Source organism: Streptomyces sp. NPDC007896, assembly GCF_042959425.1.
Lineage (GTDB): Bacteria > Actinomycetota > Actinomycetes > Streptomycetales > Streptomycetaceae > Streptomyces.
The window spans coordinates 1-56,239 of record NZ_JBIBKX010000026.1 but is presented as its reverse complement, the minus strand read 5'-3'; the positions used below and the strand labels follow the sequence as shown (position 1 = coordinate 56,239).

At 71.0% G+C, this 56,239-nt stretch carries 50 protein-coding genes and 1 riboswitch (1 of these 51 cut by a window edge); of the genes, 23 read left to right on the top strand and 27 right to left on the bottom strand.

What is annotated here, in order from left to right; translation table 11 throughout:
• From ACFZDJ_RS49250 to ACFZDJ_RS49240, 3 genes are all read left to right on the top strand, one after another.
• Nucleotides 1-107 carry the 3' portion of a DCC1-like thiol-disulfide oxidoreductase family protein gene (locus tag ACFZDJ_RS49250; protein ID WP_391069489.1) on the top strand. It extends 400 nt beyond the left edge of the window, so the window shows 107 of its 507 coding nt (coding positions 401-507); its start codon lies beyond the left edge, outside the window; it ends in the stop codon at nt 105-107.
• A gap of 11 nt (nt 108-118) precedes the next feature.
• A complete protein-coding gene (locus ACFZDJ_RS49245; protein WP_390934740.1) occupies nt 119-889 on the top strand; it encodes a TetR family transcriptional regulator in 771 nt (256 codons plus the stop codon).
• A 75-nt stretch (nt 890-964) separates the two neighbouring features.
• Nucleotides 965-1,579, top strand: coding sequence for a Uma2 family endonuclease (locus tag ACFZDJ_RS49240; protein ID WP_390934741.1), 615 nt, complete (start codon nt 965-967; stop codon nt 1,577-1,579).
• Here ACFZDJ_RS49240 and ACFZDJ_RS49235 read toward each other — a convergent pair.
• On the bottom strand, nt 1,572-3,980 hold the full coding sequence (locus ACFZDJ_RS49235; RefSeq protein ID WP_391069487.1) for an MMPL family transporter: 2,409 nt from the start codon (nt 3,978-3,980) through the stop codon (nt 1,572-1,574). The two genes, ACFZDJ_RS49240 and ACFZDJ_RS49235, sit on opposite strands and share 8 nt — an antisense overlap.
• 187 nt (nt 3,981-4,167) lie before the next feature.
• On the opposite strand from ACFZDJ_RS49235, the gene ACFZDJ_RS49230 reads away from it, so the two are divergent.
• The 3 genes from ACFZDJ_RS49230 (at nt 4,168) to ACFZDJ_RS49220 (ending at nt 8,673) form a co-directional block, all read left to right on the top strand.
• A complete protein-coding gene (locus ACFZDJ_RS49230) occupies nt 4,168-4,857 on the top strand; it encodes a response regulator transcription factor (protein WP_168510529.1) in 690 nt (229 codons plus the stop codon).
• 110 nt (nt 4,858-4,967) lie between these two features.
• Nucleotides 4,968-6,404 (top strand): ATP-binding protein, encoded by a 1,437-nt coding sequence (locus ACFZDJ_RS49225; protein ID WP_384909595.1) that lies wholly within the window; start codon nt 4,968-4,970, stop codon nt 6,402-6,404.
• 235 nt (nt 6,405-6,639) lie between these two features.
• Nucleotides 6,640-8,673, top strand: a complete 2,034-nt coding sequence (locus ACFZDJ_RS49220; protein WP_391069404.1) for a sulfatase-like hydrolase/transferase — start codon at nt 6,640-6,642, stop codon at nt 8,671-8,673.
• Between the two features lies 1 nt (nt 8,674).
• On the opposite strand, the gene ACFZDJ_RS49215 is transcribed toward ACFZDJ_RS49220, so the two are convergent.
• The 4 genes from ACFZDJ_RS49215 to ACFZDJ_RS49200 all read right to left on the bottom strand — a co-directional run bounded on the left by ACFZDJ_RS49215 (nt 8,675) and on the right by ACFZDJ_RS49200 (nt 12,481).
• Complete coding sequence (locus tag ACFZDJ_RS49215) at nt 8,675-9,079, bottom strand: ATP-binding protein (RefSeq protein ID WP_168510523.1); 405 nt, start codon at nt 9,077-9,079, stop codon at nt 8,675-8,677.
• 114 nt (nt 9,080-9,193) lie between these two features.
• Nucleotides 9,194-10,750, bottom strand: coding sequence for an ABC transporter substrate-binding protein (locus ACFZDJ_RS49210; RefSeq protein ID WP_390934744.1), 1,557 nt, complete (start codon nt 10,748-10,750; stop codon nt 9,194-9,196).
• Between the two features lie 147 nt (nt 10,751-10,897).
• Nucleotides 10,898-12,178, bottom strand: a complete 1,281-nt coding sequence (locus ACFZDJ_RS49205; RefSeq protein WP_390934745.1) for a metallophosphoesterase — start codon at nt 12,176-12,178, stop codon at nt 10,898-10,900.
• Nucleotides 12,179-12,238: 60 nt separating this feature from the next.
• Nucleotides 12,239-12,481 carry an SCO4848 family membrane protein gene (locus ACFZDJ_RS49200; RefSeq protein ID WP_054233715.1) on the bottom strand — a complete coding sequence of 81 codons (243 nt, stop codon included), beginning with the start codon at nt 12,479-12,481 and terminating at the stop codon, nt 12,239-12,241.
• 112 nt (nt 12,482-12,593) lie between these two features.
• Here ACFZDJ_RS49200 and ACFZDJ_RS49195 point away from each other — a divergent pair, with 112 nt between their 5' ends.
• Entirely contained in the window at nt 12,594-13,901 is a 1,308-nt protein-coding gene (locus tag ACFZDJ_RS49195) for a D-alanyl-D-alanine carboxypeptidase family protein (RefSeq protein WP_390934746.1), read from the top strand.
• On the opposite strand, the gene ACFZDJ_RS49190 is transcribed toward ACFZDJ_RS49195, so the two are convergent.
• Genes ACFZDJ_RS49190 through ACFZDJ_RS49175 form a run of 4 tightly spaced genes read right to left on the bottom strand, consistent with a single transcriptional unit; the run spans nt 13,855 to nt 16,712 of the window.
• Nucleotides 13,855-14,814 (bottom strand): YihY/virulence factor BrkB family protein, encoded by a 960-nt coding sequence (locus ACFZDJ_RS49190; protein ID WP_384909438.1) that lies wholly within the window; start codon nt 14,812-14,814, stop codon nt 13,855-13,857. The genes ACFZDJ_RS49195 and ACFZDJ_RS49190 overlap by 47 nt on opposite strands.
• A complete protein-coding gene (locus ACFZDJ_RS49185; RefSeq protein WP_248296932.1) occupies nt 14,802-15,248 on the bottom strand; it encodes a GtrA family protein in 447 nt (148 codons plus the stop codon). The genes ACFZDJ_RS49190 and ACFZDJ_RS49185 overlap by 13 nt, the downstream gene beginning before the upstream one ends.
• Entirely contained in the window at nt 15,245-16,189 is a 945-nt protein-coding gene (locus ACFZDJ_RS49180) for a decaprenyl-phosphate phosphoribosyltransferase (RefSeq protein WP_390934748.1), read from the bottom strand. Before ACFZDJ_RS49180 ends, ACFZDJ_RS49185 begins: the two co-directional genes overlap by 4 nt.
• Nucleotides 16,182-16,712 (bottom strand): phosphatase PAP2 family protein, encoded by a 531-nt coding sequence (locus ACFZDJ_RS49175; RefSeq protein ID WP_391069401.1) that lies wholly within the window; start codon nt 16,710-16,712, stop codon nt 16,182-16,184. The genes ACFZDJ_RS49180 and ACFZDJ_RS49175 overlap by 8 nt, the downstream gene beginning before the upstream one ends.
• A 142-nt stretch (nt 16,713-16,854) precedes the next feature.
• Between ACFZDJ_RS49175 and ACFZDJ_RS49170 the strand changes: the two genes are divergently transcribed.
• Nucleotides 16,855-18,246, top strand: a complete 1,392-nt coding sequence (locus ACFZDJ_RS49170) for an FAD-binding protein (protein WP_391069400.1) — start codon at nt 16,855-16,857, stop codon at nt 18,244-18,246.
• Nucleotides 18,247-18,315: 69 nt separating this feature from the next.
• Nucleotides 18,316-19,071, top strand: a complete 756-nt coding sequence (locus tag ACFZDJ_RS49165) for a decaprenylphospho-beta-D-erythro-pentofuranosid-2-ulose 2-reductase (RefSeq protein WP_390934751.1) — start codon at nt 18,316-18,318, stop codon at nt 19,069-19,071.
• On the opposite strand, the gene ACFZDJ_RS49160 is transcribed toward ACFZDJ_RS49165, so the two are convergent.
• Nucleotides 19,068-19,667: a 2'-5' RNA ligase family protein gene (locus tag ACFZDJ_RS49160; protein ID WP_390934752.1), complete on the bottom strand. Its 600-nt coding sequence runs from the start codon at nt 19,665-19,667 to the stop codon at nt 19,068-19,070. The genes ACFZDJ_RS49165 and ACFZDJ_RS49160 overlap by 4 nt on opposite strands.
• Nucleotides 19,668-19,881: 214 nt before the next feature.
• On the bottom strand, nt 19,882-20,895 hold the full coding sequence (trpS, locus tag ACFZDJ_RS49155; RefSeq protein WP_384909425.1) for a tryptophan--tRNA ligase: 1,014 nt from the start codon (nt 20,893-20,895) through the stop codon (nt 19,882-19,884).
• 129 nt (nt 20,896-21,024) lie between these two features.
• Here trpS and ACFZDJ_RS49150 point away from each other — a divergent pair, with 129 nt between their 5' ends.
• Complete coding sequence (locus ACFZDJ_RS49150; protein ID WP_391069398.1) at nt 21,025-21,714, top strand: hypothetical protein; 690 nt, start codon at nt 21,025-21,027, stop codon at nt 21,712-21,714.
• A 50-nt stretch (nt 21,715-21,764) separates the two neighbouring features.
• Here ACFZDJ_RS49150 and ACFZDJ_RS49145 read toward each other — a convergent pair whose 3' ends face one another.
• A complete protein-coding gene (locus ACFZDJ_RS49145; protein WP_099942983.1) occupies nt 21,765-23,261 on the bottom strand; it encodes a glycine hydroxymethyltransferase in 1,497 nt (498 codons plus the stop codon).
• A riboswitch (ZMP/ZTP riboswitch) is annotated at nt 23,243-23,330 on the bottom strand. Its footprint overlaps the gene before it by 19 nt.
• Before the next feature lie 126 nt (nt 23,331-23,456).
• Between ACFZDJ_RS49145 and rocD the strand changes: the two genes are divergently transcribed.
• The gene (rocD, locus tag ACFZDJ_RS49140) at nt 23,457-24,662 is read left to right on the top strand and encodes an ornithine--oxo-acid transaminase (RefSeq protein WP_390934754.1); all 1,206 of its coding nucleotides are present in this window, start codon (nt 23,457-23,459) and stop codon (nt 24,660-24,662) included.
• A gap of 138 nt (nt 24,663-24,800) precedes the next feature.
• Here the strand turns inward: rocD and ACFZDJ_RS49135 are convergent, their stop codons facing one another.
• Both ACFZDJ_RS49135 and ACFZDJ_RS49130 read right to left on the bottom strand, forming a co-directional pair.
• Nucleotides 24,801-25,988 carry a glutathionylspermidine synthase family protein gene (locus ACFZDJ_RS49135; protein WP_391069396.1) on the bottom strand — a complete coding sequence of 396 codons (1,188 nt, stop codon included), beginning with the start codon at nt 25,986-25,988 and terminating at the stop codon, nt 24,801-24,803.
• Nucleotides 25,989-26,053: 65 nt separating this feature from the next.
• Nucleotides 26,054-26,404, bottom strand: a complete 351-nt coding sequence (locus tag ACFZDJ_RS49130) for a hypothetical protein (RefSeq protein WP_385379793.1) — start codon at nt 26,402-26,404, stop codon at nt 26,054-26,056.
• Nucleotides 26,405-26,547: 143 nt separating this feature from the next.
• On the opposite strand from ACFZDJ_RS49130, the gene ACFZDJ_RS49125 reads away from it, so the two are divergent.
• The gene (locus tag ACFZDJ_RS49125) at nt 26,548-27,375 is read left to right on the top strand and encodes a DMT family transporter (protein ID WP_390934813.1); all 828 of its coding nucleotides are present in this window, start codon (nt 26,548-26,550) and stop codon (nt 27,373-27,375) included.
• A 132-nt stretch (nt 27,376-27,507) separates the two neighbouring features.
• Here ACFZDJ_RS49125 and ACFZDJ_RS49120 read toward each other — a convergent pair whose 3' ends face one another.
• Nucleotides 27,508-28,185, bottom strand: a complete 678-nt coding sequence (locus ACFZDJ_RS49120; protein WP_391069394.1) for a DUF4232 domain-containing protein — start codon at nt 28,183-28,185, stop codon at nt 27,508-27,510.
• Nucleotides 28,186-28,703: 518 nt separating this feature from the next.
• Here ACFZDJ_RS49120 and ACFZDJ_RS49115 point away from each other — a divergent pair.
• The gene (locus ACFZDJ_RS49115; RefSeq protein WP_391069392.1) at nt 28,704-29,093 is read left to right on the top strand and encodes a hypothetical protein; all 390 of its coding nucleotides are present in this window, start codon (nt 28,704-28,706) and stop codon (nt 29,091-29,093) included.
• Nucleotides 29,094-29,792: 699 nt separating this feature from the next.
• Here ACFZDJ_RS49115 and ACFZDJ_RS49110 read toward each other — a convergent pair.
• Nucleotides 29,793-30,572 carry a DUF3050 domain-containing protein gene (locus ACFZDJ_RS49110; RefSeq protein WP_385379786.1) on the bottom strand — a complete coding sequence of 260 codons (780 nt, stop codon included), beginning with the start codon at nt 30,570-30,572 and terminating at the stop codon, nt 29,793-29,795.
• A gap of 220 nt (nt 30,573-30,792) precedes the next feature.
• On the opposite strand from ACFZDJ_RS49110, the gene ACFZDJ_RS49105 reads away from it, so the two are divergent.
• From ACFZDJ_RS49105 to ACFZDJ_RS49080, 6 genes are all read left to right on the top strand, one after another.
• On the top strand, nt 30,793-31,407 hold the full coding sequence (locus tag ACFZDJ_RS49105; protein WP_391069485.1) for a hypothetical protein: 615 nt from the start codon (nt 30,793-30,795) through the stop codon (nt 31,405-31,407).
• A gap of 30 nt (nt 31,408-31,437) precedes the next feature.
• Nucleotides 31,438-33,636, top strand: coding sequence for an aminodeoxychorismate synthase component I (pabB, locus tag ACFZDJ_RS49100; protein ID WP_391069391.1), 2,199 nt, complete (start codon nt 31,438-31,440; stop codon nt 33,634-33,636).
• Nucleotides 33,637-33,638: 2 nt separating this feature from the next.
• Entirely contained in the window at nt 33,639-35,204 is a 1,566-nt protein-coding gene (locus ACFZDJ_RS49095; RefSeq protein WP_390934815.1) for an AMP-binding protein, read from the top strand.
• An 83-nt stretch (nt 35,205-35,287) separates the two neighbouring features.
• Entirely contained in the window at nt 35,288-36,859 is a 1,572-nt protein-coding gene (locus tag ACFZDJ_RS49090) for an AMP-binding protein (protein ID WP_391069389.1), read from the top strand.
• Nucleotides 36,856-38,055, top strand: a complete 1,200-nt coding sequence (locus tag ACFZDJ_RS49085) for an FAD-dependent monooxygenase (protein ID WP_391069387.1) — start codon at nt 36,856-36,858, stop codon at nt 38,053-38,055. The genes ACFZDJ_RS49090 and ACFZDJ_RS49085 overlap by 4 nt, the downstream gene beginning before the upstream one ends.
• Before the next feature lie 18 nt (nt 38,056-38,073).
• Nucleotides 38,074-38,880 (top strand): aminotransferase class IV, encoded by an 807-nt coding sequence (locus ACFZDJ_RS49080; protein WP_391069385.1) that lies wholly within the window; start codon nt 38,074-38,076, stop codon nt 38,878-38,880.
• A 115-nt stretch (nt 38,881-38,995) separates the two neighbouring features.
• Here ACFZDJ_RS49080 and ACFZDJ_RS49075 read toward each other — a convergent pair whose 3' ends face one another.
• Complete coding sequence (locus ACFZDJ_RS49075; RefSeq protein ID WP_384909401.1) at nt 38,996-39,487, bottom strand: carboxymuconolactone decarboxylase family protein; 492 nt, start codon at nt 39,485-39,487, stop codon at nt 38,996-38,998.
• A complete protein-coding gene (locus tag ACFZDJ_RS49070; protein ID WP_391069384.1) occupies nt 39,477-41,015 on the bottom strand; it encodes an aminotransferase class I/II-fold pyridoxal phosphate-dependent enzyme in 1,539 nt (512 codons plus the stop codon). The genes ACFZDJ_RS49075 and ACFZDJ_RS49070 overlap by 11 nt, the downstream gene beginning before the upstream one ends.
• A 47-nt stretch (nt 41,016-41,062) precedes the next feature.
• Between ACFZDJ_RS49070 and ACFZDJ_RS49065 the strand changes: the two genes are divergently transcribed.
• Genes ACFZDJ_RS49065 through ACFZDJ_RS49055 form a run of 3 tightly spaced genes read left to right on the top strand, consistent with a single transcriptional unit; the run spans nt 41,063 to nt 42,776 of the window.
• A complete protein-coding gene (locus tag ACFZDJ_RS49065; RefSeq protein WP_390934765.1) occupies nt 41,063-41,602 on the top strand; it encodes a carboxymuconolactone decarboxylase family protein in 540 nt (179 codons plus the stop codon).
• Nucleotides 41,599-42,066, top strand: coding sequence for a carboxymuconolactone decarboxylase family protein (locus ACFZDJ_RS49060; RefSeq protein ID WP_385382014.1), 468 nt, complete (start codon nt 41,599-41,601; stop codon nt 42,064-42,066). The genes ACFZDJ_RS49065 and ACFZDJ_RS49060 overlap by 4 nt, the downstream gene beginning before the upstream one ends.
• On the top strand, nt 42,063-42,776 hold the full coding sequence (locus ACFZDJ_RS49055) for an isocitrate lyase/phosphoenolpyruvate mutase family protein (protein WP_391069382.1): 714 nt from the start codon (nt 42,063-42,065) through the stop codon (nt 42,774-42,776). The genes ACFZDJ_RS49060 and ACFZDJ_RS49055 overlap by 4 nt, the downstream gene beginning before the upstream one ends.
• A 6-nt stretch (nt 42,777-42,782) precedes the next feature.
• On the opposite strand, the gene ACFZDJ_RS49050 is transcribed toward ACFZDJ_RS49055, so the two are convergent.
• From ACFZDJ_RS49050 to ACFZDJ_RS49030, 5 genes are read right to left on the bottom strand one after another with little or no spacing between them, the layout of a single operon-like run.
• A complete protein-coding gene (locus ACFZDJ_RS49050) occupies nt 42,783-43,739 on the bottom strand; it encodes a glycine betaine ABC transporter substrate-binding protein (protein WP_391069380.1) in 957 nt (318 codons plus the stop codon).
• A 1-nt stretch (nt 43,740) separates the two neighbouring features.
• On the bottom strand, nt 43,741-45,699 hold the full coding sequence (locus tag ACFZDJ_RS49045) for an ABC transporter permease subunit (RefSeq protein WP_390934769.1): 1,959 nt from the start codon (nt 45,697-45,699) through the stop codon (nt 43,741-43,743).
• Nucleotides 45,699-46,772, bottom strand: a complete 1,074-nt coding sequence (locus tag ACFZDJ_RS49040; protein ID WP_391069378.1) for a betaine/proline/choline family ABC transporter ATP-binding protein — start codon at nt 46,770-46,772, stop codon at nt 45,699-45,701. The genes ACFZDJ_RS49045 and ACFZDJ_RS49040 overlap by 1 nt, the downstream gene beginning before the upstream one ends.
• Nucleotides 46,772-48,319, bottom strand: a complete 1,548-nt coding sequence (locus tag ACFZDJ_RS49035) for a GMC oxidoreductase (protein WP_391069377.1) — start codon at nt 48,317-48,319, stop codon at nt 46,772-46,774. The genes ACFZDJ_RS49040 and ACFZDJ_RS49035 overlap by 1 nt, the downstream gene beginning before the upstream one ends.
• Before the next feature lie 50 nt (nt 48,320-48,369).
• A complete protein-coding gene (locus ACFZDJ_RS49030; protein WP_391069375.1) occupies nt 48,370-49,908 on the bottom strand; it encodes an aldehyde dehydrogenase family protein in 1,539 nt (512 codons plus the stop codon).
• Nucleotides 49,909-50,141: 233 nt separating this feature from the next.
• Between ACFZDJ_RS49030 and ACFZDJ_RS49025 the strand changes: the two genes are divergently transcribed.
• Nucleotides 50,142-51,059: a GNAT family N-acetyltransferase gene (locus tag ACFZDJ_RS49025; RefSeq protein ID WP_391069373.1), complete on the top strand. Its 918-nt coding sequence runs from the start codon at nt 50,142-50,144 to the stop codon at nt 51,057-51,059.
• On the opposite strand, the gene ACFZDJ_RS49020 is transcribed toward ACFZDJ_RS49025, so the two are convergent.
• The 4 genes from ACFZDJ_RS49020 to ACFZDJ_RS49005 all read right to left on the bottom strand — a co-directional run bounded on the left by ACFZDJ_RS49020 (nt 51,056) and on the right by ACFZDJ_RS49005 (nt 55,338).
• Complete coding sequence (locus ACFZDJ_RS49020) at nt 51,056-51,985, bottom strand: hypothetical protein (protein WP_391069371.1); 930 nt, start codon at nt 51,983-51,985, stop codon at nt 51,056-51,058. The two genes, ACFZDJ_RS49025 and ACFZDJ_RS49020, sit on opposite strands and share 4 nt — an antisense overlap.
• A gap of 67 nt (nt 51,986-52,052) precedes the next feature.
• The gene (locus ACFZDJ_RS49015; protein WP_168510469.1) at nt 52,053-52,415 is read right to left on the bottom strand and encodes a hypothetical protein; all 363 of its coding nucleotides are present in this window, start codon (nt 52,413-52,415) and stop codon (nt 52,053-52,055) included.
• Nucleotides 52,408-54,111 carry a hypothetical protein gene (locus ACFZDJ_RS49010; RefSeq protein WP_391069369.1) on the bottom strand — a complete coding sequence of 568 codons (1,704 nt, stop codon included), beginning with the start codon at nt 54,109-54,111 and terminating at the stop codon, nt 52,408-52,410. Before ACFZDJ_RS49010 ends, ACFZDJ_RS49015 begins: the two co-directional genes overlap by 8 nt.
• Nucleotides 54,112-54,348: 237 nt before the next feature.
• Nucleotides 54,349-55,338: a malate dehydrogenase gene (locus ACFZDJ_RS49005; RefSeq protein ID WP_390934776.1), complete on the bottom strand. Its 990-nt coding sequence runs from the start codon at nt 55,336-55,338 to the stop codon at nt 54,349-54,351.
• Between the last annotated feature and the right edge of the window lie 901 nt (nt 55,339-56,239).

The window sequence follows — 56,239 nt, the reverse complement described above, 5'->3', positions numbered from 1 at the left end:
GGGTCGGGGGCGCGTACCGGCGGGGCGACGGGTGGGTGTACGAGCCGGGCGCCGGGTGGACGTACCAGCCTCCTGGCTGTGACAGCGGCTCCTGTTCGACTCGTTAGGCTCTGTTCCCGTGCCAGCACCGACAGACAGCCCCGGCCCGGACGACACCAGCGCGCCCGGAAAGGCCCAGGAAAAGGGTCCCGCCAAGAGCGAGCAGACCCGCGCCCTGATCCTGGAGACCGCGCTGCGGCTGTTCCAGGAGCGGGGGTACGACAAGACGACCATGCGGGCCATCGCCCAGGAGGCAGGGGTCTCCGTCGGCAACGCGTACTACTACTTCGCCGGCAAGGAGCACCTCATCCAGGGCTTCTACGACCGGATCGGCGCCGAGCACCAGGCGGCGATCCGGCCGGTCCTGGAGCGCGAGAAGGACCTGGAGGCACGGATCGCGGGGGTGCTGAAGGCGTGGCTGGACGTGGCGGAGCCGTACCACGAGTTCGCGGCGCAGTTCTTCAAGAACGCCGCCGATCCGGAGAGCCCGCTCAGTCCCTTCTCCCCCGAGTCGGCGGGCCCGCGCGAGGAGGCCATCGCCATACACCGCGAGGTGCTCGCCGGATCGAAGGCGAAGGTTCCGGAGGAGCTGAGGGACGTCCTGCCCGAGCTGATGTGGCTGTCGCAGATGGGGCTCGTCCTGTACTGGGTCTTCGACCGCACGGAGGGACGCGAACGCAGCTACCGGCTCGCCGAGCGCGGCGCCCGCATCACCACCCGGGGCGTCTCACTGGCACGCTTCCGCGTCCTGCGCCCGCTCGTCCACGAGGTGCACGAGCTGTTCACGGACTTCCTGCCGGGGATGACGAAGCTGCTGCCGGATCCGGGGCGGGGCTCCACCATCGGGTGAAGCCGGTGATACGGGGCATGGGGGAGGGATGCGGCCTACGATGATGTTCTCGACCAAGCCCACAGGAGGCACGCAATGTCCACTGCGTCCGTCGAGCAAGCCTTCGACCCTGAGCCGGTCGCGCTCACGGCCATTGCCGACGAAATCATGGAGCGGCATCCGGGCTACCGCGTCGAGATTGTCGGAGGCCATCTCCTCGTGACCCCGGCCCCGGACGGCGCCCACGCTCGCGCCCTCACCAACGTCATGCTTCCCTTCATCGCAGCCGGACTGCACGGAGGCGAGACCGAGGTGCTCCAAGGCATCGGAGTATGGCTGCCCATCGACGACGAGGACTACGCCATCCCCGACCTCGCAGTGGTGGACGCCGACTTCGAAGACCACCTCGTGAAGAACAACTCATACGAACCGGCCTGCTTCCGTCTCGTACTGGAGGTCACCTCCGGAAACTGGAAGAACGACCTGAAGACCAAGGTCACCGCCTACGCCCAGGCCGAAATCCCCGTCTACGTGATCGTCGACCGCAAGCACCAGCGCCTCCACGTCCTCAGCGACCCGGCCGGGGGCAGGTACGAGAACCACCGCCCGCACGCTCCCGGCGAGATCGTCACCCTCCCCGATTCCATCGGCGCCAAGGTCACCCTCGACGTCGATGAAATCCTCAAGGCCGGGCAGCCGAAGGCTAATTGACGGCGTCCACCTCCCCCTCCGCCAACTCCAGGTCGTGCACCAGCGGTTCGTCGGTCACGATGACGTGCCGGGCGCGGGCGCCGTACGACGAGGCCGTCGCCGACAGCAGGTAGGTGCCCGGAGCCGGGACCGAGACGATGTACGAGCCGTCCGCCAGTGAGGTCACCCGGTCCAGTTGACGCCCGCCCTTGCTGAGCAGGGTGAGGACCGCCCCGTCGACCGGCGCGCCCTCCGCGTCACGGACGAAGCCGTGGACGACCGACGATCCTCCCGCCGAAGCCCGCGGCAGCGGCTCCGCCTCCTCAGCCGGCTCCACCGCCAGGTGCGGCAGCCGCTTCTCCAGACCCGCCGGCAGCCACCAGTTGGACTTGCCCAGCAGATGCATCGCGGCCGGCACCAGCGCCGTACGGAGAATGAACGCGTCCAGCGCGACCGCCGCCGCGAGGCCCACACCCGCCATCGCCGCCCCCGAGTCACCGCTGAGGACGAAGGCGAGGAAGACGCAGACCATGATCAGGGCGGCGGAGTTGATGACACGGCTGGTCTCCGCGAGGCCGACCCGGACCGCCCGCGCGTTGTCCTTCGTGTGCACCCACTCCTCGTGCATCCGGCTCACCAGGAACACCTGGTAGTCCATCGAGAGGCCGAAGAGCAGGGAGAGCATGATGACGGGCAGGAAGGCGTTGATCGGGCCCTCCTTGCCGAGGCCCAGCAGACTCAGACCCCAGCCCCACTGGAAGATCGCGACGAGGACGCCGAAGGACGCGGCGGCCGCGATCAGGTTCATCAGGGCGGCGGTGAGGGGCACCACCAGGGAGCGGAAGGCGACCATCAGAAGCAGGAAGCCCAGGCCGATGATGGTGGCGATGAAGAGCGGCAGCCGGTCACCCGTGACGGTCGAGAAGTCCTTGGAGATCGCCGTCACACCGCCGACATGCGCCTGCGCCCCCGCGTCCGGGATCACCTTCTCCCGCAGGGTGTCGATGAGCTGGTCCGTCTTCTCGGACTGCGGTGATGTGGTCGGTACGACCTGGATCACCGTGACGCCCCGCGCGGGCTGCAGCGCCGCGACCTGGGCGACGCCGTCGGTCGCACGGATGCCCTCCACCAGCCTGTTGGTGTCGCCGCTGGTGGAGACCACCTGGAGCGGCCCGTTGAAGCCGGGTCCGAAGCCCTCCGCGAGGAGGTCGTACGCCTTCCTCGTCGTCGTCGACGCGTCGTCGTTGCCCTGGTCGGTCGCACCGAGCCGCAGCGACAGCACCGGGATCGCGAGGATCGCCATGACGACGAGGGCCATCACGGCGATCGAGCGCGGGCGCTTCTGGACGCTCCCCGACCAGCGTGCCGCGAAGCCGCTGGCCCGCTCCGGCTCGGGGCCTTCGGCGGCCAGCTTGCGCCGCTGGCGGCGGCTGAGCACCCGGGAGCCGAGGAAACCGAGCAGCGCGGGCAGCAGCGTGACCGCCGCGAGCACGCTGAACACGACGGTGAGCGAGGTGCCGATGACCACGCCGTCCAGGAAGCGCAGGTTCGTCACGAGCATCCCGGCGAGCGCGATGCACACCGTGCCGCCCGCGAACAGCACCGCGCGCCCGGAGGTGTTGAGGGCGGTGACCGCCGACTCCTCCGGGTCCATGCCGCGCAGGATGCCGCGCCGGTGCCGGGTGACGATGAACAGCGCGTAGTCGATGCCGACACCGAGGCCGATCAGGGTGGCGAGCAGCGGGGCCAGGTCCGGTACGGACGTGACATGGCTGAGCAGCTGGGTGGAGAACAGGCCCGTGCCCACCCCGAAGATCGCGATGCCGATCGGGAGCAGCATCGCGAAGAGCGAGCCGAAGGCGAGGAAGAGGACGACCGCCGCGGCCAGGATGCCGATCATCTCGGCGAGTCCGGTCGGCGGCTCCTGCACCCGCTGGATCGCCTGACCGCCCAACTCGACGTGCAGACCGCCACGTTCGGCGCCCTGCGCGGTGTCGACCACGTCCTGCACCAGCGGCTTGGGCACCGCGTTCGCCTGCTTGGCGAAGGTGATCTGGGCGTATGCGATCTTGCCGTTGGCGCTGATCTGCGCCGCGCCCCGGTCGCCCGCGTACGGGCTGGTGACGCCGCCGACCCCCGCCATCTTGCCGATCTTCTCCAGCACGGGCTGGATCCGGGACTGTACGGACTGGTCCCGGACGGTTCCCGTGTCGACCTTCCACACCACCGTGTCGGTGTCGCCCGCGCGCTCCGGGAAGGCCTTCTCCATCTGGTCGTACGCGCGCTTGGAGTCCGTGTTCGGAAGGGAGAAGACGTTCGCGTAATCCGTGCCCGCGGTCGAGGCCGCGGCCCCGAGCCCGAGCAGTGCCCCCACCCACAGCAACAGGACCACCAGCCGGTGCCGATAGCACCACCGTGCCAATGTCGCCACGCTCAACGCTCCTTAGTCGACCGGTCATCCGGTCGTTCGGTTGTCGGTTGGTCCCCCAGGTCCTGGAACCAACCATCGACCGGCACGCTCGAGCGACGACACAGACCGCCCATGACTCTCAAGGAACTCCAAAGGGGGAGCCGCCCCCTGGCGCGACCCGCGTGCGGATACTGGGGGCATGACCGCTCACGAGGGGGCCACCGTACTCGTCGTCGAGGACGAACCGAGCATCGCGGACGTCCTCGCCATCGCCCTGCGCTACCACCGCTTCGAGGTGATGACCGCGGGCACCGTCCGCCAGGCGCTCACGCTCGCCGAACGCACCCGCCCCGACGCGGCGCTGCTCGACGTGATGCTGCCGGACGGCGACGGGCGGGCGCTGGGCCGTGAACTGCGCCTGCGCCGGCCCGACCTGGCGATCGTCTTCCTCACCGCGCGGGACGCGCCCGCCGAGATCGTCGGCGCGCTCGGTTTCGGCGACGACTACATCACCAAGCCGTTCAACATCGACGAGGTCGTCGCCCGGATCACGGCCGTACTGCGCCGCACCCGCCCCGACGACGTCCTTCCGCAGCGCCCGCCCCTTCGCTACGGCGAACTCGAACTGGACGAGACGACGTACTGCGTACACCGCGGGGACCGCACGGTGGAGCTCACCCCCACCGAGTACGCCCTGCTGCGCTTCCTCGTCCGCAACGGCGGCCGGATCGTGCCCAAGGAGCAACTCCTGCGGCACGTCTGGCAGTACGAACACTCCGCCGAGTCGACCGTCGTCGAGACGTACATCAGCTATCTGCGCCGCAAACTCGAACCCCTCGGCCCACCGGTGATCCAGACCCGCCGGGGCGTCGGATACGGCCTCGCATGACCCCGGCATCCCCGGACCCCGGGGTCGCCGCGGGGCATGCGGAGCCCTGCCCCCGCGCGGAACCCGCATCCCGGACCGAGCTCGCCCTCTGTGCGGGGATTCCCGCGTACGTGAGTGTGCGGCGCCCCCGGCGGCACCACGGGGTCCACTCGCTGCGCGGCAAGCTGACGCTGGCGAACGTGGCGTTGCTGGCGCTGGGCATCATCGTGGCGACCGCCGTCAGTCTGATGGGCATGCGGCACTACCTGCTCGACCAGGTCGACACGGAACTGTCCAAGACGCGGGAGTCGCTGACCGGTTCGCGGCTCACCCTCCACCAGATCGACTCACTCACCGCCCTCGCCTTCGTACGCGAGCGGATGGTCCCCGGCGCGGACCGGTCCGACAAGCCGGACTCGATCTTCGCGGCGGTGGACGGCCATGGGACCCCCCTCAGCGTCGGCGGTTTCAAGCCCACCGACATCCAGCGCGCGCTGGTCGCCGCGGTGGACGACCCGAGCGCCCTCGCGCACGACCCCGCCCTGCACGACACCACCGTGCACGGCGCCTCCTACCGGGTCACCGGGGCCCGGCTCGCCGACGGCACGTACGTGCTGCTCGCCGCCTCCACCGACGCCCTGCACAAGGGCATCGCCAAGGCCCTCAAGCTCGATCTGAGCGTCGGAACCACGCTGTTGTCGCTGCTCGCGGTGCTGACCATGATCAGCGTGAGCCGGCGGATGCGGCCACTGGAGGACATGGTGGAGACCTCGTCCGCCATCGCCGAGGGAGACCTCACCCGGCGCGTGCCCTCCAGCCACCATCCGACCCAGGAGGTCGAACAACTGCGGCTCGCCCTCAACTCCATGCTCCACCAGGTGGAATCGGCGTACCGGACCCGCGAGCGCAGTGCGGCGCAGCTGCGCCGGTTCGTCGCGGACGCCTCGCACGAGCTGCGCACCCCGCTGTCGGCGATCCGCGGCTACCTCCAGTTGTACGAGAAGGGGATGCTGCGCGAGCCGGGTGAGCGCCGGCGGGCCTGGGACCGGATGAACGCCGAGGCCGACCGCATGGGACGCCTCGTGGACGAACTGCTCATCCTGGCCCGCCTCGACCAGAGCCCCGAGCTGCGTTTCAAGAACGTCGACCTGAGCCGTCTCGTACGGGACGCGGCCGAGGATCTGCGGGCCCAGCAGCCCGGGCGTCCGGTGACCGTGGGCGCCGACGGGACACTGCTGGTGCACGCCGACGAGTCGGGACTGCGGCAGGTGCTGGGCAACCTCGTGGCCAACGTACGCACCCACACACCCGCCGACGTGCCGGTGCGGCTCGGTCTCGAACGGGAGGACGGGATCGTACGGCTGTGTGTCGCGGACCAGGGGCCCGGGCTGGCGGAGGACGACGCGGCGCGCATCTTCGACCGGTTCTTCCGGGCGGGCGGTGGTGCGGGCAGCGGGCTGGGGATGGCGATCGTGCAGGGAGTGGTGGCCGCGCACGGGGGTGACGTGGCGGTACGGACGGCGCCGGGAGCGGGGCTGGAGGTCACGGTGACGCTGCCGACGCGGTGAGCTGCTTTAACAAGCACAGTGAGGTGCTTGAACAAGCTCGGTGACTCGCTTGAACATAAGCAAACCCGGATGATTGAACACCGGCCGGTACGACCTCGTACCCAACAGATGAAGGCGGCCCCGACCTCAGCCTGGTCCGCCGCGCCACCACCGGGCTTCGCACGGAAGGACCGCCGGGTTGTCGTTCAACACGAGCTCTCGACAGCTGTCGAAAACGGACGAGGCGCCGGAGGACATGCCCTCGCAGGAAGTCACGCCTCTGGACGCCCCCGCTCCGAGGGACACCGTCCAGGTTGAAGCGCCGGAGACGAAGCCCCCGGAGGCCGACCCCCTGAAGGCGGAAACCCCGGAAGCGAAGATCCCGGAGGCAGAGACCCCTGAGGCGGAGACTCCCGAGGTGAGCGCTCCAGAGGCGAAGACTCCTGAAGCGGAGACTCCCGAGGCGGATGCCGCGGAGGCGGAGACCCCCAAGGCGGAAGCCCCGGAGGCCGAAACCCCCGAGGCCGAAGCCGCGGAGGCCAGTGCTCCGGAGGCCGAAGTCCCGGAGGCGGACGCCGTCGCACCCGCCCCCGCCGCGCCCGACACCCCCCACCAACGCCGGTGGCGGCGGCGTGGTTGGGGTGGGTGGCGGGAGAAGTACCCGGTCGCGGCCCGCGTTATCTGGTGGACCACCACCGCCGTGGCCCTCGCTGTCGTGGTCGTCGCGCTGCTCATGCCGACCCAGGCGGACAAGTTCCGGCTGGCCGCTTTCGTGCGTCTCCCGGTGGAGGCGATCTTCGGCGCCGCCGTGCTGATCGTCCTGCCCCGCAAGCCGCGGATCGCCGTGGCGGTGTTCGCCGGGCTCGGCCTGGGCGCCCTGACCGTCGTGAACTTCCTCGACATCGGTTTCAACGAATACCTCGGGCGAGGCTTCAACGTCGTCCTCGACTGGTCGCTCTTCAGTGACGCGCAGGGATACCTCCAGGACACGTTCGGCAAGGGTGGCGCGCTCGGCATCGTGGCCCTGGCCGTGACGCTCGTGATCGTCGTACTCGCCCTCGTGACGATGTCGGTGATCCGACTGGGCAACCTGGCGGCCCGGAACACCGAGACGGCGACCCGCACGACGCTGGTGCTGGCCATCGCCTGGGTCACCTGCGCGGCGCTGGGCGTGCAGTACGCCGCAGGGGTGCCCATCGCTTCGGAGCACACCATGCAGGCCCTCCAGTTCAAGGCGGAGCAGGTGCGGCGGACGCTTCGGGACGAAGCCGAGTTCGCCAAGATCGCGAAGAAGGACAACTTCGCCAACACGCCGCCCGACCAGCTGCTCACCGGGCTGCGCGGCAAGGACATGATGATCACCTTCATCGAGAGCTACGGCCGCAGCGCGATCGAGGACCCGGTCATGGCGCCGGGCGTCGACGCGACGCTCACCGCCGAGAACAAGAAGCTGACCGACGCCGGGTTCGCGGCGAAGAGCGGCTGGCTGACCTCGGCGACGTACGGCGGAAGCAGCTGGCTGGGTCACTCCACCTTCATGTCGGGCCTGTGGATCAGCAACCAGCAGCGCTACCGCACCGTCACCGCGGGCGAGCGCCTGACCCTGCCCGGCGCGTTCAAGAAGACGGGCGCCTGGGACACGGTCGGCGTGATGCCGGGCATCCAGAAGGCCTGGCCGGAGCAGAAGTTCTACGGCATCGACAAGCTCTACGACTCCCACAAACTCGGCTACAAGGGACCGAAGTTCAGCTGGTCGACCATGCCCGACCAGTACGCGCTGACCGCGTTCGAGCGCCTGGTGCACAGCAAGAAGCACGACAAGCCGCTGATGTCGACGATCATCCTGACCTCCAGCCACCAGCCCTGGGCGCCGATCCCCAAGCTGGTCCCGCAGGACCAGGTCGGTGACGGCTCGATCTACAACGCGATCGAGAAGGCCGGCAAGAAGCCCGCGGACATCATCACCGACTCCACCAAGTCGAAGCAGGAGTACGGCAAGTCCATCCAGTACTCGGTGTCGAGCCTCATCAACTACCTGGTGAAGTACGGCAACAAGAACACCGTGCTGATATTCCTCGGCGACCACCAGCCCATCGCCCGGGTCAGCGGCAACCACGCCAGCCGTGATGTACCGGTCTCGATCGTCGCCAAGGACCCGAAGGTCCTGGACAAGATCGCCGACTGGAACTGGGCGGACGGCCTGCAGCCGAAGCAGGACACCCCGGTCTGGAAGATGAACGCCTTCCGCGACCGCTTCCTGACGGCGTACGGCTCGACCCCGGCGCCGTGATTCAGGGCGCCGGGGCCGCCACGAGGGCCCACACGGTCTTGCCGTAGCGGCCCCGGCTCCACACTCCCCACGCCACGGCGACGCCCTCCACGAGGTGGAGGCCCCGGCCGGTCTCCTCCCCCACGGAGACCGGCCGCAGCCGTGGTGCGGCGAGACCCCCGTCGGAGACCTCGACGAAGCAGGAGCCGTCGGCGAGGGCGGTCACCGCGACCTCGAACTCCCCTTCATCAAGGGGTCCGTGGCGTACGGCGTTGGTCGCGAGCTCGGAGACGATCAGGACGACGTCCGCGAGCGCCGGGCCGTCGGGGCTGTGGCCCCAGTCCCGCAGATGGTCGCGCACCCGGCGCCGGGCGAGTCCGACGGACGCCGGATGCCGGGGCAGCCGGAACGCGTTGCGTCTCAACACCTCAGCTCCTCACCCCGCACACACCTCCGGCACAGTGTGCGCACATGGTGCCGCGTTGGGCGAGAGCGCTGTGTCACCGGGGTGGGGGGCCACCCCGCGAGATCACGTCACGTGTCATATCCAGCTCAGCCGCCAGAGGCGGAAGACACCGGTTCCGTCCGACAGATACTGGCCGCCTCCGACGTCCTCACTGCTGAGTACATACTCCTTGCGCTGCCACAGGGGAATCAGGGGAACATCACGGGCCACGATTTCCTGCAGCGCCTGGAAGTCGTCCGCCGTACGGCTGCGGTCCTCGTAGTGCTGACTGTCCTGGATCAGCCGGTCCACGTCCTTGTCGCTGTACCCGTTCTTCATGCTGTTGCCGGTGCCGACGAGCGGGGTGCTGAAGGTGTCCGGGTCGGGGAAGTCGGCGACCCAGCCGATCGCCCAGGCATCCAACTGGCCCTCGGCGTACCGCTTCTGGAAGTCGGTCCACTCGTAGCCCTTGATGTCCACCTTGAACAGGCCGCTCGCCTCCAGCTGCCGCTTGAGCTCGACGGCCTCCTCAGCGGCGGCGCCCCGCCCCTCGGCGTACCCGTAGGTGAAGCGCACCGGCAGCGACACCCCGGCCTCGGTCAGCAGGGCCTTCGCCTTCTTCGCGTCGGGCTGGGGGTAGGCGTCGAAGAACGACGTCGAGTGCCCCGTGATGCCCGCCGGGATCAGCCCGTACAGCGGATCGGTCGTCCCCTTGTAGGTCTGGCTGACCAGTTCCTCGCGGTTGATCAGCGCGGCGACGGCCTGCCGTACGAGGCGGTTGTGCAGGGGCGAGTTCGCGCGGACGTTGAGGACGAGGTTGCGGGTCTCGGCGCTGTCGGACTCGGTGACGTGCTGGTTCGGGTCGCTCGGCGAGAGGGTGGCGAGCGTCGCGGGCGGCAGCTGGCGCGTCGCGACGTCGACCTGCTTCGCCTTCCAGGCGGTCTCCAGCGCCTTGGGGGTGGCGTAGTAGCGCAGCACGGTGGGCGTGCCGCTCCCCTCGACGGCGCCCTTGTAGTGCTTGTTGGGCGCGAGGACGGCCCGCTTGTCCTTCGTATACGTCCTCAGTACGTACAGTCCGGTGCCGTCGGCGCCCGCGTCCTTGCGCAGGGCGTGCTTCGGGTAGCGGGTGTGGTCGACGATCGACCCGGCTCCGGTGGCCACCTTGAAGGGAAAGGTGGCGTCCGGCGAGGACAGGTGGAAGGTGACCTTGAGGCCCTTGGCGTCCACCGAGCCGAGGGTGGAGAGCAGGGACGCGGGCCCCACCTCGGAGTTGATGGCCTTGACCCGGTCGAAGGAGAACTTCACGTCCTCGGCGGTCACCTTGTTCCCGCTCGGGAAGGTCAGGTCGTCGCGCAGGGTGCAGGCATAGGTCCGCAGTCCCGTGCCCACGAACCCGCAGCTCTTCGCCGCGTCCGGCACGGGGGCCGCGCCACCGGGCTCGAACGTCAGCAGCGACTGGAACACATTGCTGAACAGGGCCCAGGAGCCGGCGTCGTACGCGCCCGCCGGGTCGAGTGACGTGACGGCGTCCGTCGTCCCGACCGTGATGGTCCTGTTGTCGTTCTCCTTCGACGGCAGTAACTGCCAGCCGCCCACACCCACGGCCGCCAGTACCACCAGCACCGCGAGAATGCGTATGCGAACCGATCGCATCGGCGCCCCTCCCCAGGCCACGCCCCGTGTCACTCCCCAGTGACGCGGATCACCCAACCACAGGTGTTTCGTCTGAGGGAAGAGGTGTCCGAAGAATCAAACGGGGTATTGGGAAAGACCGTTTCGCCCCTGTTTCACAGCCGGTTCTCAGGTTCGCAGGGACGCCAGTTCCACGACGGTGATGTCCGACGGCGCGCCCACCCTGGTCGGCGGACCCCACGCACCCGCGCCCCTGGAGACGTACAGCTGTGTGTCGCCGTACCGCTCCAGGCCCGCGACCGTGGGATTGGCCAGTTCCGCGATGTAGTTGCCCGGCCAGAGCTGTCCGCCGTGGGTGTGCCCGGAGAGCTGGAGGTCGACACCGTGCTTGACGGCGTCGTGGATCTGGACCGGCTGGTGGGCGAGCAGCACCACGGCCCGCGCGGTGTCCCGGTCCCCCAGTGCCCTCTCGAAGTCGGGCCCGTGCCCCTCGCTCTCCCCCGCGACGTCATTGACGCCCGCGAGATCGAATCCGGCCATTTCCGTCCGGGCGTTCTCGAGCGGGTGCAGACCCAGTTCCCGTACTTCCCGGACCCATTGCGCGGCGCCTGAGTAGTACTCGTGGTTGCCCGTGACGAAATACGAGCCGTGCCGTGCCCGCAGCCGCGCGAGGGGCGCCGCGGCGGGTCCGAGGTCCTTCACACTCCCGTCGACGAGGTCCCCGACCACCGCGATCAGGTCGGGCTGCGTCGAGTTGATCGTGTCGACGACCCGCTGACAGAAGTCCCGCCCGAGGGTGGGCCCGAGGTGGATGTCACTGACGACGGCGATCCGGTACCCCTGAGCGGACCGGGGCAGTCTGGCCAGCGGCACGGTGACCCGCTTCACCCGGGGCCCGCGCAGAACCCCGTACGTCCCGTATCCCACGGTCCCCACGGCAACGGCCGCTGCGGCCCCGCCGACGGCACGCGCGACGAACAGCCGTCGCGAGGGGGTGGGGACGGGTCGTGGTGGTTCGGCAGGCGGGGGCTCCTGGAGGGCCGCTCCCGTCGGCACCGACTCCGTGTGCGGCACCGACTCCGTCTGCGGCACGGGTGCCGGGTGCGGTACGGCCGCGGAGGGGGCCGCGCACCGCTCCACGACCCGGCGCAGCAGCGGTCGTACGACCTCCCCCGCCACCGCCCCCAGCAGCAGATAGATCGACAGCGCCATCCACAGGAACCCGGGCCAGGCCAGCACCCGCTGGAGCCAGAAGGGCGCACCGGCGCGCTCCGCGGCGACCGCGGCGATCATCAGCACCGGCCCGGCGACGAAGACCACCGTGCCCGCGCGCCGGGCGAGCCCCGGACCGGACGTCGTGTCGCGCACCAGGCGGCGCCACACGTACCAGTACAGCCCCGCGACCGCGGCGAGGGCGAGCAGTCCCACCAGTACGAAGACGATGACCAAGACGCCGTATCCCCCGTTTGGTGCCGTTGTGTTCGGTCGTCCCCCGTTTGTCCCCTGTTGTTATGACGTCTGGCGCAATGCGCGCAGTCCGCGGAACCCGATGCCTCCGACGACCGTCCCCAAGACAAAGGAGACGACGGCGAGCGTCAGGTGCACCCAGAAGTACGCCGTCGGATCCCCCGCGTCGTTGAACGCGAGCCCGCTGCCGTCCTTCCACAAATTCTTGACGAAAGTGACCCAGATGATCCAGCTCCACACTCCGAAGGCGAGCAGGAACCAGGAGACGGGGCGGCTGAGCTTCATGGGTCCAGTATCGCCGTCGCCGGCAGGGACCCGGCGCCGGGGTGGCCGGGACCTGGGGACTCCAGGTTCCGGTGATGGGACTTCCCGGCCCGCGCCCTGTACTTTCTCGACCGTGCCCGTCACCAAAAAGACCATCCGGCGATCGATGCTGGTCACTTCCACCACCCTGTTGTCTCTTTCGCTGACGACGACCGTCCCCGTCTTCGCGGCCGACAAGCCGTCTTCGTCGCCGTCACCGACGACGAGCCCGAGCGCGACTCCCCCGGCGAACATGTCGACGGTGGGCGGAGCCCGGCTGGGACAGGCCGGGACCCAGGTGGATCTCGGCGCGAGCGCCCCGGTGCTGCCCAAGGATGTGACCGCGCGCTCCTGGATCGTCACCGACGCCGAGTCGGGCGACGTGCTGGCCGCCCACAACGCGCACTGGCGGCTGCCCCCGGCGAGCACGCTGAAGATGCTCTTCGCCGACACCGTGCTGCCGAAGTTCCCCAAGACCGAGCAGCACAAGGTCGCGGTCACCGACCTCTCGGGCATCGGCGCGGGCTCCAGCATGGTGGGGATAAAGGAGGAGGAGACGTACACCGTGCACGATCTGTGGCTCGGTGTCTTCCTGCGCTCCGGCAACGACGCCGTGCACGTGCTGTCGGCGATGAACGGCGGTGTCGAGCAGACGGTCAAGGACATGCAGGCGCACGCCGAGGACCTGCAGGCCCTCGACACGCATGTGGTCAGCCCCGACGGCTACGACCAGCCGGGCCAGGTGTCGTCGGCGTACGACCTGACGCTGTTCGCCCGTTCAGGGCTGCAGAAGAAGGACTTCCGGGAGTACTGCTCGACGGTACGGGCGAAGTTCCCGGGCGAGACGAAGAAGAACGACAAGGGGAAGACGACCCGCGATTCCTTCGAGATCCAGAACACCAACCGGCTACTGACCGGCGACACCGACGTCTCCACGTACCAGGGCATCGCGGGGGTGAAGAACGGCAACACCACCAACGCGGGCGCCACCTTCACCGGTGTCGCCGAGCGGAACGGCAAGGTGCTGCTGGTCACCGTGATGAACCCCGAGAAGGACGAGCACAACGAGGTCTACAAGGAGGCCGCGCGGCTGCTCGACTGGGGCTTCAGCGCGACAGGCAAGGTCACGCCGGTGGGTGAGCTGGTGCCGCCGAAGGGCGTCGACACCGGTGCGCAGGCGGGTGCGACCGCGTCCGCCGGCAACACGCCGGTGTCGACCGGGGACCGGGGGACCAAGGCCTCGTCGAAGCCGGTGGCCGCCGCCGCGGCGGCGAAGGACGGCTCCAGCGGGATCGGGATCGCCCTGGCCATCACGGGCGGCCTGCTCGCCCTGGTCGCCGGCGCCGTCTTCCTCGTCAACCGCCGCTGGCCCCTCCCCGACCTGATGCGCCGCCGCCACTGACCTCCCCGAAGTCCCCGGGCTCCGCGGGCTCGTCAGGCTCGTCGTCGCGTTGTTTCGGGCCGGTGTCGGCATGTCCCGTGGCCGTCCAGGAGGCACAGAACAGGACCAGTTTCGCGGTGAAGTTGATCCACAGCAGCAGCGCGACGGGCACACCGAAGGCGCCGTACATGCTCTTCGACGCCACGCCCCGCATATAGCTGCTGAGCAGCAGCTTGAGCAGTTCGAAGCCGACGGCGCCCATCAGCGCGGCGACGACGAGCCGGTGGCGCGGCGGCTCGACGCCCGGCAGCAGGGTCAGGACGTACAGGAGCACCAGGAAGTCGGTGAGTACGGCGACGGCGAACGCGGCGGACTGCAGCAGCACGCTCCCCCAGTCGTGTTCGCCGATGCCGAGCTGCCGGGCCGTCAAGCCGACCAGCGAGGACGCGACGGTGGAGACGGCGATGGTGACGAGTACGGCACCGCCGAGTCCGACGAGGATCCCGGCGTCCAGGAGCTTGCGCAGAAGGGGGTTCTCCTCCCTGTCGGGCAGCTCCCAGACCGCGCGCAGACAGTCCCGCATGGAGCCGACCCAGCCGATGCCGGTGAACAGCAGGACGGCGCCCGCGATGAGCCCGATGGTGCCGGCGTTCTGGACCAGCCCGTTGATGTCGAGCTGGTCGGAGATGCCCGGCACCTGATCGGCGATCTTGTCCTGAAGCTCCTTCTGCCGCTGGCTGGTGAGGGTGGCGGCGGCGATCGCGGCGCCGACGGTCAGCAGCGGGAAGAGCGCCACGAAGCTGATGAAGGTCATCGCGGCGGCGAGCCGCGTCCACTTCACCCGGTCCAGACGCTCGTACGACCGCCACCCGTGCGTGGCCATCAGGCGGGCGACCAACGGCCCCACGCCCGGAAGCTTCTTCAGCCAGTCCATGATCCGACTCTGCCCTCACCTCGGAAGACCAATGTCCGGGTACCCCAAAAACGCAGGACCGTGGCGAGTGCCATACCGATCCCCGCGCCGGAGACCGTGTCGGCGCGCCGCGAGGTGAGCCCGAGGCCATAGTGGCTGACGGCGACGCACACGAGCTGGACGAGGGCGCCCGCGAGGTTCACGGCGAGGAACACGAGGAAGTCGGGGCACCGCCGGGACCCCCTGACGGGGTGGTGCCGGTAGGTGCCGAGCGCGTTGCCGGTGTAGGCGACCGAGCAGCCCGCCACGAACGACAGCGCCTTGGCGGTGAGCGGGTCGAGGCCCACCGGACCGCGCAGCCAGAGGAAGAGTCCGAGGTCGGCGGCATAGGCGAGGACGCCGACGGTGGCGAAGCCCAGGAGCTCCTGGGTCAGGGGCCGCTGGGCGAGGCTCACCAGTTCACGACCGCGAGCCCGTACATCGCGAGCCACACCAGTCCGATCAGGGCGAGCGCGCGGTCGCGCAGGACGACGTCCTCGGGCTCGCCCGCCGCGCCCCGGTCGGCGAAGACGGCGTAGCGCAGGACGGCCAGGATGAAGGCGACCATGGACAGTTGGCGCCAGGGCAGCACCCCGGCGCTGGGCACGCCGCTCTCCTCCAGGGCCCACAGGCAGTAGCCGAGGACGGCGACCCCGGCGGCCAGCTGCCAGACGAAGCGCAGATAGCCGGTGGTGTACTCGGTGAGCAGCGCGCGGGTGGCACCGGCGTTCCCGGCCAGCTGGAGGGCCTCGGAGTACCGTTTCGCCGCCACCATGAAGAGCGCCCCGAAGCCCGTGGTGATCAGGAACCAGCGGGACAGCGGGATGCCGAGGGCGAGCCCGCCGATCATCGCCCGCATCAGGAACCCGGTCGTCACGACGGCGAGGTCGACGACCAGGACGTGCTTGAGGCTGACGCAGTAGGCCAGTTGCATGCCGAGGTAGGCGGTCAGCAGTGCCGCGGTGACCGGGGAGGACAGCAGGGCCGCGGCGGTCGGGGCGAGGACGGCGAGGACGCCTCCCGCGGCGTACGCGAGAGGGACGGGGACCTGGCCCGCGGCGACCGGACGGTGGCGCTTGACCGGGTGGGCGCGGTCGGCTTCGGCGTCCCGGGCGTCGTTGATCAGGTAGACGGCGGCGGCGCAGGCCGTGAACAGGACGAAGACGAGCGCCAGTTGGATCACCGCGTGCCGGGAGAAGAGCTGGCCCGCCGCCGCCGGGGCCGCCACGACCAGCAGGTTCTTCACCCACTGGCGGGGACGGGTGGTCCTGAGGAGACCCCGGGCGAGGCCGGTGAGGGTCCGCACGGGAACCGGGGCGGTCGGCGTGGGGTCCAGGAGCACCGTGCGTTCAGCCATGGCCGGCCTCGATCCAGCGGGCTCCCAGGCGGGCCGTCAGTGCGCCCAGGGCGGCGCCCGCGACCACGTCCGAGGGGTAGTGGACGCCGGCCACCAGCCGGGAGAGGCACATCGCGGCGGCGAGCGGAAGCAGCGGGCGGAAGCCGAGCGCGCCGAAGGCGACCGCCGCGGCCGTCGCGGAGGCGGCGTGGGAGCTGGGGAACGAGTGACGTCCGGCCGTGCGCACCAGCGGGACGATGTGCGCCGGGCGTGGACGGCGCACGATCCGCTTCACGCCCATGCTGGCGAGGTGCGCGGTGGCGGTGAGCGCCGTGCCGCGCAGCCACGCGCCACGCCGTCCGCGGTCGACCACCGTCCCCGTGAGCCCGGCCGCGAGCCACAGCACGCCGTGCTCCCCGCTCCAGGACAGGGCGCGTGCGACGGCCGCCACGCGTGGATCCGTGCCGCGCTCGTGGAGGGCCGACAGCAGCCGACGGTCCATGCCGTCCCACCTTCGGCGGTCCATGTCGTCAAGGTCGTCCATGTGATCTCACTCTTCTAGGGAGTGGCCGCAGAATTACGGAAATCTTGTACGACATCCCATTAATCACCCATTTCGGTGAGGAGCCGCGAAGACGGGAGAGGTGAGGGCTTTATGCACCTTTTTCGCCGATACGGTCACGGTCATGCCTGCCGACACCGCCTCCGACCCGGCCGGATCCGCCTCCGACCCGGCCGAACCCGTCTCCGTCACGGGCTGGGGCCGCACCGCCCCGACCACCGCCCGTCTGGTCCGCCCGCGCACCTACGAGGAAGCGGCGGCCGCCGTCCGCGCCTGCGGGGTCCGCGGAGGCATCGCCCGGGGCCTGGGCCGGGCCTACGGGGACGCGGCGCAGAACGCGGGCGGGGCCGTGCTCGACATGACCGGCCTCGACCGCGTTCACGCGATCGACGTCGACGGCGGGACCGTGCTCTGCGACGCGGGCGTGAGCCTGCACCGGCTGATGGAAGTCCTGCTCCCGCTCGGCTGGTTCGTGCCGGTCACGCCCGGGACCCGCTATGTGACCGTCGGCGGCGCGATCGGCGCGGACATCCACGGCAAGAACCACCACGTGTCCGGCTCGTTCGCCCGCCACGTCCTCTCCTTCGAACTGCTGACCGCGGACGGCGCGATCCGCACGGTGGGCCGGGACACCCCCCTCTTCGACGCCACCGCGGGCGGCATGGGCCTGACCGGGGTGATCCTCACGGCGACCGTCCGGCTCCAGCCCGTCGCGACCTCGCTGATGTCCGTCGACACCGAACGCGCGGCGGACCTGGACGACCTGATGGCCCGTCTCACCGCCACGGACCACCGCTACCGGTACTCGGTCGCCTGGATCGACCTGCTCGCGCGCGGCCGCTCGACGGGACGCTCGGTGCTCACCCGCGGGGAGCACGCCCCCCTGGACGCGCTCCCCGCACGCGCGCGCCGGCGCCCGCTGGCGTTCCGCCCACCGCGGTTCCCGTCCGCGCCCGCCTTCGTACCGGAGGGACTGCTCGGCCGCGGAACGGTGGGCCTCTTCAACGAGCTCTGGTACCGGAAGGCGCCCCGCGCGCGTGCCGGTGAGCTACAGCGGATCTCGGCCTTCTTCCACCCGCTCGACGGGGTGCCGCACTGGAACCGGGTCTACGGGCGCGGTGGCTTCGTGCAGTACCAGTTCGTCGTCAGACACGGGTGCGAGGAGGCCCTGCGGCACATCGTGCGGCGCATCACCGAACGCCGGTGCCCGTCCTTCCTCGCCGTCCTGAAGCGTTTCGGTGAGGGCGATCCTGGCTGGCTCTCCTTCCCGATGCCGGGCTGGACCCTCGCCCTGGACATCCCCGCCAACCTGCCGGGCCTCGGTGCCTTCCTCGACGAGCTGGACGAGCAGGTCGCCGGAGCGGGCGGGCGCGTGTACCTGGCGAAGGACGCGCGGCTGCGGCCGGAACTGCTGGCCTGCATGTATCCACGGCTGACCGAATTCCGACAGCTGCGGGCCGAGTTGGACCCGCACGGCGTTTTCACCTCCGACCTGTCCCGCCGCCTCGACCTCTAGAACCGGTCAAACCTCCCGCCGCCTCGACCTCTAGAACCGTCCCGCCTCCTCACCCCTCTAGGAGTTGTCATGAAGGACGCCTTCGGAGCCCCGCAGTCCCTGCTGATCCTCGGCGGCACGTCCGAGATCGCGCTGGCCACGGCGCGCCGTCTGATCGCCCGGCGCACCCGCACGGTGTGGCTCGCCGGACGGCCCTCGCCGTCCCTGGAGCGGGACGCCGAGCACCTGCGCGGACTGGGAGCGGACGTCCGTACCCTCGCCTTCGACGCGCTCGACCCCGAGTCCCACGAGACGGTCCTCGGCAAGGTCTTCGCCGAGGGCGACCTCGACATGGTGCTGCTCGCCTTCGGGGTCCTCGGCGACCAGGCCCGGGACGAGCGGGAGCCGGTGGCCGCTGCCCGGATCGCGCAGACCAACTACACGGGCGCGGTGTCGGCCCTGCTGGTGTGCGCGCGGGCCCTCCAGACGCAGGGGCACGGCTCCCTCGTGGTGCTCTCCTCGGTCGCGGGCGAGCGCGCCCGCCGCTCCAACTTCATCTACGGGTCGAGCAAGGCGGGCCTGGACGCCTTCGCCCAGGGTCTGGGCGACGCGCTGCACGGCACCGGCGTCCACGTGATGGTCGTACGCCCGGGGTTCGTCCGTACGAAGATGACCGCGGGACGCGCGGAAGGACCCATGGCCACCACACCGGAGGCGGTCGCGACGGCCATCGAGGTGGGGCTGCGACGGCGCTCGGAGACGGTGTGGGTGCCGGGGGCGCTGCGGCTGGTGATGGCGGCGCTGCGGCACGTACCGCGAGCGGTGTTCCGCCGCCTGCCGATCTAGATCGACGGCGACCAGCGGCTGGCGATGGTCCCGCGTTCCACGTCCACGTGGCCCGCCTGCGGTGGCACCACGGATCCGCCGAAGGCGAACTCCCGGAGCTTGCGCCACACACTGTCAGGGCCCTGCTCGTAGAGCGCGAACCCCGTGCAGGGCCACTCGGCGTCGTAGTCGGCGAGCTCCTGGAACGCGCGGTCCATCGCCTCGTCGTCGATCCCGTGCGCCACCGTGACGTGCGGGTGGTACGGGAACTGCAGTTCGCGGGCCACGGGACCGGAGGCGTCGCGGACCCGCTGCTGGAGCCAGGTGCAGGCCTCGGCGCCCTGGACGACCTTCACGAACACCACCGGTGACAGGGGCCGGAAGGTGCCGGTGCCGGACAGCCGCATCGGGAAGGGCCGCCCGGCCACGGCGACCTCGGTCAGGTGCGCCTCGACGGCCGGCAGGTCGGCGGCGTGGACCTCCGTCGGCGGCAGCAGGGTGACGTGCGTGGGGATGCCACAAGCCGCGGGGTCGCCGAAGCCCGCGCGCCGCTCCTGGAGCAGGCTGCCGAAAGGCTCCGGGACCGCGATCGACACGCCGATCGTTACGGTCCCCACGTCGTCTCCTGTCGTCGTTTCCGGTTGTCGTCGTTTCCGGTGCGTTGTCGGTCGCGTCACCGGTTGCGTGGTCACCCGCATCGCCGGGCGCGTTGTCTGGTTCGTACTCAGCCGTCCGACTATCGACTGTAAGGCCACGGCTGTGTCGTGGGCAGGCGCAGCCGTAGTGATGTGCAGCGCTCTGCCCAGCGGTACGTGTGTGCGGTCGTACGCCTCAGTGCTTGGCGGGCAGGAAGCCCACCCGGTCGTACGCCTGCGCGAGCGTCTCCGCGGCGACGGCGCGCGCCTTCTCGGCTCCCTTGGCCAGGATCGAGTCGAGCGTCTCCGGGTCGTCCAGGTACGCCTGGGTGCGCTCCCGGAACGGCGTCACGAAGTCGACCATGACCTCGGCGAGGTCCGTCTTGAGCGCACCGTAGCCCTTGCCCGCGTACTTCTCCTCCAGTTCCGCGATACCGGTACCGGTGAGGGTCGAGTAGATGGTCAGCAGATTGCTGATACCCGGTTTCTGCTCGCTGTCATACCTGATGACGGTGTCCGTGTCGGTGACCGCGCTCTTGACCTTCTTGGCGGTGGTCTTCGGCTCGTCGAGCAGGTTGATGAGGCCCTTCGGCGTGGACGCCGACTTGCTCATCTTGATCGACGGGTCCTGGAGGTCGTAGATCTTCGCCGTCTCCTTGAGGATGTACGGCTTCGGGATCGTGAAGGTCTCACCGAAGCGGCCGTTGAAGCGCTCGGCGAGGTCGCGGGTGAGCTCGACGTGCTGGCGCTGGTCCTCGCCGACCGGGACCTCGTTCGCCTGGTACAGCAGGATGTCGGCGACCTGGAGGATCGGGTACGTGAACAGGCCGACGGACGCGCGATCCGAGCCCTGCCTGGCGGACTTGTCCTTGAACTGGGTCATGCGGGAGGCCTCGCCGAAGCCGGTCAGGCAGTTCATGATCCAGGCGAGCTGGGCGTGCTCGGGGACATGGCTCTGGACGAAGAGCGTGCAGCGGTCCGGGTCGAGACCGGCGGCGAGCAGCTGCGCGGTGGCGAGCCGGGTGTTCGCGCGCAGGTCCGCCGGGTCCTGCGGAACGGTGATCGCGTGCAGGTCGACGACCATGTAGAAGGCGTCGTGGGACTCCTGCAGATCCACCCACTGGCGGACGGCGCCGAGGTAGTTGCCGAGGTGGAACGAGCCTGCTGTGGGCTGGATTCCGGAGAGCACGCGGGGACGTTCAGAGGCCATGCTCACCATTCTCTCAGGTGTACCCGGGAGCTCGGGAACAGGTGGGAACAGAGCTCTCCCCGGAGGGGGGACCTGGGCGGATACTCAGGCGGGTACTCAAGGTACGTACCGGGGGCGGACGGGGGACACATGGCGGGCCGGGGCAGACGGGCGAGGTCGGGGGGCGCGGTGTTCGCGGGGGTGGTGCTCGCCGTGCTGGGGGCGCACCCGGCACGGGCGTCCGCACCGGCCGCGGGGCGCGGTGCCCCGGACATGGCGCTGGTCATCGAGAGCGGCACGGGGCGGACGACCGCGCTGCACTCCGGGGAGCGGGACTTCACACGGCTGTGGGACCTGCTGACCCCCACCTACATGGGGACGGAGCGAGTGCCGGACGCGTGGGCGGCGGGCGACTTCCCGCCGGTACGGGCCACCGTGGTGTGGGGGCTGAGCGGGGTCGGGGGCTGGCCGCAGACCGACAGCGCGCCGGGGGGCGATGTCGCCATGGCGCGCCAGGACCAGCTGTTCCTGGCCGCGGACGGCACGCCCTGGGTACGCACGGACCCCTCGCCCGACGTGGTGGACGACGACATCCGCTGGCACCGCGCGCCGCGCTCGCTGTTCGAGCGGGTGGTGGGGCGAGGGAGGCTGATCGAGGCCGCCGCAGGCGCACCGGCCTCGAAGCGGGGTGTCGGGGAGCGTGCGCGACGGGTGCTGCCCGGGCTGGGCGCGGGTCTGCTCCTGGGCGTCGGCGGCACCGTCCTCGTACGCCGCGCGGCGGCCGGGCGGGATGGCGCCGGACCGCCGCGGGAACCACGACAGGAGCTGATCGACCTGTAGGACCCGAAGGGCCTGGCCTGTAGGACCCGAAGGGCCTGGCCAGGAGTGGGTCAGCCGAGGTCGATCTCCGGGTAGAGCGGGAACGGGGCCAGCAGGTCGGTGGCGCGGTGGGAGATCTCGTCGGAGATCTTCGGGTCCAGGACGTGCTGGGCCTTGGAGGGGGCGCCCTTGGCGGTGGTGCCGGGCTCGGCGGCGGTGAGGACGCGGTCGATGAGACCGGCGATCTCGTCCATCTCGGTGGTACCCAGGCCACGGGTGGTCAGCGCGGGCGTGCCGATACGGATGCCGGAGGTGTACCAGGCGCCGTTCGGGTCGGCGGGGATGGCGTTGCGGTTGGTGACGATGCCCGAGTCGAGCAGCGCGGACTCCGCCTGGCGGCCGGTGAGACCGTAGGAGGAGGCGACGTCGATCAGGTTGAGGTGGTTGTCCGTGCCGCCGGTGACCAGGGTGGCGCCGCGCCGCATCAGGCCCTCTGCGAGGGCGCGGGCGTTGTCGACGACGGCCTGGGCGTAGTCGCGGAACTCGGGGCGGCGGGCCTCGGCGAGCGCGACGGCCTTGGCGGCCATGACGTGCGGGAGGGGGCCGCCGAGCACCATCGGGCAGCCGCGGTCGACCTGCTCGGCGAGGCTCTCGTCGCACAGGACCATGCCGCCGCGCGGGCCGCGCAGCGACTTGTGCGTGGTGGTGGTGACGATCTGGGCGTGCGGCACCGGGTCGAAGTCGCCGGTGAGGACCTTGCCCGCGACCAGACCGGCGAAGTGCGCCATGTCGACCATCAGGGTCGCACCGACCTCGTCGGCGATCTCCCGCATGATCCGGAAGTTCACCAGGCGGGGGTAGGCGGAGTAGCCGGCGACGATGATCAGCGGCTTGAACTCACGGGCCGACGTCCGCAGCGCCTCGTAGTCGATGAGGCCGGTGGCGGGGTCGGTGCCGTAGGAACGCTGGTCGAACATCTTTCCTGAGATGTTCGGACGGAAGCCGTGGGTGAGGTGGCCGCCGGCGTCCAGGGACATGCCGAGCATGCGCTGGTTGCCGAAGGCCTGGCGCAGTTCGGCCCAGTCGGCCTCGGAGAGGTCGTTGACGCCCCGGACCCCGGCCTTCGCGAGGGCCGGGGCCTCGACGCGGGCGGCGAGGACGGCCCAGAAGGCGACCAGGTTGGCGTCGATGCCGGAGTGCGGCTGGGCGTAGGCGTGCTCGGCGCCGAAGAGCTCGCGGGCGTGCTCGGCGGCGAGGGCCTCGACGGTGTCGACGTTGCGGCAGCCGGCGTAGAAGCGGCGGCCGACGGTGCCCTCGGCGTACTTGTCGCTGAACCAGTTGCCCATGGCCAGCAGGGTGGCCGGGGAGGCGTAGTTCTCCGACGCGATCAGCTTGAGCATGTCGCGCTGGTCGGCGATTTCCTGACCGATGGCGTCGGCGACGCGGGGCTCCACGGCCCGGATCACGTCGAGGGCGCTGCGGAAGGCGGTGGACTCGGTGGAGAGGGGCTCGGGCATTGACGGCCTCCGGACGTGGCGTTCAGCGTTCACGGGTCGGCCCAGGCGCACGGCACACAGTTCATGGGGCCGCTCCCCGATGGTCGGTCCCATCCCAGCGCGCCAGTCACGGCCCCGTCCGCCAGCCTACCGGGCGCGCCGGATCGCCGGGTTCCCCCGTCCACCATGCGAGCGACGATAAGAAGAGAGCCACGAGCCCGACCCCCGTGCGGCGGCGATCCCCGCGCTGCAGGAAACGGAGATCCCGTGACCACCACCGAACGACTCATCGCCTCCGCAGACGCGCACAGCGCGCACAACTACCACCCGCTGCCGGTCGTCGTGGCGACGGCGGACGGGGCCTGGATGACGGACGTCGAGGGCCGCCGCTTCCTCGACCTGCTGGCCGGCTACTCGGCACTGAACTTCGGACACGGCAACCGGCGGCTGCTCGACGCGGCCCGGGCGCAGCTGGAGCGGGTGACGCTGACCTCGCGGGCCTTCCACCACGACCGGTTCGCCGACTTCTGCGCGCAGCTCGCGCAGCTGTGCGGCATGGAGATGGTGCTGCCGATGAACACGGGCGCGGAAGCGGTGGAGACCGCCGTGAAGACGGCCAGGAAGTGGGGGTACCGCGTCAAGGGCGTCCCCGACGGACGGGCGAGGATCGTCGTGGCGAGCGACAACTTCCACGGCCGTACGACGACGCTCATCAGCTTCTCCACGGACGCGGAGGCGCGGACGGACTTCGGGCCGTTCACGCCGGGCTTCGACATCGTGCCGTACGGGGACCTGGCCGCGCTGCGGGCGGCGGTCACCGAGGAGACGGTCGCGGTGCTGCTGGAGCCGATCCAGGGCGAGGCGGGTGTGCTGGTGCCGCCGCCCGGCTACCTCGCCGGGGTGCGGGACCTGACGCGGGAGCGGAACGTCCTCTTCGTCGCGGACGAGATCCAGTCCGGGCTGGGGCGCACGGGCCGCACCTTCGCGTGCGAGCACGAGGGCGTGGTGCCGGACATGTATGTACTGGGCAAGGCGCTCGGGGGCGGGGTCGTGCCGGTGTCGGCGGTGGTGTCGAGCAGGGAGGTGCTCGGGGTGTTCCGGCCCGGTGAGCACGGGTCGACGTTCGGCGGGAACCCGCTGGCCTGCGCGGTGGCCCTTGAGGTGATCGCGATGCTGCGGTCGGGCGAGTACCAGCGGCGCGCCGCGGAACTGGGTGACCATCTGCACCGGGAGCTGGGGCTGCTGACGAGCACGGGGCATGTCACGGCGGTGCGCGGGCGGGGGTTGTGGGCGGGCGTCGACATCGCCCCCGAGTACGGCACGGGACGCGAGATCTCCGAGCGGCTGATGGACCGGGGTGTCCTGGCCAAGGACACCCACGGGGTCACGGTCCGGATCGCCCCGCCACTGGTCATCAGCAAGGAGGACCTGGACTGGGGACTGGCTCAGCTGCGTGCCGTGCTGGGTGCCTGAGCGCTCCGCTGGAAGCGCGGTGATGAACCCGCGGGCCGTCGGTGGCTGGTCGCGCCCACGCGGCGGAGCCGCATGATGTCGGAGCCCCGCGCCCCTGAGGGGCGCGGGTACCGCAGCGGACGTCGCCGGAGCCGCTTATTAGAGGATCACGTGGGGCAGGAAGCGGGCGTACTCGTCCGTGATCAGCCCGGACGACTCGCGGATGCCGAGCCCCGCCGACTCGCCGTCCACGACCCAGGCGCCCAGGACCACGTGGTTGCCGTCGAACGCGGGCAGCGGGGCCAGCTCCTGGTAGCAACAGGGCTCGTCCTCGCGTACGACGGGGGCGGCGCCCGGCGCGTGCACCGTCACCCCCGCGCCCTCGCGGCCGAGGAGCGGCTTGGCGACGTACCCCTGGGTGGTGGCCAGCTCCCGGGGTCCGTCGAGATGGGCGGGGAGGAGGTTGGGGTGGCCCGGGTACAGCTCCCAGAGGACGGCGAGCAGGGCCTTGTTGCTGAGGAGCATCTTCCAGACGGGCTCGATCCACAGGGTCGTACCCGTACCGCCGCCGTTGTCGAGGGTGTCCAGGACGTGGTCGGCGAAGCGGTCGGTGGTGAGCCACTCCCAGGGGTAGAGCTTGAAGCAGCTGCGGATGAAACGGAGCTGGTTGTCGACGAAGCGGCCGGAGAGGGGGTCCCAGCCGATCTCCTCCACCGAGATCCAGTCGGTGTCGAGGCCCGCCTGCTCCGCAGTCTCCTTCAGGTACGCCACCGTCATGAGGTCCTCGCCGAGTTCGTCGGCGGCGGAGTGCGCGAAGTAGAGGGGGTTGCCCGGCGGGAGGAGGGCGGCCTGCTTCCTCCAGGCGGCGACGAGGCGTTCGTGGAGGGAGTTCCACTGGTCGGCGCCGGGGAAACGGTCCTCCATCCAGAACCACTGGGGGCTCGCCGCCTCGACGAGGGAGGTCGGGGTGTCGGCGTTGTACTCCAGCATCTTGGCGGGAGCCGTGCCGTCGTAGCGCAGGTCGAAACGGCCGTAGACGGAGGGGAGTTCGCCGCGGCGCCGCCAGGCCTCGGCGATCGCCCGCACGACGCGAGGGTCGGTGATGCCGAGGTCGGCGAAACGGTTCTCCGTGACGATGTGCTCGGCCGCCGCCAGGCACATGCGGTGCAGTTCCTCGACGACCTCCTCCAGCGCCTCCACCTCCGGGAGCGAGAAGGCGTAGTACGCGCTCTCGTCCCAGTAGGGGCGCAGGGAGTCGTCCGGGTAGCGGGTCAGGGGGTAGATGAGGCCCTGTTGCTCGACGGTCTGCTGCCAGCCGGCGCGGGGCGCGATGGTGCGGCGTTCCATGGCGTACGGGTCCGATCGGTGCTGGGCGCGCGGCCTGCGGGTGCGGTGACGTGGTGTCGCGTCGCTCAGCCGCCGGAGCTGCCCTTGCCGCTGCCGAAGCCGCCGCGGTCCACGGAGTGGTGGCTGCCGCCGCCGGTGCTGCTGCCGGATCCCTTGCTCGCCTTGGTGAAGGAGCCGCCGTCGATCCAGCCGCTCTTCTTCTTGCCGCCGTAGTACCAGCCGCTGCTGACCGAGGTCTTGGTGGTCTTGCAGTTCTTGTCGGCGACGACCTTGTAACCCTTGGCCGAGGTGTAGCTGTCGCGGTCGACGCAGCGCTTGTCCGGCTCCGAGGAGCAGGCGGTGAGGGCCGCCGCGAGGAGTCCCATGCCGCCGAGTACGACCGTGCCCGAGCGCAGTTGCCGTCGTGTGTCCGCCATCTTCGATCCCCCGTTTGTCGTGACTGTGCGTTCTGTTGAGCGCCCTGCTGGGCGCAAGCGATCAGATTAGGGAACGGCTCTGACAGGTGGGCGGCAGCCCCCTCCTTTTCGGCGTCCCCTACAGTCACTTCGTGCTCTTTGGAATGGTGTGCGCACTTGGCGCGGCGGTCTGTTTCGGTACGGCGACGGTGTTGCAGGCGATCGCCGCGCGGGCGGCGGTCGACAGCGGCGGCTCGGGCGGGGACGCGGCGCTGCTGCTGCGGGCGCTGCGGCAGTGGCGGTATCTCGCGGGCCTCGCGCTGGACGGACTCGGCTTCCTGCTGCAGATCGCGGCACTTCGCTCCATCCCGATCTACGCGGTCGGGGCGGCGCTGGCGGCGAGCCTCGCGGTGACGGCGGTGGTCGCGGCGCGGCTGCTGCATGTGCGGTTGAGCGGGGTGGAGTGGGCCGCGGTGGGGGTGGTGTGCGCGGGGCTGGCGATGCTCGGACTGGCGTCCGGGACGGAGGGCAGCGAGGCCGGGTCCATGACGCTGAAGTACTGGATGCTGGGGACCGCCGTGGTGGTGCTGCTGCTCGGTCTGGTGGGCGGGCGGATGTCCGGGCGGGGTCGGGCGTTGGTCCTCGGCCTCGGGGCCGGGTTCGGTTTCGGCGTCGTAGAGGTGTCGGTACGGCTGATCGACGACCTCGCGCCCGCGACCCTGCTGACCAACCCGGCGACGTACGCGCTGCTCATCGGCGGAGGCGCCGCGTTCATCCTGCTGACCTCGGCGCTGCAACGCGGCTCGGTGACGACGGCCACGGCCGGTCTGGTCATCGGTGAGACCATCGGACCGGCCCTGGTGGGGGTGATCTGGCTGGGCGACCGCACCCGCGAGGGCCTGGCCTGGCTGGCCGTGCTGGGGTTCGTGGTGGCGGTGGCGGGGGCGTTGGCACTGGCACGGTTCGGGGAGGCGCCGGTGGAGGAGGAGTGACGGGGCGACGGGCCCGGCGTTGGGGCATCGCCCTCGAACGCCGGGCACACCGAGGCCTTTAGGGGCGCGAGGAGCTACGCGGCCCCCGGTTCACACTGAGCCCGTCCCGGCGGCGGACGCGGAGACAGGCCGTCAGCCGCCGACGGGGCCGGTGTAGGTGCCGGGGTGCGTGGCGCCGTCCTGGAGCAGGACGCTGCCACCGGGCCAGGCCAGGGTGGTCGAGGTGGTCTCGTTCGGCGGGGTGACGACGACCGAGGTGGCCTTGAACTCGGTGCCGCTGCCCTGGTTCCACGGCAGGAACGTGATGGTGAACGTCGTGCTGCTACCGGCGGCCAGGGTGACCTTCTTGGGCGACGCACCGCTGCGGGTCAGCGACCAGCTGCCGCCGGAGGACTTCAGGTCGACCCCGGGAAAGCCCTGGATGGTGCACGCGGCGGACGTCTTGTTCTTCAGCACCACGGCCAGCTGCTGCTGGTCGTCCGAGCTGCTGACCTTGCCGTCGCCGGAGCCGAACGAGAAGCCCAGCCCGGCGGTGTGGCAACGGCTCGCGCCGGTGCCGCCACTGCTGCCGGTGCCGCCGGTGCTGGTGCTGGTGCCCGTACCGCCGCCGCCCGTGCTGCTGCCCGCATCCTTGGTGGCGCCCGCGTTCTCGGCCGGGGCTCCGCCGGCCGCAGTGGCCGAGGTCGAGGAAGCCGGTGTGGACGACTGGTCGCCCGAGGCGTCGTTGCCGCTGCCGTTCCCGCAGGCGGTGAGCGTCAGGGCCAGCGCGGACGTGGCGGCGAGTGCGGTGGCGGCGTGGAACAGGCGCATGATGGTTCTTCTCCGCTGCATGAGGGGCGCTGACGGGCGCCGCGTTGATCACCACCGTACGAGTGGATTCTCAACAGCCCTGTAACAGCGGCGTCCTGACCTCGCGTCAGCCATCCAGAAGACGTTCAGGGCACTCGTTGGGTTCCGGTGTCCGCGTGCGACCGCAGCCGCCCGCCGCCGCCTGATGAAGCCCGGCACCAGGGTCAGCGCCACCGAGCCCGCCGAAATCCGCGTCCGGGAGATGCACGCCACCTTCGCGGTATGACCGGGTCCAGGACCACGGCCTCGATGCCGCCGTCCACCGGCCGCCACACGCCGACAACATGCCGTCCACCAGCAGGGTGGGCAGTACGCGTCACTGCACGCCAGTAGCAGCGAGAGCATCCCGCAACTGACCTCGTACTGCCGGGAGTTCCCTGTGATTGCCGTCCGCGCCTTCACGCCGCATCGAGGCGACCAGCTGCCAGTTGTCATGATTGATCACGAGTTACTCAAACATGTGGACGATCCGCTCCTTCATGGATACGTTGATCACGCGCTACGCCGCTGACCACGGCGTATTGCCGACGCCAGCAGTATTTGTGCAGCGGTACATCCAGACCTTCGGAGCGACCAAAGCCGCCCAGCCGGAACTCACGTACGAAGCGGTCACCGAGGCAGACTCACCGGCCGATTCTGCCGTAGCTGATGAGACGGACGAGGCCATCGCGGCGGCAGACTCCGCTGCCGTGGCGGATGACGCAGGGACGGCAGCCGATGAGGCCGCGAGCAGCCACTGGAGCGTGGTGAAGTTCGTGGGCCATGACGCGGACGGCCGTTACATCCCTACCCGGCAGGGCGACAGCAAGTTCGGCTGGTCCATTTTTCCGGACCGCACAGCATCCACAACAGCAAGGTCATCAAGGTAGCGGTAAGTGAGCACCCCGAAAGCGGGAGCACGAACACCCGGGAAGTTGTACGGTGCCGTGCTGTACGACCGCCTGGGGATCACTCGATGACGTGGGACGACGCGGGCCTGTCCGATCTGCATGCGCAGCTGGCACATGAAATGCTGAGCCGCGTCACGGCGTTCGCGATCGGGCAGGAAGTTCGGCTCGTGCGTGGTGTCGTGATTGCCCCGGATCGACGCGGCGTCGGCCGGATCGTTCTGTGGGACGGGCAGGAACTGGACACGTCCGTCGCCTTCGACCTGCCACTCACGGACGCGTACGGCGCAAACATCCCGTCAGGGGACCTCGCGGCCGCCTTGCGAAACGTACTGGCCGACTGCCCCGAACGCGAGGTCGAGGAGGAGTCGCGCGACGCCTTCGGAATTCCCGTGATCGACGCCTCCGCCGCTGTCCACGACTTCGTCGGCCAGCCGCGGTTCCACCTCTCGGACGCACTGCAGGCCGCAGCGGCGGCCTTCTCCGTTCCAGCAGAGCCTGACGAGGCCGCGGAGCTGCGCCTGCGCGGCTTCCTGCTTCTCGACCAGGCAACGTGTCGCCTCTATCTGGACACCCCCACATCACGGGACACTCCGCCGATCGGTATCGACCTTCCTCTCCGAGACGAGGAAGGCTCTGTTGTCGTCCCCCCGGTCGGGGGCACCACCGCTGTCCGGGATCTCAGGCCATCGCCTCCACGATCCCGTCCCACAACCGGACCCTCGCCTCAAGGGCCAGCGTCGCCGTTTCGACCGCCTCCTGCCAGCGCGTGTCGTCCGTGCCGCAGAGGTCGGCCACCATCTGCATGGCCATGGGGGTGTGTTCCTCGCCGTCGACCTCGATATGTCGGGCCAGGTAGTCACAGAAGAGCGGGAAGCGTTCGGTGCCCTCCTTCTTGATGACCTGGTCGAACATGTCGGGGATGAGGTCCTCCCGGGAGAAGGCGAACGCGGCCGCCCGGCAGTGCAGGGGCCGGTCCGAGATGATCTCGAAGGTGGTGCGGACGAACTCGGCTGCGGGGCCGGGGACTTGGGCGACCCGGAGTGCCGAGGGCACGTCGTGGCCCTCGGTGACCAGAGCGAGGAAGGTGTCGATCCTGGTCGCGTCGGCGTCCGCCTCGGTCATGCCCGCGCGGTACAGCTCGAAGTGACTGGTGAAGCCGCCGTTCAGTTCGTCGCTCTCCTCGACCAGGACGATGTCGTTGATCAGGCGCCGGCCGACCTCCGTGCCGCGCGGCACCCAGGGGACGTCGACGCAGGTCAGTTCCCGTTGGAGGGACTTCAGGAGCGACATGAAGTCCCATACCGCGAACACATGGTGCGCCATGAACGTCGCCATGTCCTCCCGGCTGCTTATCCGCTGGTAAATCGGATGGGTGGTGACCTCTTTCCGAGCGGGTTCGATCACGGAACGCGCCCGCTCGATTCCCTCGTGGTTCATATTCCAGTCGTACCTGGACATGGGATCTCCTTCTTGGGGACAGATGGGGGGGAAGATGAGGGGGCCGGCTTTGCGGCGGATGGCGATCGTGCAGCTTTACCGACGGGCCCCGCAAGCACTTTCGGAAATTACGGGAGAGTTACCAGGAGTATCGATCGACAGAAGATGTCAAGATAACCAAAAGGTAAACAAAAGGTCACGATCCGGACACTCGAAAAACTTCGTTGAAGATTTGAACGCGCTGTATGCGCTTTCCGTACTCGATAGCGTGACCAGGAATCCCGTAACCGTCACCGTGGCGTATCACGTGATCCCGGGCCGCGAGACCGACTTCCACTCCTGGGGGTGGGCCGTGCTGCGGGCGAGCTCACGCGAACCGGGCTTCCTGGGGGGTGGTGTACTTGCCGACGGAGAGGCGGAGTGGCATGTGGTCTACCGCTTCGACAGCGAGGGGTCGGCCCTGGCCTGGGAAGACTCGATCATCCGGGCGCAGTGGGCCACCCAGGCGGACCCGTTCGCCCGGGAGACGGGCCGGCGGAGCGTGCGGGGCTCCAAGAGCTGGTTCGACGCCCAGACCGGCGCGCCGAAACCGTCGGCCGCACCGCTCCCGCCCGCGAAATGGAAGCTTTGGTTCGTGAATATGAGCGCGGTCTTCCCACCGGTTCTCTTATTCAATCTGCTCGTGATTCCGTATCTCGGCGGTCTCAACCCACTGATCCGTACGCTGCTGCTGTGTCTGTGTGTGACGGCCCTCGTCACCTGGATTCTCATGCCGCGACTTCAGCGATTCTTCAAGAAATGGCTGTACCCACCGCTCCAGGCGCTCCGCGGACGTCACAAAAGACGGACCGCGTAGGCCCGAGAACGATCAAAGGGAGGTGGGCGGGTGAAGACCCTGCTCATCGACAATTACGACTCGTACACGTACAACCTGTTCCAGCTGATCGCCGAGGTCAACGGCGAGGAGCCGGTGGTGATCCTCAACGACGCCGCCCCCGACGGAACAGGCGGAAGAATTCCGGATCTCTCGGAATTCGACAATGTGGTGGTGTCGCCCGGACCGGGGCACCCGGCCGAGTCCCGTGACTTCGGGATCAGCGCCAGAGTGCTCGCCCAGTCCACGATCCCGGTGCTCGGTGTCTGCCTGGGCCACCAGGGCATCGCCCTCGGGGAGCGGGGCCGGGTGCTGCCCGCCCCGGAGCCCCGGCACGGGCATCTGTCGAGAATCCGGCACGACGAGCGGGACCTGTTCCAGGGGCTGCCTCAGCACTTCACCGCGGTCCGCTACCACTCGCTGTCCGTGCGCGAGCCGCTGCCCGAGACGCTGGAAGCCACGGCCTGGTCCGAGGACGGCGTCCTGATGGGACTGCGGCACCGCACCCGGCCGCTGTGGGGCGTGCAGTTCCACCCGGAGTCCGTCCTCACCGAGTACGGCCACCGGATGCTCGTGAACTTCCGCAACCTCACCGCGCAACGCGCCCGCAAGACCCGTACGAAGAACACCGCGGTCACCCCGTCCGCGGCGGCCATCCCCGCCCCGGCCGCGCCCTCCCGCCCCGCGCGGACCGTCCGCCCCGCCCACCGGCTGCACACCCGCCGCATCGCCACCGCCATCGACGCGGAGGCCGCCTTCACCCGGATGTACGCCACCTCCCCGCGGGCGTTCTGGCTGGACAGCGCGCGGGTGGAGGAGGGACGGTCACGCTTCTCGTTCTTCGGTGACGGCTCCGGGCCGCTGTCGGAGTTCGTCCGGTACGACGTCACGACCGGCCACTGCGAGATCGAGCGGGCCGGACGGCCGCCGCGCAAGGTCCGGGCGAGCGTCTTCGACTACCTCAAGCGGCAGTTGGCGAACCGGCGCGTGGACGCCACCGGGCTGCCCTTCGACTTCACCGGCGGATACGTCGGCTACTTCGGGTACGAGACCAAGGCCGACTGCGGCTCCCCGAACCGCCACCAGGCCGAAACCCCCGACGCCTGCTGGCTGTTCGCCGACCGGCTGATCGCGGTGGACCACCAGGAGGGCTTCACCTACGCCGTCTGTGTGGCCGAGGACACCCCCCAGGCCACCCGGGAGGCCACCGACTGGCTCGACGGCGCACTCGCCCAGCTCACCTTCGTCGGCGCCGACCCGCAGCCGTTACCGCCCGCACCCGTGTCGGCCGAGCCCGACCTCGGCGCCGCCGAGCCGTGGCTCGTCCGCGACCGGGCCACCTACCTCGCGGACATCGAGGCCTGCGCGCGTGAACTGCGCGCGGGCACCACCTACGAGATCTGTCTGACCAACGCCGCCCGGCTGCCCGCGCCGCCCGACGCGTACGACTTCTACCGGGTGCTGCGCCGCGTCAACCCGGCGCCGTACGCGGCCTTCCTGCGGTTCGGCGACCTCGACGTGGCGAGCGCCTCCCCCGAGCGCTTCCTGCGGATCACCCGCGGCGGCGTCGCCGAGGCCCGGCCCATCAAGGGCACCGCGCCCCGGGGCGACACCCCGGAGGAGGACGCGCGCCTGCGGGACGCGCTCGCCGCCGAGGCCAAGACCCGCGCCGAGAACCTGATGATCGTCGACCTGCTCCGCAACGACCTGGGCCGGGTCTGCCGGACCGGGACGGTACGCGTCTCCCGGCTCATGGCCACCGAGACCTACGCCACCGTGCACCAGCTCGTCTCCACCGTCGAGGGCCGGCTGCGCCCGGACACGGAGGCGGTGGACTGCGTGCGCGCCTGCTTCCCCGGCGGCTCGATGACCGGCGCGCCGAAGCTGCGCACCATGGAGATCATCGAGACGCTGGAGACCGAGGCGCGCGGGGTGTACTCCGGGGCCCTCGGCTACCTGGGGTGCAGCGGCGGCGCCGACCTCAGCATCGTCATCCGTACCGCCGTACTCGCGGACGGGCTGATGCACCTGGGGGCGGGCGGCGCGATCGTCCTCGACTCCGATCCGGTCGCGGAGTACGACGAGATGCTGCTGAAGACGGCGGCACAGATGCGGGCCCTGCGGGAGCACCAGGAAGCCACCCCGGCAGGGGTGAGCGCCCGTCGGGCGGACACCCCCCGCCGCGCCGCCGTAGAGGAGCCCGCCCGGTGACGATCCCCACGTCCACGCCGACTCCCCAGTCGCCGACCGGCACCCACGCCGACGCCTACGCCCCCGGCAACCTCGCCACCCATCTCGCCGCGCTCGCCGATCGGCGCGGCTGGGGCGACCGGGTCGCCTTCCATCAGGGCCACCGGGCCTGGACGCACGGCGAGGTGCACGAACTCGCGGGCCGCGCGGCCGGTGTGCTCCGCGGGCACGGCGTGGGTGCGGGCGACCGGGTGCTGCTCGCGCTGCCCGACGGCATCGCCTGGGTGGCGGCCTTCCTCGCCACCGCCCGGCTGGGCGCCGTCGCGGTCCTGGTCAACCCCGAACTGCCCCCGGCCGAGCACGCGTTCATGGCCGAGGACGCCAAGGCCGTGCTCTGCGTGACCGGACCGGGCCTGGAGGACCGCTTCACCGACCGTGTGCGTCTCGGCGCCGACCAGCTGATGGCCCTCACCGCCGACGCCGAGCCGGCCGCCGCGCACCCGGTCGACGCGCACACCCCGCTCTACGTCCAGTACACCTCCGGCACCACGGGCCGGCCCAAGGGCGTCGTGCACTGTCACGGCGACCCGAAGACGTACCACGACCTCATCGGCCGGCGGCTGCTGCGGATCACCCCGGACGACGTCACCCTGTCGGTGTCGAAGCTGTACTTCGCGTACGGCTTCGGCAACGCCTTCGTCTTCCCGCTCTTCTCCGGCTCCTGCGCCGTCCTGGTGGACCGGCGTCCGAACCCGGCCGCCGTGGACGAGCTCGTCGCCCGGCACCGGGTCACCCTGCTCTACTCCGTGCCTTCCGCGTACGCCGCCCTCGTCGCCGACCGGGGCAGCGGTCACGCCGCCTGCTTCGCCTCCGTACGCGCCGCCGTGTCGGCCGGAGAGGGCCTGCCCGAGGGGCTCGAAAAGCAGGTCGCCGATCTGCTGGGCGCGCCGGTCCTGGAGCAGATCGGCTCCACCGAGGCCGGTCACGCGTTCTGCGCCAACAGCTTCGAGCACAACCACCCGGGCACGGTCGGCCGACCGGTCCCCGGCTTCGAGGTGGAGCTGCGCGACGACGCCGGCGCGCCGGTGGAGGACGGCGCGCAGGGCGAACTCTGGGTCCGCGGGCCGACGCTGACGCCCGGCTATCTGAACCGGCCCGAGGAGTCGGAACGCACCCTGGTCGGCGGCTGGCTGGCCACCCACGACCGGGCGCGCCGGGAGCCGGACGGCAGCTACCGGCACCTGGGACGCACCGACGACCTGGAGATGGTCGGCGGGATCACCATCTCCCCGCTGGAAGTGGAGGCCGTATTGCGGACCCATCCGGCGGTGAAGGAGGTCGCGGTCGCGGCCATGACCGACTGGCGCGGCTTCAGCCGGCTGCGGGCCTTCGTCGTCCCCGCCTCGCCCCTGCCGCCCGGCCTCTCCGGACTGTCCGGGCCGTCCGGTCTCGAGACCGAACTCGTGGGCCTGGCGCGCGAGCACCTCGCCGCGTTCAAGGTCCCCAGAGCCATCAGCTTCGTCCCGTCCCTGCCCCGCACCTCGACCGGAAAGCTCCGCCGCCACCTCGTCCGCCAGGGCGCCTGGTGACCACCGCGGCACCACGACCACAGACCCGGACCACAGCCACAGCCACAGACCACAGGACAGACAGGACAGAAGGGAACGGGCACATGCGACAGCAGCAGCCCCTGCTCGCCGACCGCGGTTTCTACCTGGGCCCGATGTTCCGGCACGCGGCGGACCGCCACGGAGCCGTCTTCGTCACCCTGGACCGGCCGCTCGACGTCAGTCCCGGCCTCGGGGTCGACCTCAGCTATCCGGTGCTGGCCGAAGTGGTCGAGGAGCTCTCCGGACGGCTGTGGGAGGCCGGGGTCCGGCCCTCGGAGGAGGTGGTCGTCCACAAGACGGACAACGTCGACATCGTCCTGCTGACCTGCGCCGTCTCCCGCATCGGGGCCGTTCCCGTCCTCCTGTCCCCCGCGCTCGCCGGTCCGGTGGTGGGCCGGCTCCTCGAACGGCTCCACCAACCCTGGCTGATCACCGACAGAGCCAAGCTGGAGGGCCCGCTGGAGGACGTCGACCTCTCCGCCCTCGTACGCCGGACACTCTCCGTGGACGACGCGCCCGGGGCCGAACCCCTGGAGAAGTACGCCGGGTCGCGGACGCCTTCTCCCGTCCGGCTGCATCCGCGCGAGCCCGCCCTGATCACCCACAGCTCGGGCACCACCGGCCTGCCCAAGCTCGCCGTGCACTGCGCGAACACCATGTGGAACCGGCTCGTCCCGCAGAAGGCGATGGGCTGGCCCACCCGTGGCGAGACCGCCGCGCTGCACATGTCGTTCGTGCACTCGCGCTTCTACCATCTGCTCGGCGTCCTGCTGCACTTCGGCAGCCCGCTCGTGCTCATCACCGACCCGGACCCGGCCACGGTGGGACCGCTGCTGACCCGGCACCGCCCCGGCATCGTCGAGACCCACCCCAACACCTTCGTGCTGTGGGAGGAGCTGGCCGACGCGCCCGGAGCGCCGCTGTCCCGGGTCCGCTCGTACGGCTCCACGTTCGACGCGATCCATCCGCGCACCGTACGGCGGCTGCTGGACGCCTCGAAGCGGCGCACACCCTGGCTGATCCAGCTGTACGGGCAGAGCGAGACGGGTCCGGTGGCCTTCCAGTGGTTCACCCGGCGCAGCGCCGCCCGCGCGGACGGGCGCCGGGTCGGGATCGGGATTCCCGGCTTCACCCGGGTCCGGGTCACGGACGACTCCGGCGGGCGGGCCAGGCCCGGCACGCCCGGCCGCATCGAGGCCCGCACCCGGGGGCGGATCCTCACCTACCTCGGCGCCCGGGAGCAGTATCTGCGCCAGCTCGACGGCGGCGGCTGGTGGCAGATGGGCGACATGGGGTACCAGGGACGGCTGGGCGGGCTGTACCTGATCGACCGTGAGATCGATCAGATCGACTCGGTGCACAGCAATCTGGAGGTCGAGGACGCCCTGATGGACCGGCTGGAGGAGCTCCGTGAGGTGGTCATCGTGCCCGGCGCGGACCGGGAACCGGTGCCGGTGGTGTGCGTACGGGGCGAACGGCCGCTGGACCCGGCGCGCTGGCGGGAGGCCACGGCCGGTCTGCCGCCCCTGGCCGAGCCCCGGCAGTGGCGCTTCGAGGAGCTGCCGATGACCGCGACCTGGAAGGTGAAGCGGGTGGAGATCACCCGCATGCTGGCCGAGGGCGCGCGCACGTGAGCGGCGCCTGCGGCCATCCGGTCCTCGTGGTGGGTGCCGGGCCCGTGGGGCTGTCGGCGGCGCTCGCGCTGCGCGCGCACGGGCTGCCGGTCGTGCTCCTGGAGGCGGACCCCCAGGAGCGCGAACGCCCGGGCAGCCGCGCCCTGTTCGTCCACCGGGAGACCCTGCGGCTGCTCGACGGGATGCGCCCGGGGCTGGCCGACGAGATCACGGCGTACGGGCGCACCTGGCACACCAGACGGACCCTGTACCGGGGCCGTGAGGTGTACGCCCGCACCTTCCCGCCGCCGTCCACGCCCGGCCTCCCGCCCTTCACCAGCCTGCGCCAGGTGGACACCGAGCGCTTCCTGCGCACCGCGTGCGAGGCGGCCGGAGTGGAGTTCGTGTGGGGGGCGCGGGTGACGGGGGTGCGCGTCGCACCGACGGAGGTCGTGCTCACCGGCGCGGACGGCCGCGTCTGGACCGGCACGTACGCCGTCGCCGCGGACGGGGCGCGCTCGACGGTCCGGGGCGAGCTGGGCATCCCGATGGAGGGGACGCGCGCGGACGGATTCCACGTCGTCGTGGACGTCGCCGACCTGCCGGGCGCCGAGCTGCCGTTGGAGCGGGTCTTCCACTACGAGCATCCGGGGGTGGGCGGCCGCGGTGTGATGCGGGTGCCGTTCACCGGGGGCTTCCAGGTCGACCTGCAGTGCCGTGACGACGACACGCAGGAGGCGTACGGGACCGAGGAGGCCGTACGGGAATGGCTGCCCGCGGTGGTGGGCGACGGATACGCCGAGCGCGTCCTGTGGGTGTCGACGTACCGTTTCCTGCGCAAGGTCGCCGCCTCGTTCAGCGACCCGCGGCGGCGGGTGCTGCTCGTCGGCGAGGCCGCCCACCTGTTCCCGCCGTTCGGCGCGCGCGGGATGAACAGCGGGATCGCGGACGCGGCGGCTGCCGCACGGGCGATCGCCGAGGGGACGGCCGCCGCGGTCGCCGACTTCGCCGAGGTCCGGCGGGCGGCGGCCCTGTTCAACAGCGCGGCCGCCGGCAGCGCGCTGGACCATCTGCGGCCGCACCGCCGGATCGTCCGGGTCAAGCAGCGGGCGGCGGCGGCGCTCGCGCCCGTGCTGCCGTGGTGCGGTTCCTGGCTGGAGCACGCGCCGTACGGGCCACGGAACGGTTCGCCCGCTGTCGCGGGCCGCACGTACTGAGACCGAGAGGGGTACGCAGTGACACAACCGGCCATCGCGGAGGAGCTGTTGGCGTGGTCGCCCGGCCGTGGGCTGACCTCCGGACCGGCCCCCGGCACGTTGCCGGGCGGGCGGCTGCTCGTCGCGGACTCGTGGCTGCTGCGCGACGGCCGGATGCGCGGCTTCGACCGGCACCGGGAGCGCTTCCTGCGGGCCTGCGGCGACTGCGGCGGCCCACCGCTGGACCGGCTCGTCGCGTTCTGGCGGGACATGACCGCCGCGCTGCCGCGCACCGGGGAGTGGTTCCCCCGGGTCGAACTCGCCTCGGGCTCCATGGAGTTGCGGCTGCTGCTGCGGCACGCGCCACCGCTCGGCACGGGCGTGCGGGTCTGGGCGGCGGGGCAGAGCGATCCACGGACCGTCCCCCGCCGCAAGGGGCCCGACCTGGACACCCTGGCCCGGGTGAGGCGGCGGGCGTCCGGGAAGGGCGCGGAGGAGGCGGTGCTGATCGCGTCCTCCGGTGTGGTCCTTGAGGCGGCCACGGCCAGCGTGCTGTGGTGGGAGGACGACACCCTGTGTTCGCCCTCGCCGCAGCTGCCCGTCCTGGCCGGAGTGACGGCCGGCCTCATCCAGGAGCGGGCCCACCGGACCGGGATCCGTGTCGCCCACCGCGAACGGACCGTGGCCGAGCTCGACGGCCGTGAGGTGTGGCTCGTGAACGCGCTGCACGGAATCCGGCCGGTGACCGCCTGGACGGCGCGGCCGATGAGCCCGGGGGCGGCCGTGCGCGCCCCGGAATGGCGGCAGTGGCTGGACGACGTCATGGAACCGCTGCCGGTCGACTGAATTCCGGAGTCGACCGGATTCCGGGCGGGATCACCGGAACAAAAGACGGGATCACCGGGACAAAAAGCGCCGGGTCGAATTCAATTCGACCCGGCGCTCTCCCTCGTACCCGAATTCAGCTTTTCTTCTGAGCGGGCTGGTAGGCGCCCGGCGCCATACGGGTCGCGATCGCGATCCGGTTGTACGCGTTGATGACGGTGGCCGCCCAGATCAGCGCCGCGATCTGGGCCTCGTCGAAGACCTCCGCCGCCGCGGCGTAGACCGCGTCCGGCACGTGTCCGTCGTGGACCAGCGTCACGGCCTCGGTCAACGCCAGTGCGGCACGCTCCCGTTCGGTGAAGAACGGGGTCTCCCGCCAGGCGTTCAGGGCGTAGATCCGCTGCTCGGTCTCGCCCCCGGCGCGGGCGTCCTTGGTGTGCATGTCGAGGCAGAACGCGCAGCCGTTGAGCTGCGAGGCGCGAATCCTGATCAGCTCCAGGAGTTCCGGTTCGACCTTGGCGTCCTGCGCCGCGGAAACGGCGGCTCCGTGCAGGGCGCCCATGGCGCCGGACACCTCGGGGGTAATCTTCTTCAGGGCTACACGGGACAGGGCTTCACTATTGCTCATGAGGCGACTGTATTCCATGAAAAGGGCCGCCGACTCCCTCGTTGTGGAAAGTACCGTTGAAAGTGCTGTCGAAAGTGCTGTTGAAGGTTCCGCTGAAAGTGCTGTCGAAAGGCAGCGCCGCGCACAATGCGTCCAGCGCCCCCGACCACCCGTGGTCCGGCGGTGTCCCGTACCCCACCACCAGCGCGTCGGTCCGCTCGGCGGGCGACTCCGGATGGCGGTAGCGGTCGAGCCCGTGCACCGCGAGCCCCTGCCAGGCCGCCGCCCGCAGCGTCTCCTGCTCGGTGCCGGGCGGCAGGCGCAGCACCACGTGCAGGCCCGCCGCGATGCCCGTGGCCCGGACTCCGGGAGCCTGTTCGGCGAGCCGCGCCACCAGGGCGTCCCGGCGGCGCCGGTAACGCAGCCGGGACGCGCGGACGTGGCGGTCGTAGGCGCCCGACGTGATGAACTCCGCCAGGGTGAGCTGGTCCAGCACCCCGCACGACCAGTCCACCCCGCCCTTCGCCGCGACCACCTCCGGGGCGAGCGACGGGGGCAGCACCAGCCAGCCCAGCCGCAGACCGGGGGCCAGGGACTTGCTGGCCGTGCCCACATGGACCACGTGGTCGGGGTCGAGGCCCTGGAGTGCGCCGACCGGCTGGCGGTCGTAGCGGAACTCCCCGTCGTAGTCGTCCTCCAGGATCAGACCGCCGCCACGCCGCGCCCAGTCCACCACCTGCGCCCGCCGGTCGGGGTGCAGCGGTACGCCCATCGGGAACTGGTGGGCGGGTGTCATCAGCACCGCCCGTACGCCTCCCAGCGCATCCCCGCCCTGTGGTCCGGCCGCCAACTCCTCCGTACGCGTGCCGAGTTCGTCGAATCCGAGTGGCACCGTCCGCAGCCCGGCCCGTTCCAGCAGCCGCCAGTGGACGTCGAGCCCGTACGACTCCACGGCCAGCGAGTTCAGTCCCCGCCCGCGCAGCACCTGGCCGAGCAGCATCAGGCCGTGCACGAAGCCGGAGCAGATGACGATGTGCTCCGGGTCCGTGCGGACGCCCCGGGCACGGGCCAGATAGCCGGCCAGGGCGGTGCGCAGTTCCACCCGGCCGCGCGGGTCGCCGTAGTCGAGGGCCTCGTGCGGGGCGAGGGCCAGGGCGCGGCGGGAGGCCTTCAGCCAGGCCGCGCGGGGGAAGGAGGACAGGTCGGGGGAGCCGGGGACCAGGTCGTACGCCGGGCGGGCGTGGGCGGGGCGGCCGGGCGCGGAGGTGGTGGAGGGGGCCTGCACCGGGCGGCGTGCGACGCTTGTGCCCGAGCCCTGGCGGGCGGTGAGCCAGCCCTCCGCCACCAGGTCCGCGTACGCCTCCGCGACCGTGTTGCGCGCGATCCCCAGGTCGGCGGAGAGGGAGCGGGAGGAGGGCAGCCGGGTGCCGGGGGCGAGGCGGCCGCTGCGGACCGCCTCGCGGAGGGCTTGCGTCAGACCTCTGCGGACACCGCCTCCGGTCGGCTCGACGTGCAGGTCGACCCCGAAAGTGGCCCAAGATTTCGCCATGTAAATGGACCATACTCCTGGGCTGCTTCGCTCGTAGGGTCGAGAACATGACGACGAACGACACCACCACCGAGCCGACCGGCACCACTGCCACGACCGCCACCACCGCCGATCACGCCCCCGAGCACAGTCCCCGCCTGCACTGGGCCAAGCACGCCCCCGAGGTCTACAAGGCCATGCTCCGGCTGGAGACGGCCGCACAGCGGGGGCTGGAGCCGAAGCTGCGCGAGCTGGTGAAGATCCGTGCCTCGCAGCTCAACCACTGCGCGTTCTGCCTCGACATGCACACCAAGGACGCGCTGGCGGCCGGGGAGAGCGTGCAGCGGATCGTCCAGCTCAGCGCGTGGGAGGAGTCGAAGCACTTCTACACGGAGAAGGAACTCGCGGCGATCGAGCTGACCGAGGCCGTCACCGTCCTCACCGACGGGTTCGTACCGGACGAGGTGTACGAGAAGGCGGCACAGCACTTCGAGGAGGCCGAGCTGGCGCAGCTGATCGCCGCGATCACGGTGATCAACGCGTGGAACCGGTTCGGCGTGAGCACGCGGATGGTCCCGGGCCACTACGAGGCGGGCCAGCACCAGTGACGGAGCGCGCCGAACCCACGAGGGAGCGCACGAAGGTGCTCGACCCGGCGGTCGGGCGGGCCCTGTCCGCGTTGAGCGCCGCCGCGAAGAAGGGGCTCGGCGAGCCCGCGCTCGCCGAACTCGTCATGATCCGCGCCTCCCAGCTCAACCACTGCGCGTTCTGCCTCGACATGCACCTCGAACTGGCCCGCAAGAACGGCGAGTCCGAGGACCGCGTCCAGCTCCTCAACGCCTGGGAGGAAGCGGAGGACCTCTACAGCGACCGCGAGCGGGCGGCGCTGGCGCTGACGGAGGCGGTGACCGTCCTGACGCAGGGTTTCGTTCCGGACGAGGTGTACGCGCGGGCGGCCGAGCACTTCGACGACGTCCGGCTCGCTCACCTCATCGCCCTGATCACCGCGATCAACGGCTGGAACCGGGTGATGGTGAGCCGTCGGATCCCGCCGGGGGGATACGCGCCGTGAGCGGGGTCGAGGTCTTACGGGCGCTGCATCGCCATCGCCTCCCCGACGACCCCCTCGTCCTGCCCGGCCCCTGGGACGCCGTCTCCGCGCGGGTGTGCGTGGACGCCGGGTTCCCCGCGCTCGCCACGCCCAGCGCGGGGATCGCCGCCTCGCTCGGGTACGAGGACGGGGCCACGCCCGCCGCCGAGATGTTCGCGGCGGTCGCGCGGATCGCGCGGGCCGTGGAGGTGCCGGTGTCGGCGGACGTCGAGGACGGGTACGGGCTCGCGCCGAAGGAGCTGGTGGAACGCCTGCTGGAGGCGGGGGCCGTGGGTTGCAACCTTGAGGACTCCCACGGCGGAGCCCTCAAGGACCCGGCCCGGCACGCCGACTGGCTGGCCGAGGTGCGCTCGGCCGCGGGCGACCGGCTCTTCGTCAACGCCCGCGTCGACACCTTCGCCCGCGGGGACGGTGATCCGGAGCGGGCGATCGAGCGGGCCGCGCTGTACGTCGCGGCGGGCGCCGACTGCGTGTATCCGATCGGCGCCCCCGTCGGCGTACTGCCGCTGCTGCGGGCGGGGATCCAGGGTCCGATCAACGTGTTCGCCCGGCTCGAGGGCCCCCGGGCCGCCGAACTCGGCGAGCTGGGGGCCACCCGGATCACCTTCGGGCCGGGCCTCCAGCGCCGTGCGACCGGGGCGCTGCGGGAGATCGCCGCGCGCCTGAGGTAGCCGGGCTCACGACAGCCACGCGCGCCACGTCGACGCGTGGCTGTCGACCCACTTCTTCGCCGCGTCCTGCGGCGACAGCTTGTCGTTCGCGATCATCAGGGAGACCTCGTTCTGGTCCTCGGTGGTCCACTTGAACTTCTTCAGGAAGGCGGCCGCCTTGCCGCCGCTCTTCGCGAAGTCGGCGTTCAGGTACTTCTGGAGCGGTGTGTGCGGGTAGGCGCAGGCGACCTTGGCCGCGTCGGCGTCGCAGCCCTCCTTGTAGGGCGGCAGCTTCACCTCCGTCATGGGGACCTTCTTGAAGAGCCACTGGGGCGAGTACCAGTAGGTGAGGAAGGGCTTCTTCTCCTTGGCGAACTGCTTCATCTGGGTGATCTGCGCGGCCTCCGAACCGGCGAACACCACCTGGTAGTTCAGCTTCAGGTTGGTCACCAGGGCCTTGTCGTTGGTGACGTAGGAGGGTGAGCCGTCCATGAGCTGGCCCTTGCCGCCGCTCTCCGCGGTACGCATCTGGTCGGCGTACTTGTCGAGGTTCTTCCAGTCGGTCACGTCGGGGTGCTGCTTGGCGAAGTACGTCGGGACGTACCAGCCGATGTGTCCGGTGACGCCCAGGTCCCCACCCGGGGCGATCGTCTTCTTGTCCTCGACGTACCGCTTCTCCTGGTCGGGGTGGCCCCAGTCCTCCAGGATGGCGTCGACCCGGCCCTGGCTGAGCGCGTCCCACGCGGGGACCTCGTCGACCTGGACGGTGTCGACGCGATAGCCGAGCTCGTGCTCCAGCAGGTACTGCGCGACGGCCACGTTGGCCTGCGCGCCCACCCAGGACTGGACGGAGAGGGTCAGGCTCTTCGAGCCCCGCGCGTTCGCGAAGGGCGAGGCCTGCTTGGTCATGTCGACGGCGCCGCAACCGGTCAGCGTCACCAGCGCGGCCGCACCGGCCATCACCGAAGTCGTACGAAGGCGCATGTCACGCTCCCTTCTTCGTGGTCCGCGCGGTCGGCTGGGTCACCCGGTCGAGCATCAGGCCGAGGCAGACGATCGCCGCGCCGGCGACGAGACCGGTCGCCAGGTCGCCCTGCGCGAGGCCGAACACGACGTCGTAACCGAGCGCGCCACCGCCGACCAGACCGCCGATGATGACGACGGCGAGGACGAGCACGACGCCCTGGTTCACGGCGAGGAGCAGCGACTGGCGGGCCAGCGGCAGCTGGACCTGACGCAGTTGCTGGGCCCCGGTGGCACCGAGAGAGCGGGCCGACTCCAGCGCGGCCGGGTCGACGGCGCGCAGGCCCTGGGTGGTGATGCGGACGACGGCGGGCAGCGCGTAGACGACCGCGGCGGCCACGGCGGGCGCGCGGCCCACGCCGAACAGCGCCACCACCGGGATCAGGTAGACGAACTGCGGCATCGTCTGGAAGACGTCAAGGACCGGCCGCAGCAGCCGCTCGACGCGCTCGCTGCGCGCCGCCGCGATGCCGGTCGCGAAGCCGAGCACGAGGGTCACGGCGACCGCCGCGAGGACCTGCGACAGCGTGTCCAGGGACGGCTTCCACACGCCGAGCACCCCGATCGCGGCCATCGCGAGGACCGCGGTGAGGGCGGTGCGCCAGGTGCCGATCAGCCAGGCCAGGGCGGCGACGATCAGCAGGACCGACCACCAGGGCAGCCACTGGAGGCCGTCCCGGACGGGGTCCAGGACCCAGGTGGTGAAGTGGCCCGCCCAGTCGGCGGTGCCGCCGATGTAGGGGACGCCGGAGTAGAGGTGGTTGGTCATCCAGTCGACGACCCGGTTCACGGGCTCGGCGATGGAGAGGGTCCAGGAGGCGGGCCAGTCGAGACGGCCGGTGAGGTGTCCGGCCAGCGCCACGACGAGGGCCACGGCAGCGGCGTACGCCCAGCGCGGTGCCGTCGCCCCGGAGTCCGAGCCGAGTCGCTCCCCGGCCGCTCCCGTCACCCGGTCCAGGACGACCGCGAGCAGCACGATCGGGATACCGGCGGCGAGTGCGGCGCCCACGTCGACGGAGGCCAGGGCCTGGTAGACGCGGTCGCCGAGGCCGCCCGCGCCGATCACGGAGGCGATGACCGCCATGGACAGGGCCATCATGATCGTCTGGTTGAGGCCGAGGAGGAGTTCCTTGCGGGCCAGTGGGAGACGGGCGGTCAGCAGGCGCTGGCGGGCGGTGGCGCCGAGCGAGGTGACGGCCTCCATCACCCCGGCGTCGGCGTCACGCAGGCCGAGCGCGGTGAGGCGGGCCATGGGCGGGGCGGCGTACACGACGGTGGCGAGGACGGCGGCGGGGACGCCGATGCCGAAGACGAGGACGACGGGGAGGAGGTACGCGAACGCCGGGAGCACCTGCATGGTGTCGAGGACGGGGCGCAGCGCGCGGTAGGTGCGATCGGAGACCCCGGCGGCGAGGCCGAGCAGCGCGCCCAGCAGGACGGACGCGAGGACGGCGACCACCATGAGCGCGAGGGTCTGCATGGTCGGCACCCACATGCCGAGCAGTCCGCAGGCGAGGAACGCGGCGGCCGTGCCGAGCGCGAGCCGTACGCCCGCCGTACGCCAGGCGACGAGTGCCGCGACGGCTGTCACACCGGCCCAGCCCGCCGCGAGCAGCACCACGTAGACGGCGCGCACGGAGAGGACGACGGCGCTGCTGACGTACCCGAAGAAGTAGAGGAACAGGGGGTGGCTGTCCCGGTTGTCGATGATCCACTCACTGGCTCGGCCGAGGGGTGCGGAGAGGTCGACGGTGAGGGCGCCCGGCCAGGTGCCGCTCGCCCAGTGGGAGTCGAGGACCGGGACGATCACGGCCGCCGCGACGGCGAGCAGCAGCAGCTTGCCGACGGCCCGGTGTCCGCGGAGGTTCTTGAGCAGCGCGGAGACGCCGGAGTGACCGACGGTCGCGGTGACGGTGGCCATCAGGCGGCCTCCCCACGGGGGCCGTCCGGCGCCCCGCCGGCGGGCGTGTCCGCGCCGGCCACCACGCCGAGCAGCGCCGCGGAGTCCACGACGCCGACGCAGCGTCCGTGGTCCATCACGCGGGCGGGGTCGCCCGAGCGGGCCACCGCCTCGATGGCCTCGGAGACGGTCGCGTCGGGAGCGAGCGCCGGGCCTCGGGCGGCCTCCGCGGCGGACGCGGCCCGCATGGCCGTACGGACGGTCATGACCTGTTCGCGCGGTACGTCCCGGACGAACTCGCGGACGTAGTCGTCGGCGGGTGAGCCGACGATCTCCTCGGGGGTGCCGAGCTGGACGACACGGCCGTCGCGCATGAGCGCGATGCGGTCGCCGAGGCGCAGTGCCTCGTTGAGGTCGTGGGTGATGAAGACCATCGTGCGGCCCTCGTCGTGGTGCAGCCGGATGACCTCCTCCTGCATGTCGCGCCGGATCAGCGGGTCGAGCGCGCTGAACGGCTCGTCGAAGAGCAGGACTTCGGGGTCGACGGCGAGCGCGCGGGCGAGTCCGACGCGCTGCTGCTGGCCGCCGGAGAGCTGGGCGGGCCTGCGCTGCTCCATGCCCTCCAGGCCGACCTTGGCGACGACCTCGGCGGCCTTCTCCCGGCGCTCGGCCTTGCCGACACCCTGGATCTCCAGGCCGTACGCCACGTTGTCGAGCACCGAGCGGTGCGGGAGCAGGCCGAAGTGCTGGAAGACCATCGCGGCGCGGTGGCGGCGCAGTTCCCGCAGCCGGTTCTTGTCCATGGCGCGTACGTCCTCGCCGTCGATGACGATCCCGCCCGCGGTCGGCTCGATCAGCCGGGTGAGACAGCGGACCAGCGTGGACTTGCCGGAGCCGGACAGGCCCATGACGACGAAGACCTCGCCCTTGCGGACGTCGAAGCTCACGTCCCGGACGGCGGCCGTGCAGCCGGTGCGGGAGCGGAGTTCGGCGGGGGTGAGGGCGGCGAGCCCGGGGTCGGCGGGGACGCGCTCGGCCTTCGGCCCGAACACCTTCCACAGGCCGTCGACGCAGAAGACGGAATCAGTACTCATCACGCACCGCCCCCGATCAGCTCGGCGCATTTCTCCCCGACCATGAGCACTCCGATCATCGGGTTCACGGCGGGCATCGTCGGGAAGACGGACGCGTCGGCGATCCGCAGGCCGTCGAGGCCGCGCACCCTCAACTCGGGGTCGACCACGGCCAGTGGGTCGTCCGTGGCGCCCATCCGGCAGGTGCCCGCCGGGTGGTAGACGGTGTGCGCGACCTGACGGGCGTACGCGCTCAGCTCCTCGTCGTCGGTGACCTCGGGCCCGGGGCACACCTCGCGCTTGAGCCAGCCGGCGAGCGGCTCGGTGCGGGCGATCCGGCGGGCGATGCGGATGCCCTCGACGAGGGTGCGGCCGTCGTAGTCGTCCTCGTCCGTGAAGTAGCGGAAGTCGAGGGCGGGCTTGACCGATGGATCGGCGCTGGTCAGATAGAGGCGGCCGCGGCTGCGCGGCTTGGGGATGTTGGGGGTCATGGAGACGCCGTGCGCCGGGCGTTCGTAGCCCAGCCGCTCCGGGTTGTCCGTGAAGGGGATCTGGTAGAAGTGGAACATCAGGTCGGGGCCCGCCTGTTCGGGGTCGCGGCGCACGAACAGGCCCGCGTCGGAGTCCATCGCCGAGTTCTCCGGGATCGGCCCGTCGGTCTCCCAGACGATGACCGACTCGGGGTGGTCGAGCAGGTTCTCGCCGACGCCGGGCAGGTCGTGGGCGACGGGTATGCCGAGCTCCGCCAGGTCGTGGGCGGGTCCGATCCCGGAGTGCAGCAGCAGCCGCGGCGAGTCGACCGCGCCCGCGCACAGCAGAACCTCGCGCCGGGCCCGTACGAGGCTCTCCGTGCCGTCCTTGGCGCGCACGTGCACGCCCGTGGCGCGCGTCCCCTCCAGCTCGAGCCGGTACGCCCAGGTCTCCAGCAGGAGCGTGAGGTTGGGCCGTTCGTCCATCACCGGGTGCAGATACGCGACCGACGCGCTGGAGCGCTTGTTGTTCTCGGGGTGATAGGCGAGGTCGAAGAATCCGGCGCCCTCGGTGAACGGCTTCTTGTTGAAGCCCTCGACGCGGGGCACGCCCAGCGCGCCCTGGGCGGCCTCGACGAAGTCGCGGGCGACGGCGTTGCGGTCCTTCTCGTCGACCGGGACGATGTTGTTGAGGAGCCGCGCGAAGTACGCCTCCATCGGCACCGCGCCCCAGCCCTTGGCGCCCGCGGTCTCCCACTCGTCCCAGTCGGACGGCAGCGGCTTGAACGCGATCAGCGTGTTGTGGGACGAACAGCCGCCGAGGACGCGGGCCCGGCTGTGCCGGATGTGCGAGTTGCCGCGCGGCTGCACGGTCGTCGGGTAGTCGTAGTCCAGTTCGCCGCCGAGCAGGCCCATCCAGCGGCGCAGGGTGAGGACGTCCTCACGGCCGACGTCACTGGGACCGCCCTCGATGACGGCGACCGTCACGTCGGCGTTCTCGGTGAGACGGGAGGCGATGACGGAGCCTGCCGTGCCGCCGCCGATGACGACGTAGTCGTACGTGTTCTCGGACGCGTTCTCGTGCGTGCTTTCGTGCATGGGGGTGCTCCAGAGTGCAAGGGCAAGTGCTGTGTGGGGTGGGGGTTACGTCACTGGGGTCGGCCCGCGAACCAGCGGACCGGCTTCGGCGCCAGGTTCTGGTAGACGTGCTTGGTCTCGCGGTACTCGGCGAGGCCCGCCGGGCCCAGTTCGCGCCCCACGCCGCTCTTCCCGAAGCCGCCCCACTCCGCCTGCGGGAGGTAGGGGTGGAAGTCGTTGATCCAGACGGTGCCGTGCCGCAGCCGTCCCGCGACGCGACGGGCGCGGCCCGCGTCGGTGGTCCAGACGGCGCCCGCGAGCCCGTACTCGGTGTCGTTGGCGAGCGCGACGGCCTCGTCCTCGGTGCGGAAGGTCTCCACGGTCAGGACGGGCCCGAAGACCTCCTCGCGGACCACCTTCATCTCCCGGTGGCACTGGTCGAGGACGGTCGGCTCGTAGAAGTACCCGGTGGCGGGCCGTTCGGCGGACGGCTCGGGGCGCCGGCCGCCCGCCCGCAGCACCGCGCCCTCCGCGAGCGCGGAGGCGACGTACGCCTCGGTCTTCTCGCGCTGTCCCTCCGACACGAGGGGGCCGCACTCGACGCCGTCCTCGGTGCCACGTCCGAGCCTGATCCTGCTTGCCCTGCGGGCGAGTTCGGCGACGAAGCGCTCGCGCACGGACTCCTCGACGATGAGCCGGGATCCGGCCGAGCAGACCTGGCCGCTGTGGATGAAGGCGGCGTTAAGGGCCTGGTCGACGGCGGTGTCGAAGTCCTCGTCCGTGGCGCAGGCGTCGGCGAAGACGACGTTGGGGTTCTTGCCGCCGAGTTCCAGGGCGACCTTCTTGACGCTCTCCGCGGCGGCCCGCGCCACCTTCGTGCCGCTGACCAGGCCGCCGGTGAAGGAGACGAGGTCGACGCCGGGGTGCTCGGCCAGGCGGGCGCCCACCGTGTGCCCCGGGCCGGTCACGAGGTTGGCCACCCCGGCGGGGAGTCCGGCCTCGGTGAGCAGCCGTATCAGCGCGATCGTCGTCAGCGGGGTGATCTCGCTCGGCTTGACCACGAAGGCGTTCCCGGCCGCGAGGGCGGGCGCGATCTTCCAACTGGCCTGCAGAAGCGGATAGTTCCAGGGGGTGATCAGCGCGCAGACGCCGACGGGCTCGTGCACGACGACGCTGTGGATGTCGTCGGACCCGGCGTCGACGACCCGCCCGCCGCCCTCCCCCACGACGAGGTCGGCGAAGTACCGGAAGGCGTCCGCGACACAGTCGATGTCGACGCGCCCTTCTTCGAGGGTCTTGCCCGCGTCCCGGCTCTCCAGCAGCCCGAGCTCTTCCCGGTCCCGGACGAGGAGGTCGGCGACACGGCGCAGCAGCGCGGCGCGCTCGGCGACGGGGGTACGGGGCCACTCCCCCGTGTCGAAGGCGAGGCGCGCGGCGGCGACGGCCGCGTCCGCGTCCCGCTCGTCACCCTCCGCGACCACGGCGAACGGCTTGGCATCCGCGGGATCGAGGATCTCGCGGGTGGCACGGGAGACGGCCTCCCGCCACTCTCCACCCACGTGAAGCGTCTGTCGTGCCTGCTGAGCCTGGTGCGCCTGGTGTCCGGCCATGGTCGGTGTTGCCTTCCGTTCCTGTTCCGTGCCCCTGCGTGTCCGTGTGTGACACGCGTGTCACTCTCGGGGACCGGGAGCGCCTGCCCCTCGACCCGGAATGCATGCACAACCAGTGACCAAAAGTGCCCGGCGTCACTGAAAAATAGGCAGAAATACGACCAGAAGCCACAAAACGCAGGATGTGAGTGATCGGCACCCCGGAGGTGGCTTTCTTTGACTAGAGTCAAAGAATGACTCGTTCGGTGTCAGCGCAGGACGTGCGGGCGCTGCGGCGCTTCAACCGGTACTTCACCCGGCGCATCGGAGCCCTCGACGACCACTACCTCGGACAGGACCGGCCGCTCGGCGAGGCGCGGCTGCTGTTCGAGATCGGGGACGGGGCCTCGCTGCGGGAGCTGCGCGGCCGGCTCGGCCTGGACGCCGGGTACTTGAGCCGGATGATCCGGGCACTTGAGGCTCAGGGGCTGGTGCGGGTGAGCGTGCCGGCCGAGGACAGCCGACTGCGGGTCGCGGAGCTCACGCCGGCCGGGCGGGTCGAGGTCGACGAGCAGAACCGGCGGGCCGACGCGCTGGCCGAGGGACTGCTCGGCTCCCTCGACGAGCGCCGGCGCGGCGAACTCACCGCCGCCATCGCCGCCGCCGAACGGCTGCTGCGGCTGGCCGCGATCACCGTCGAGTCCGTCGACGGTGCCTCGCGCGACGCGCGCGACTGCCTCGCCGGGTACGCCGCCGACATCGGCGCACGGTTCCCGGAGGGTTTCGACCCCGCCGCCCTCGTACGGCCCGACGAGGTGTCCGGGGACTCGGGTGCCTTCCTGGTCGCGTACGAGGAAGGGCGTCCCGTGGGGTGCGGGGCGCTGCGGCGGCTCACACCGGACACCGGCGAGATCCGGCATGTGTGGGTGCGGCCAAAGGCCCGGCGGCTCGGCCTCGCCCGCCGGATCCTCGACGGACTGGAACGGGCGGCCGTCGCGCGCGGGTACGGCGCCGTACGCCTCGACACCCACGCGGTGCTCACCGAGGCGCAGGCGATGTACCGGGCGTGCGGCTACACCGAGATCCCGCGCTACGACGACAACGTCTACGCCGCCCACTGGTTCGAGAAGCGGCTGCCCGGCCCGTCCGAGGAGCCGAATGACAGGGCCTAGGTACGGCTCGCGCAGTTCGTGCCGGTGGGGCAGAAGGAGTTCAGGGCCGTGGTGAGCGGGCCGGTCATGTCCACGCCCTCGGGGCCGCTCGCGTTGATCGCGTAGAGCGTGCCGTCGGCGGCGCGGAAGCGGTGGTCGACCACGTGCGTGGCGCCCTTCTGCGGGCTGTCGTAGCGGTAGGTGACCTCTGTCCAGTCGGACCCGTTCTGCCGCTCGATGAGCCGGTACCCCGGGAGCTTCTGCGAGATCTCCTCGGCCTGGGACGACGACTCGGCCAGGGAGCTCTCCTTGACCTCGAACAGCATGAGCCTGCTGCTGCCGCCGGGGGCCGTGTAGGTGACGACCGGCGCCAGCTTGCCCTGTACCTCCTCGCGCACCCAGCCGTCCGGCACGTCCACCGTGTAGCCGACCGAATCCACCGACCTGCTGTAGCCGGGCGACGGCTCCGGGGTCGTGGGCTGCGTCGCCGGGTCGCTGGACCCGCCCGAACCGGCGTAGATGTCCGGACTCCCGGAGGTGTACCCGGTGTCCGGGGAAGGAACGCTCTGGGTCGCCGTGACGGTCACCGCCGGGCGCGACGGGTCCGCGCCGGTGTGCCCGGACGAGTCGTCCCTGGTCAGCGCCCACACCGCGCCTCCGACACCGCCCGCGAGGACGGCGACGGCCACGATCACCACCAGCAGCCGGCGCGAGTCCGTGGGGGCCGGCCCCCGGCCGCCGCCGGGACTCCCGCCGGGCCCGGACCACGACGGTGGCGGCAGCGGCGTCTCGGGTGGGCGCGGCGGCCCCGCCTGGGTCGCCGACGCCCACCACTGCTGCTCCGCGTCCGGCGGCACCCCGCCACCGCCGGCCCCTGCCCTGCCCTGCCCGCCCGCACCGTCGTCGTCGACCCATCGCTGGCGGTCCTCGTCCCACCGTTGCGCCACCTCGTCACCCCGTTCCCACTAGACCGATCCCGCGCCGACCGCTGGGACCTGATCCAAACGACAGGCCCTATCCGGCCAGCTGCGCGATCACCTGCACCACGGCGGCCGTCGACGCCAGTCCCGCCACAGCCGCGGCGGCGGTCTCCAGGCGCATCCGCAGCCGGCCGAGCCGCGCCGGGTCCGCCTGGCCCGATCTCTCGATCTCCCCTTGCACCACGGCCAGTTCGCCGTCGAGCCCGGTCGTGTCGTCGGTCTGCGTGAGCAGCCGCAGATGCTCACGCAAGGTGCGAACGGCCTCCAGGAGCGCCACGGTCGTCTCGTCGGCACCGGCCGCGGGCGGCGCCTCGTGATAGTTCGCGGTGCCGTGGTCGCCGAAGTTCACCGCGCTGCGCGTGATCCGGTCGACCCGCCCGCCCGAGCCCTCAGTCATCCCTGTTCCCCTCGTTGTACGACGCGCCCCCACTGCCCATGGAGACGGCGCTCTTGCTGATCCGGCCCACCGCGGTGCCACCGCTCATCTGCCCGATGAACTGGCCGCCCGCGGCCACGTTGAAGATGTTCTGCTCGAAGCTGCCCGTCTCGCAGCCGCTGCGCCGCAGCGCCTCACGCACCCCGCTCGCGATGCGGTCCTCCACGGTCTTGATGTAACGGCTGACGTCCATCTCCTGGAACAGGGACAGCCGGTCGGTGCTGCCCATCTCCCGCACGGACACCAACGGGGCGTCCGGCGGGGCGTGTTCGGGCCGGGCCAGCCAGGTGCGCAGACACTGGACGAGGGTGCGCAGCATGGAGAACCCGGCCACCACACCCGTCGACGGGGCGGACAGCACCGTCCGCAGCACCTCGCGCCCCGTCGCGCCTTCCCCGGAAGCCGCGATGAAGTCGGCGCGCCGGTACTCCTCGAAGATCGGCCCCAGCACGTGCGGTACGACTTCCAGGACCAGCATCCCGCCCTGCGTGTGGACGCGGACCAGCACCGAGACCACGACCTGCTCGTCCCAGGCACCGACCCTGATGCGCAGGAAGTGACGGCGCGCCTCACCGCCCTCGTCCACCGCCCCCTCCAGGTGCAGCCGGGCCGACGACGGCTCGTACACGCCCTGGTTCCGGCCCACGCCGTACGGCAGGTAGACGAACTCCTCGACCTCCAGGTCCTTGAGCCGGTCCCGGCTGGTGCGCGCGGCGGACTCCCGCAGCGCCTCCAGCTTCGGTACGACCAGGTCGAGGATCTGCCGGTTGGTCAACTGCACCGGCGGCCGGTGCCCGTTCGCCGAACCGTCGCCGGTCTGCTCGGGCAGCTTGCCGTTCAGGCCGTCGAACGGCTTCTTGGCGGGGGTGATCTCCATCGCGAACGACCAGGGCTCGTACGGCTTTCCCGCGCCGACGAACGGCCGGTGGGCGTCGTAGAGCGCCACGGACGCGTGCTGCTCCCAGGTGACGGCCCGCGCGACCCGGAGCTGACGCTCGCTGCCCATGGGCAGTGCCACGGACGTACGGGCGAAGGCGTCCCGGGAGAGTTCGACGCTCATGACCGCGGCCACCTGGGAGCGGTGGGCACCGATCACGAAGGTGAGCAGGAGCGGGAAGATCACCAGAAAGGGGTCGTGCAGCAACTGGGTGAACGCGTACACCCAGTAGGCGATCTCCGCGGCCCGCGCCATGAAGGTGAGCCCCCAGGCGGTCGCCCTGCGCGGCAGCCGCAACCGGGCGGACTCGTCCCGGCTCGCGGCGTACATGCTCATGCCCCACCCGGACGCGACCCGCGCGGACCACAGCAGAAAGCAGACGGCGGCGTAGAAGAACACCGCGAGGGCGCCGAACGCCTCCGCGAAGCCCTGGACCCCCGCGTCCGCGACGCCGGTGGCCGCCCGGACCATCTCCACCAGGAAGAACACGACCCAGATGGCCAGCAGCCCGAGCCCGGTCAGGGCCTCCCTGCGGCGCGCCCGCAGCGCGTGCGCGAGCACGGCGACGACGTCGACACCGAGGGACGGCGCCGCGGGCCGCTCCTCGTGCCCTATGAGTTCGTCGATGACCCGTGCCCGGAACACGGTGTCCAGATGTACTCCGGCGCACAACAGCCGTGTCGCCTCGCTGTGTGCGTACCGTCTGTCCGATTCCGTCACTGGGACCACCCCCGTGTGTCTCCCCCGGCCGCGCCCCAGCTCTCTTGAGCAGCCCTGCGCTCCCCTACCGGACCGTACGTAACGACGATAGCGAGAGTTACTCCCCGTGCGCCCCCGCATACAGTGAGAAAGCACGTACGTTCGATGCGTACTTTCTGTACGCATGCGTCGGCCCCGCCCGGGACACTTCCCGGACGGGGCCGATGAGTTGCGAGTGACTCAGGTGAGTCGGGTACGTCAGATCAGACCGAGACCGCGGACCGCGTCGCGCTCCTCCTCGAGCTCCTTGACGGAGGCGTCGATACGGGCGCGGGAGAACTCGTTGATGTCCAGGCCCTGGACGATCTCGTACTGCCCGTCCTTGGTGGTGACGGGGAAGGAGGAGATGATCCCCTCGGGCACGCCGTAGGAACCGTCCGAGGGGATACCCATGGAGGTCCAGTCACCGTCGGCGGTGCCGTTGACCCAGGTGTACACGTGGTCGATGGCGGCGTTGGCGGCGGAGGCGGCGGAGGACGCGCCACGGGCCTCGATGATCGCGGCACCGCGCTTGGCGACGGTCGGGATGAAGTCCTCGGCGAGCCACTTCTCGTCGTTCACGACCTCGGCGGCGTTCTTGCCGGCGACCGTGGCGTGGAAGATGTCCGGGTACTGGGTGGCGGAGTGGTTGCCCCAGATGGTGAGGCGCTTGATGTCCGCGACCGTGGTGCCGGTCTTCTTCGCGAGCTGGGTCAGTGCGCGGTTGTGGTCCAGGCGGGTCATCGCGGTGAAGCGCTCGGCCGGTACGTCCGGGGCGGCGGCCTGGGCGATGAGGGCGTTGGTGTTGGCCGGGTTGCCCACGACGAGGACCTTGATGTCGTCCGCCGCGTTGTCGTTGATGGCCTTGCCCTGCGGCTTGAAGATGCCACCGTTGGCGGAGAGCAGGTCACCGCGCTCCATGCCCTTGGTACGGGGGCGGGCGCCGACGAGCAGACCGACGTTGGCGCCGTCGAAGGCGACGTTCGGGTCGTCGGTGATGTCGATGCCCGCGAGCAGCGGGAAGGCGCAGTCGTCGAGCTCCATCGCGGTGCCCTCGGCGGCCTTCAGCGCCGGCGTGATCTCCAGGAGGCGCAGCTTGACCGGCACGTCCGCGCCGAGCAGCTGGCCGGAGGCGATGCGGAAGAGCAGGGCGTAACCGATCTGGCCGGCCGCGCCGGTGACGGTGACGTTCACGGGAGTGCGGGTCATGGCGTTCTCCGTATGACAGCAGGCGGTGGGGCGTCCCTGCCCCGGGGTGCAGGATCGTCCCCTGCGTCCACCGCAATGATCGATCAAAGGAACCGATGATCGATCTCTCGGCGTCAAGAGAGATCCGCCGTCAGGCTATCGCGCATCCAGGATGCCGGACGGCCGGGTCCCGTGTGGCCCACCCCACAACCCCCCGGTGGGGCGGCCGTCGGTCCGGGAGAGGATGACACGACGGCCGCCGTCGGGGTGACCGGCCGGGGCCGGATCCCGTGGGGGTACGGTGCGCCTGCCCCAACGGCGCCGGAACATTCCTGGGGCTCGGAATTTGAGGGTGGGTTCTCCGACTGCGGGTGAGCGGGGGTTGCTCACGCAGTTCCCCGCGCCCCCGGGGCCGGGGCTGCGCCCCGAAACCCCGCCCACACGAAGTACCTCGGCTGCCGCCCGGCGCGGGTTGCTCGCGCAGTTCCCCGCGCCCCTGGGGACGGGGCTGCGCCCCGAAATTCCGGCCGCCTGTTGTCTTTTGGCCGACGGTTGGTGGGGGGTGCCCGCGCAGTTCCCCGCGCCCCTGAAGGGGCGCGGCCCCTCGGAGTGTTTCCTCGCCTGCGGGACGGTGGGGGCTGGGCGCGCAGTTCCCCGCGCCCCTAAGAGCCTCGGCTCGACCGGCGTTCGAGGACGCGACCGAAGGCCGAATCCCGGCCACCCTCGCTCATCCCATCCACCCCGGCCCGCGCCCCTCAGCCCGTCCGGCGATTGAGGACGAGGCCGTTCAGGCCGATGCCCCCCCCCCCCCCCCGGCCCCCCCCCCCCCCCCCGGCCCCCCCCAACCCCCCCCCCCGCGGGTTTTGGGCACCCCCCCGGGGGGGTTAAGCCCCCCCCCCCCCCCCCCCCCCCCCCCCCCCCC

What these genes read in the sequence shown, in the direction of transcription:
- ACFZDJ_RS49240 (WP_390934741.1), top strand. Translation starts at nt 965, where the DNA reads ATGTCCACTGCGTCCGTCGAGCAAGCCTTCGACCCTGAGCCGGTCGCG.
- ACFZDJ_RS49230 (WP_168510529.1), top strand. Translation starts at nt 4,168, where the DNA reads ATGACCGCTCACGAGGGGGCCACCGTACTCGTCGTCGAGGACGAACCG.
- ACFZDJ_RS49220 (WP_391069404.1), top strand. Translation starts at nt 6,640, where the DNA reads ATGCCCTCGCAGGAAGTCACGCCTCTGGACGCCCCCGCTCCGAGGGAC.
- ACFZDJ_RS49210 (WP_390934744.1), bottom strand. Translation starts at nt 10,750, where the DNA reads ATGCGATCGGTTCGCATACGCATTCTCGCGGTGCTGGTGGTACTGGCG.
- ACFZDJ_RS49200 (WP_054233715.1), bottom strand. Translation starts at nt 12,481, where the DNA reads ATGAAGCTCAGCCGCCCCGTCTCCTGGTTCCTGCTCGCCTTCGGAGTG.
- ACFZDJ_RS49190 (WP_384909438.1), bottom strand. Translation starts at nt 14,814, where the DNA reads ATGGACTGGCTGAAGAAGCTTCCGGGCGTGGGGCCGTTGGTCGCCCGC.
- ACFZDJ_RS49180 (WP_390934748.1), bottom strand. Translation starts at nt 16,189, where the DNA reads ATGGCTGAACGCACGGTGCTCCTGGACCCCACGCCGACCGCCCCGGTT.
- ACFZDJ_RS49175 (WP_391069401.1), bottom strand. Translation starts at nt 16,712, where the DNA reads ATGGACGACCTTGACGACATGGACCGCCGAAGGTGGGACGGCATGGAC.
- ACFZDJ_RS49170 (WP_391069400.1), top strand. Translation starts at nt 16,855, where the DNA reads ATGCCTGCCGACACCGCCTCCGACCCGGCCGGATCCGCCTCCGACCCG.
- ACFZDJ_RS49165 (WP_390934751.1), top strand. Translation starts at nt 18,316, where the DNA reads ATGAAGGACGCCTTCGGAGCCCCGCAGTCCCTGCTGATCCTCGGCGGC.
- trpS (WP_384909425.1), bottom strand. Translation starts at nt 20,895, where the DNA reads ATGGCCTCTGAACGTCCCCGCGTGCTCTCCGGAATCCAGCCCACAGCA.
- ACFZDJ_RS49150 (WP_391069398.1), top strand. Translation starts at nt 21,025, where the DNA reads ATGGCGGGCCGGGGCAGACGGGCGAGGTCGGGGGGCGCGGTGTTCGCG.
- ACFZDJ_RS49135 (WP_391069396.1), bottom strand. Translation starts at nt 25,988, where the DNA reads ATGGAACGCCGCACCATCGCGCCCCGCGCCGGCTGGCAGCAGACCGTC.
- ACFZDJ_RS49130 (WP_385379793.1), bottom strand. Translation starts at nt 26,404, where the DNA reads ATGGCGGACACACGACGGCAACTGCGCTCGGGCACGGTCGTACTCGGC.
- ACFZDJ_RS49125 (WP_390934813.1), top strand. Translation starts at nt 26,548, where the DNA reads ATGGTGTGCGCACTTGGCGCGGCGGTCTGTTTCGGTACGGCGACGGTG.
- ACFZDJ_RS49120 (WP_391069394.1), bottom strand. Translation starts at nt 28,185, where the DNA reads ATGCGCCTGTTCCACGCCGCCACCGCACTCGCCGCCACGTCCGCGCTG.
- ACFZDJ_RS49115 (WP_391069392.1), top strand. Translation starts at nt 28,704, where the DNA reads ATGGATACGTTGATCACGCGCTACGCCGCTGACCACGGCGTATTGCCG.
- ACFZDJ_RS49110 (WP_385379786.1), bottom strand. Translation starts at nt 30,572, where the DNA reads ATGTCCAGGTACGACTGGAATATGAACCACGAGGGAATCGAGCGGGCG.
- ACFZDJ_RS49090 (WP_391069389.1), top strand. Translation starts at nt 35,288, where the DNA reads ATGCGACAGCAGCAGCCCCTGCTCGCCGACCGCGGTTTCTACCTGGGC.
- ACFZDJ_RS49075 (WP_384909401.1), bottom strand. Translation starts at nt 39,487, where the DNA reads ATGAGCAATAGTGAAGCCCTGTCCCGTGTAGCCCTGAAGAAGATTACC.
- ACFZDJ_RS49070 (WP_391069384.1), bottom strand. Translation starts at nt 41,015, where the DNA reads ATGGCGAAATCTTGGGCCACTTTCGGGGTCGACCTGCACGTCGAGCCG.
- ACFZDJ_RS49065 (WP_390934765.1), top strand. Translation starts at nt 41,063, where the DNA reads ATGACGACGAACGACACCACCACCGAGCCGACCGGCACCACTGCCACG.
- ACFZDJ_RS49050 (WP_391069380.1), bottom strand. Translation starts at nt 43,739, where the DNA reads ATGCGCCTTCGTACGACTTCGGTGATGGCCGGTGCGGCCGCGCTGGTG.
- ACFZDJ_RS49045 (WP_390934769.1), bottom strand. Translation starts at nt 45,699, where the DNA reads ATGGCCACCGTCACCGCGACCGTCGGTCACTCCGGCGTCTCCGCGCTG.
- ACFZDJ_RS49040 (WP_391069378.1), bottom strand. Translation starts at nt 46,772, where the DNA reads ATGAGTACTGATTCCGTCTTCTGCGTCGACGGCCTGTGGAAGGTGTTC.
- ACFZDJ_RS49035 (WP_391069377.1), bottom strand. Translation starts at nt 48,319, where the DNA reads ATGCACGAAAGCACGCACGAGAACGCGTCCGAGAACACGTACGACTAC.
- ACFZDJ_RS49030 (WP_391069375.1), bottom strand. Translation starts at nt 49,908, where the DNA reads ATGGCCGGACACCAGGCGCACCAGGCTCAGCAGGCACGACAGACGCTT.
- ACFZDJ_RS49025 (WP_391069373.1), top strand. Translation starts at nt 50,142, where the DNA reads ATGACTCGTTCGGTGTCAGCGCAGGACGTGCGGGCGCTGCGGCGCTTC.
- ACFZDJ_RS49015 (WP_168510469.1), bottom strand. Translation starts at nt 52,415, where the DNA reads ATGACTGAGGGCTCGGGCGGGCGGGTCGACCGGATCACGCGCAGCGCG.
- ACFZDJ_RS49005 (WP_390934776.1), bottom strand. Translation starts at nt 55,338, where the DNA reads ATGACCCGCACTCCCGTGAACGTCACCGTCACCGGCGCGGCCGGCCAG.